This window comes from Erwinia sp. JH02 (assembly GCF_013074405.1).
Taxonomy (GTDB): domain Bacteria; phylum Pseudomonadota; class Gammaproteobacteria; order Enterobacterales; family Enterobacteriaceae; genus Erwinia; species Erwinia rhapontici.
This window is the reverse complement of the sequence record NZ_JABANZ010000001.1, coordinates 861,308-918,978: the sequence shown is the minus strand read 5'-3', so window position 1 is coordinate 918,978 and position 57,671 is coordinate 861,308. Positions and strand designations below refer to the sequence as shown.

General features: G+C 50.5%; 49 protein-coding genes and 1 pseudogene (2 of these 50 running past the window's edge). 23 read left to right on the top strand and 27 right to left on the bottom strand.

Going from position 1 to position 57,671, the window contains the following annotated elements; all coding sequences use genetic code 11:
• Positions 1–765 carry the 3' portion of a DMT family transporter gene (locus tag HHI26_RS04260; protein ID WP_171148666.1) on the top strand. 117 nt of this gene lie to the left of the window's left edge, so 765 of the gene's 882 nt are visible here — the last part of the coding sequence; its start codon lies beyond the left edge, outside the window; its stop codon occupies positions 763–765.
• Between the two features lie 46 nt (positions 766–811).
• On the opposite strand, the gene HHI26_RS04255 is transcribed toward HHI26_RS04260, so the two are convergent.
• Positions 812–1,513, bottom strand: coding sequence for a dTMP kinase (locus tag HHI26_RS04255; RefSeq protein WP_171148665.1), 702 nt, complete (start codon positions 1,511–1,513; stop codon positions 812–814).
• A gap of 183 nt (positions 1,514–1,696) precedes the next feature.
• Between HHI26_RS04255 and HHI26_RS04250 the strand changes: the two genes are divergently transcribed.
• From HHI26_RS04250 to lptG, 7 genes are all read left to right on the top strand, one after another.
• Positions 1,697–2,434, top strand: a complete 738-nt coding sequence (locus HHI26_RS04250; RefSeq protein WP_171148664.1) for a hypothetical protein — start codon at positions 1,697–1,699, stop codon at positions 2,432–2,434.
• Between the two features lie 32 nt (positions 2,435–2,466).
• Positions 2,467–3,204, top strand: a complete 738-nt coding sequence (locus tag HHI26_RS04245; protein WP_346775674.1) for a hypothetical protein — start codon at positions 2,467–2,469, stop codon at positions 3,202–3,204.
• Positions 3,205–3,251: 47 nt separating this feature from the next.
• The gene (locus HHI26_RS04240) at positions 3,252–4,589 is read left to right on the top strand and encodes a lipopolysaccharide biosynthesis protein (protein ID WP_171148663.1); all 1,338 of its coding nucleotides are present in this window, start codon (positions 3,252–3,254) and stop codon (positions 4,587–4,589) included.
• Complete coding sequence (locus tag HHI26_RS04235; RefSeq protein ID WP_171148662.1) at positions 4,586–5,422, top strand: hypothetical protein; 837 nt, start codon at positions 4,586–4,588, stop codon at positions 5,420–5,422. The genes HHI26_RS04240 and HHI26_RS04235 overlap by 4 nt, the downstream gene beginning before the upstream one ends.
• A 54-nt stretch (positions 5,423–5,476) precedes the next feature.
• Positions 5,477–6,061, top strand: coding sequence for a YtfJ family protein (locus HHI26_RS04230; RefSeq protein WP_167864570.1), 585 nt, complete (start codon positions 5,477–5,479; stop codon positions 6,059–6,061).
• Positions 6,062–6,129: 68 nt separating this feature from the next.
• On the top strand, positions 6,130–7,200 hold the full coding sequence (gene lptF, locus HHI26_RS04225; protein ID WP_171148661.1) for an LPS export ABC transporter permease LptF: 1,071 nt from the start codon (positions 6,130–6,132) through the stop codon (positions 7,198–7,200).
• Positions 7,197–8,276, top strand: coding sequence for an LPS export ABC transporter permease LptG (gene lptG, locus HHI26_RS04220; RefSeq protein ID WP_171148694.1), 1,080 nt, complete (start codon positions 7,197–7,199; stop codon positions 8,274–8,276). Before lptF ends, lptG begins: the two co-directional genes overlap by 4 nt.
• An 18-nt stretch (positions 8,277–8,294) precedes the next feature.
• On the opposite strand, the gene HHI26_RS04215 is transcribed toward lptG, so the two are convergent.
• Genes HHI26_RS04215 through HHI26_RS04200 form a run of 4 tightly spaced genes read right to left on the bottom strand, consistent with a single transcriptional unit; the run spans position 8,295 to position 12,409 of the window.
• Positions 8,295–9,467 carry an aminotransferase class I/II-fold pyridoxal phosphate-dependent enzyme gene (locus HHI26_RS04215; RefSeq protein WP_171148660.1) on the bottom strand — a complete coding sequence of 391 codons (1,173 nt, stop codon included), beginning with the start codon at positions 9,465–9,467 and terminating at the stop codon, positions 8,295–8,297.
• Positions 9,454–9,714: an acyl carrier protein gene (locus tag HHI26_RS04210; RefSeq protein ID WP_133843445.1), complete on the bottom strand. Its 261-nt coding sequence runs from the start codon at positions 9,712–9,714 to the stop codon at positions 9,454–9,456. Before HHI26_RS04210 ends, HHI26_RS04215 begins: the two co-directional genes overlap by 14 nt.
• Positions 9,715–9,743: 29 nt before the next feature.
• Positions 9,744–10,655 carry an NAD-dependent epimerase/dehydratase family protein gene (locus tag HHI26_RS04205; protein ID WP_133843447.1) on the bottom strand — a complete coding sequence of 304 codons (912 nt, stop codon included), beginning with the start codon at positions 10,653–10,655 and terminating at the stop codon, positions 9,744–9,746.
• A 5-nt stretch (positions 10,656–10,660) separates the two neighbouring features.
• Positions 10,661–12,409: a fatty acyl-AMP ligase gene (locus HHI26_RS04200; protein WP_171148659.1), complete on the bottom strand. Its 1,749-nt coding sequence runs from the start codon at positions 12,407–12,409 to the stop codon at positions 10,661–10,663.
• A gap of 456 nt (positions 12,410–12,865) precedes the next feature.
• Between HHI26_RS04200 and HHI26_RS04195 the strand changes: the two genes are divergently transcribed.
• The 4 genes from HHI26_RS04195 (at position 12,866) to HHI26_RS04180 (ending at position 17,308) form a co-directional block, all read left to right on the top strand.
• A complete protein-coding gene (locus HHI26_RS04195) occupies positions 12,866–13,999 on the top strand; it encodes an N-acetyltransferase (RefSeq protein WP_171148658.1) in 1,134 nt (377 codons plus the stop codon).
• Between the two features lie 132 nt (positions 14,000–14,131).
• Positions 14,132–15,505: an ATP-binding protein gene (locus tag HHI26_RS04190; RefSeq protein ID WP_171148657.1), complete on the top strand. Its 1,374-nt coding sequence runs from the start codon at positions 14,132–14,134 to the stop codon at positions 15,503–15,505.
• Positions 15,506–15,581: 76 nt separating this feature from the next.
• Positions 15,582–16,028: a DUF4157 domain-containing protein gene (locus HHI26_RS04185; protein ID WP_171148693.1), complete on the top strand. Its 447-nt coding sequence runs from the start codon at positions 15,582–15,584 to the stop codon at positions 16,026–16,028.
• Between the two features lie 239 nt (positions 16,029–16,267).
• Positions 16,268–17,308, top strand: coding sequence for a hypothetical protein (locus tag HHI26_RS04180; protein ID WP_171148656.1), 1,041 nt, complete (start codon positions 16,268–16,270; stop codon positions 17,306–17,308).
• 175 nt (positions 17,309–17,483) lie between these two features.
• On the opposite strand, the gene HHI26_RS04175 is transcribed toward HHI26_RS04180, so the two are convergent.
• The 15 genes from HHI26_RS04175 to HHI26_RS04105 form a co-directional block, all read right to left on the bottom strand.
• Entirely contained in the window at positions 17,484–20,102 is a 2,619-nt protein-coding gene (locus tag HHI26_RS04175; protein ID WP_171148655.1) for a hypothetical protein, read from the bottom strand.
• An 11-nt stretch (positions 20,103–20,113) separates the two neighbouring features.
• Positions 20,114–24,217: a contractile injection system tape measure protein gene (locus tag HHI26_RS04170; protein ID WP_171148654.1), complete on the bottom strand. Its 4,104-nt coding sequence runs from the start codon at positions 24,215–24,217 to the stop codon at positions 20,114–20,116.
• The gene (locus HHI26_RS04165; protein ID WP_171148653.1) at positions 24,214–26,592 is read right to left on the bottom strand and encodes a hypothetical protein; all 2,379 of its coding nucleotides are present in this window, start codon (positions 26,590–26,592) and stop codon (positions 24,214–24,216) included. Before HHI26_RS04165 ends, HHI26_RS04170 begins: the two co-directional genes overlap by 4 nt.
• 8 nt (positions 26,593–26,600) lie before the next feature.
• On the bottom strand, positions 26,601–27,431 hold the full coding sequence (locus tag HHI26_RS04160; RefSeq protein ID WP_171148652.1) for a hypothetical protein: 831 nt from the start codon (positions 27,429–27,431) through the stop codon (positions 26,601–26,603).
• Complete coding sequence (locus tag HHI26_RS04155; protein WP_171148651.1) at positions 27,424–31,395, bottom strand: hypothetical protein; 3,972 nt, start codon at positions 31,393–31,395, stop codon at positions 27,424–27,426. The genes HHI26_RS04160 and HHI26_RS04155 overlap by 8 nt, the downstream gene beginning before the upstream one ends.
• Complete coding sequence (locus HHI26_RS04150) at positions 31,395–31,844, bottom strand: GPW/gp25 family protein (protein WP_171148692.1); 450 nt, start codon at positions 31,842–31,844, stop codon at positions 31,395–31,397. Before HHI26_RS04150 ends, HHI26_RS04155 begins: the two co-directional genes overlap by 1 nt.
• A gap of 29 nt (positions 31,845–31,873) precedes the next feature.
• Positions 31,874–32,173 carry a PAAR domain-containing protein gene (locus HHI26_RS04145; protein WP_171148650.1) on the bottom strand — a complete coding sequence of 100 codons (300 nt, stop codon included), beginning with the start codon at positions 32,171–32,173 and terminating at the stop codon, positions 31,874–31,876.
• Between the two features lie 19 nt (positions 32,174–32,192).
• Positions 32,193–33,986, bottom strand: coding sequence for a type VI secretion system tip protein VgrG (gene vgrG / locus HHI26_RS04140; protein ID WP_171148649.1), 1,794 nt, complete (start codon positions 33,984–33,986; stop codon positions 32,193–32,195).
• Positions 33,987–34,000: 14 nt separating this feature from the next.
• Positions 34,001–34,654, bottom strand: a complete 654-nt coding sequence (locus tag HHI26_RS04135; RefSeq protein ID WP_171148648.1) for a peptidoglycan-binding protein — start codon at positions 34,652–34,654, stop codon at positions 34,001–34,003.
• A gap of 25 nt (positions 34,655–34,679) precedes the next feature.
• On the bottom strand, positions 34,680–34,850 hold the full coding sequence (locus HHI26_RS04130) for a hypothetical protein (RefSeq protein ID WP_171148647.1): 171 nt from the start codon (positions 34,848–34,850) through the stop codon (positions 34,680–34,682).
• A 2-nt stretch (positions 34,851–34,852) separates the two neighbouring features.
• Positions 34,853–35,329 carry a phage tail protein gene (locus HHI26_RS04125; RefSeq protein WP_171148646.1) on the bottom strand — a complete coding sequence of 159 codons (477 nt, stop codon included), beginning with the start codon at positions 35,327–35,329 and terminating at the stop codon, positions 34,853–34,855.
• Between the two features lie 49 nt (positions 35,330–35,378).
• The gene (locus HHI26_RS04120) at positions 35,379–35,849 is read right to left on the bottom strand and encodes a phage tail protein (protein ID WP_171148645.1); all 471 of its coding nucleotides are present in this window, start codon (positions 35,847–35,849) and stop codon (positions 35,379–35,381) included.
• Between the two features lie 76 nt (positions 35,850–35,925).
• On the bottom strand, positions 35,926–37,485 hold the full coding sequence (locus tag HHI26_RS04115; RefSeq protein ID WP_171148644.1) for a phage tail sheath C-terminal domain-containing protein: 1,560 nt from the start codon (positions 37,483–37,485) through the stop codon (positions 35,926–35,928).
• A 533-nt stretch (positions 37,486–38,018) separates the two neighbouring features.
• Complete coding sequence (locus tag HHI26_RS04110) at positions 38,019–38,801, bottom strand: hypothetical protein (protein WP_171148643.1); 783 nt, start codon at positions 38,799–38,801, stop codon at positions 38,019–38,021.
• Positions 38,802–39,386: a DUF4255 domain-containing protein gene (locus tag HHI26_RS04105; protein ID WP_171148642.1), complete on the bottom strand. Its 585-nt coding sequence runs from the start codon at positions 39,384–39,386 to the stop codon at positions 38,802–38,804.
• Between the two features lie 167 nt (positions 39,387–39,553).
• Between HHI26_RS04105 and HHI26_RS04100 the strand changes: the two are divergent.
• Together HHI26_RS04100 and HHI26_RS04095 are read left to right on the top strand one after the other, a co-directional pair.
• Positions 39,554–39,945 (top strand): annotated as a pseudogene (locus HHI26_RS04100) (transposase); the annotation flags it as partial.
• Positions 39,946–40,322: 377 nt separating this feature from the next.
• The gene (locus HHI26_RS04095) at positions 40,323–41,507 is read left to right on the top strand and encodes a hypothetical protein (RefSeq protein WP_171148641.1); all 1,185 of its coding nucleotides are present in this window, start codon (positions 40,323–40,325) and stop codon (positions 41,505–41,507) included.
• Between the two features lie 347 nt (positions 41,508–41,854).
• Here HHI26_RS04095 and ychF read toward each other — a convergent pair whose 3' ends face one another.
• Positions 41,855–42,946, bottom strand: a complete 1,092-nt coding sequence (gene ychF, locus HHI26_RS04090; RefSeq protein ID WP_171148640.1) for a redox-regulated ATPase YchF — start codon at positions 42,944–42,946, stop codon at positions 41,855–41,857.
• A gap of 351 nt (positions 42,947–43,297) precedes the next feature.
• Between ychF and HHI26_RS04085 the strand changes: the two genes are divergently transcribed.
• Both HHI26_RS04085 and HHI26_RS04080 read left to right on the top strand, forming a co-directional pair.
• Positions 43,298–44,779 carry a SulP family inorganic anion transporter gene (locus HHI26_RS04085; RefSeq protein ID WP_159337253.1) on the top strand — a complete coding sequence of 494 codons (1,482 nt, stop codon included), beginning with the start codon at positions 43,298–43,300 and terminating at the stop codon, positions 44,777–44,779.
• Positions 44,780–44,916: 137 nt separating this feature from the next.
• Entirely contained in the window at positions 44,917–45,597 is a 681-nt protein-coding gene (locus HHI26_RS04080; RefSeq protein ID WP_171148639.1) for an EAL domain-containing protein, read from the top strand.
• A 48-nt stretch (positions 45,598–45,645) separates the two neighbouring features.
• On the opposite strand, the gene pth is transcribed toward HHI26_RS04080, so the two are convergent.
• A complete protein-coding gene (pth, locus tag HHI26_RS04075) occupies positions 45,646–46,233 on the bottom strand; it encodes an aminoacyl-tRNA hydrolase (RefSeq protein WP_133845432.1) in 588 nt (195 codons plus the stop codon).
• Between the two features lie 274 nt (positions 46,234–46,507).
• Between pth and ychH the strand changes: the two genes are divergently transcribed.
• Positions 46,508–46,792: a stress-induced protein YchH gene (ychH, locus tag HHI26_RS04070; protein WP_159337251.1), complete on the top strand. Its 285-nt coding sequence runs from the start codon at positions 46,508–46,510 to the stop codon at positions 46,790–46,792.
• Between the two features lie 45 nt (positions 46,793–46,837).
• On the opposite strand, the gene HHI26_RS04065 is transcribed toward ychH, so the two are convergent.
• Together HHI26_RS04065 and HHI26_RS04060 are read right to left on the bottom strand one after the other, a co-directional pair.
• Positions 46,838–48,010, bottom strand: coding sequence for a GGDEF domain-containing protein (locus HHI26_RS04065; protein WP_171148638.1), 1,173 nt, complete (start codon positions 48,008–48,010; stop codon positions 46,838–46,840).
• Between the two features lie 100 nt (positions 48,011–48,110).
• On the bottom strand, positions 48,111–49,568 hold the full coding sequence (locus HHI26_RS04060) for an MFS transporter (protein WP_171148637.1): 1,458 nt from the start codon (positions 49,566–49,568) through the stop codon (positions 48,111–48,113).
• Between the two features lie 110 nt (positions 49,569–49,678).
• Between HHI26_RS04060 and HHI26_RS04055 the strand changes: the two genes are divergently transcribed.
• Complete coding sequence (locus tag HHI26_RS04055; RefSeq protein WP_133845483.1) at positions 49,679–50,569, top strand: LysR family transcriptional regulator; 891 nt, start codon at positions 49,679–49,681, stop codon at positions 50,567–50,569.
• 120 nt (positions 50,570–50,689) lie between these two features.
• On the opposite strand, the gene prs is transcribed toward HHI26_RS04055, so the two are convergent.
• The 3 genes from prs to lolB form a co-directional block, all read right to left on the bottom strand.
• Positions 50,690–51,637: a ribose-phosphate diphosphokinase gene (gene prs / locus HHI26_RS04050; RefSeq protein ID WP_085939527.1), complete on the bottom strand. Its 948-nt coding sequence runs from the start codon at positions 51,635–51,637 to the stop codon at positions 50,690–50,692.
• A gap of 263 nt (positions 51,638–51,900) precedes the next feature.
• Complete coding sequence (ispE, locus tag HHI26_RS04045) at positions 51,901–52,758, bottom strand: 4-(cytidine 5'-diphospho)-2-C-methyl-D-erythritol kinase (RefSeq protein WP_133845424.1); 858 nt, start codon at positions 52,756–52,758, stop codon at positions 51,901–51,903.
• Positions 52,755–53,381 (bottom strand): lipoprotein insertase outer membrane protein LolB, encoded by a 627-nt coding sequence (gene lolB / locus HHI26_RS04040; RefSeq protein WP_133845422.1) that lies wholly within the window; start codon positions 53,379–53,381, stop codon positions 52,755–52,757. The genes ispE and lolB overlap by 4 nt, the downstream gene beginning before the upstream one ends.
• Before the next feature lie 212 nt (positions 53,382–53,593).
• On the opposite strand from lolB, the gene hemA reads away from it, so the two are divergent.
• The 5 genes in view from hemA to sirB1 are tightly spaced (at most 39 nt apart) and all read left to right on the top strand, a layout consistent with a single transcriptional unit that may run on beyond the window.
• Positions 53,594–54,850, top strand: coding sequence for a glutamyl-tRNA reductase (gene hemA / locus HHI26_RS04035; protein WP_133845481.1), 1,257 nt, complete (start codon positions 53,594–53,596; stop codon positions 54,848–54,850).
• A gap of 39 nt (positions 54,851–54,889) precedes the next feature.
• Entirely contained in the window at positions 54,890–55,972 is a 1,083-nt protein-coding gene (prfA, locus tag HHI26_RS04030) for a peptide chain release factor 1 (RefSeq protein ID WP_171148636.1), read from the top strand.
• Positions 55,972–56,805 carry a peptide chain release factor N(5)-glutamine methyltransferase gene (prmC, locus tag HHI26_RS04025; RefSeq protein ID WP_171148635.1) on the top strand — a complete coding sequence of 278 codons (834 nt, stop codon included), beginning with the start codon at positions 55,972–55,974 and terminating at the stop codon, positions 56,803–56,805. Before prfA ends, prmC begins: the two co-directional genes overlap by 1 nt.
• 12 nt (positions 56,806–56,817) lie before the next feature.
• Positions 56,818–57,216, top strand: coding sequence for a SirB2 family protein (locus HHI26_RS04020; protein ID WP_133845416.1), 399 nt, complete (start codon positions 56,818–56,820; stop codon positions 57,214–57,216).
• Positions 57,213–57,671, top strand: partial view of an invasion regulator SirB1 gene (gene sirB1 / locus HHI26_RS04015; protein WP_133845414.1) — the 5' portion only. It continues 351 nt past the right edge of the window; the window shows 459 of its 810 coding nt (coding positions 1–459); it begins with the start codon at positions 57,213–57,215; its stop codon lies off the right edge, out of view. The genes HHI26_RS04020 and sirB1 overlap by 4 nt, the downstream gene beginning before the upstream one ends.

The following is a 57,671-nucleotide window of genomic DNA, read 5'->3' as shown; positions in this document are numbered from 1 at the left end:
TGCCTGCGTTTTTTGCTGGTCGCGCTTATTCTGGTGCCGTTTCATCCCATAACTGCTCGCCAGTTGCCGTGGCTGCTACTGCTGGCCTTTACCTTTGGGTTGGTGCACTTCGGCATGATGGTGCTCGGCATGCAGAGTGCGGATGCGGGCAGCACGGCAGTGCTGATCCAGATGGGAACGCCGATTGCTATGCTACTGGCGGCCGTGTGGCTGAAAGAGGCGCTGACGCTGAAAAAAGTGCTGGGTGTGCTTGCCGCGTTTATCGGTGTGATGGTTCTGGCGGGTAGTCCGTCGCTCGGCAACTGGCATGGCACACTGATGCTGCTGATCAGCGCCAGTGGCTGGGCGCTGAGTACTATTCTGATTAAGCGCGCCCCGGCGATCGCAGCGCTGGCAATGACTGGCTGGATTTCGCTGCTGGCCATACCGATGCTGGCGGCCGCGTCGTTCAGCATGGAGCAGCACCAACTGACCCTGCTGATGCAGGCGGGCTGGCGTGGCTGGTTAGGGGTGATTTACAGCGCACTCGGTTCATCGGTGCTGGCTTATTCGCTGTGGTACGGCTTGCTGAAACGTTATCCGGCTAACCTGATCCTGCCCTGGTCGCTGTTCAGCCCGGCGCTGGCGGTGATGATGGGGTCGCTGATACTCGGTGAACACCTGGATGAGGGCAAGCTGGCCGGTGCCGCGCTGATCGTCGGTGGGATTTTAATCGCGGTCACGCCGGGACGACGTGCGATAAGCGCGCTGAAACTGAATGGATGAACGTAGCAGACCAGGCCCGCTTTTCAGACATAAAAAAGACCTGTCGTTATTCACTTAGAGGATAGCCGTGCGCTTCCATAAAATCAGATACGGCTTTTTCGGCAACAATAAGGACCTCTTCCAGTGATTGGTTTGCATCAATATCAACAATGTGGGCACCTTCGAAGGTCAGCAAAGGGGTAATGGCAATCTTTTTTGCCAGTGATTCAGCAAGATGGTCCGGTTTGCGAGCACAGGCGACATCCAAATCAACATTCAGCTTTATCACTAAGTCTGGTTTCTGTGCCGTCATCCAGTAAAACGCTTTACGTTCGAGAGTCGCCAGCCAGGAAACAAAGCGACTGCCGGGCGCATTAACCGGGAATACCGGGCCATCATAAGTTCCGGGGATTTGTACCTGGGGAAAACGGTCGGTTAATACCATCATTCCACGGCGACGAGAAGCCAGCATATGCCGGAAACGCAACAAACGGCGCAGGACGAAACATATAATGACCAGGGACGGCAGCAAACCGGGAAGCGTTGTGGGGTTGACAGTATTATGGCGCTTAATCGACTTGCCCAGTGAATTCCCTAACAGAGGCAACTGGGTGAGGGCACGGCCTACGTTTCCGGATTGTTTCCCAAGATGAATGTGTATTGCCGGACCGTATTTTTTTACATAATGAATAAGATGTTTACAGACAGTCGACTTTCCTGAACCATCACTGCCAATAACCGCAATCAGTGGGGGTGATTTGATTTTCATTCGATGACTTTTCTCCTTTATTTCTTCGTGGAAAATACGCTTTTATTTCCAGTTCATCAAGGTTTCTTCATTTGAGAAAACACATGAATTCACAAATGATATTTCTTATGGCACGCAGAGCAAATATTTTCGCAGATGAGATGACTTAATATTAATGCAACATTTATTAATATTGGGCTATTTGTGCGAAAACAGACAAATCGTTTAACTTATTCTACGCCATTGCGAGTTATTGCTATTATTGGGTGCGATGGTTCAGGTAAATCAACGTTGGCATCTCGTCTGGTCGCTTATCTCTCCCTATCAGAACCGACAGAGTTACTTTATCTCGGGCAGTCATCGGGGCGTATCGGGGAATGGATCAGCGGCCTTCCTCTGATTGGCGCGCCTTTAAGTCGCTACTTACGGGCAAAGGCCATCCAGGTGCATCAGCGTTCTTCCGCGCCACCGGGCGCGTTCACTGCGCTGGTGATCTATCTGCTTTCCTGTTGGCGTGCGTATAAATTCAAGCGAATGCTGGCCAGAAGTGAGCAAGGACGCGTGCTGGTGACGGATCGCTATCCTCAGGCAGAAGTCGCAGGTTTTCGTTTTGATGGTCCTCAGTTGGCTAAAACTGCGGGGGGAAACTGGTGGGTAAACACACTCAGAAAACGTGAAAAAAAAATGTATCAATGGATGGCCTCCTATCCACCCATGTTGTTAATCAGACTGAATATTGATGCAGATACGGCGCACTTACGTAAGCCCGATCACACATTGCAAGCGCTGCGCGAAAAGATTGAGGTCATCCCTCATCTTAATTTTAATGGTGCGGCTATCTGTGATTTAAATGCCCGTCATCCGAAAGATGACGTGTTTAGAGCATCGTTACGTGTGATTAATGCTTATATTCCACTATCGCACGATCAGGCCTGTGATTGAGATTATCATTGATGATAAGGCGGGAAAATAAAGTGAATGAACATAATCCCTCCCGTTCGCGTGTTATTCCTGGTCTTATCGCCGTGGTGGGATGTGACGGAACGGGAAAGTCGACACTGACTCTCGATTTGGTAAAGATGTTGAATCAATACCGCGTGACGGAACGCCGTTATTTGGGGCTGGTATCCGGGGAAGATGGCGATAAAATTAAACGCGTGCCCTTTATTGGCATATGGCTTGAACGCTATCTGGCGACGCGCTCTTCAAAGAATCAAAACATGAGTACCCATTCCCCTGCTTTATGGGTTGCATTCATTATGTATTTATTCTCGTTACGTCGCAGGGCTAAATTGCGTCACGTGCTGCATCTGTCACAGCGCGGCGTATGGGTGATTAGCGACCGTTATCCGCAGGCCGAAATTTCAGGTTTTCACTATGATGGACCCGGCATTGGCGTGGATCGCGTGACTGGCTGGTTTTTGACGCATTTAGCAAAACGCGAAAAACGGTTGTATCAGCAAATGGCGTTATATCGTCCTGCGTTAGTTATCCGTCTCGGCATTGATATCGATACCGCTTTTTCGCGCAAGCCGGATCATGATTACGATGAGCTAAGGGATAAGATCGCCGTCATGGAAAGGATTCATTACAACGATGCGACCATCGTTGAGCTGGACGCAAGAGCACCCTATGGCGACGTTCTGGATAAGGCATTGAATGCCGTATTGTCTGTCGCTGAGATCTCTTCGGTTAGAAAACCGATGCTGTGAATGTCGCGTTTTCTCTGGTTGAAATGGAATTTGGCAGGTGTTAACCGATGAAGCATAGGTTCTCCGATGGTGTTTTTCGTACGATTATTCGTAACGCCGCGTATTTAGGTTCCAGTCAGGTTGTCAGTGCCTTACTGGGACTACTGGCACTGTCTTGCGCGGGAAAAGGCCTGTCACCAGAGATGTTTGGGGTGCTTGTTGTCATTGAATCCTATGCAAAAGCGATCAGCGATTTTGTAAAATTCCAGACGTGGCAATTGGTGGTGCAATATGGTACGCCGGCATTAGCCAGTAAGAACCTGGAAAAATTTCGTGATGTTATTTCCTTTTCTTTTGGATTAGATATCGCCAGCGGTGCCGTGGCCGTCATTGTGGGGATGTTACTGCTGCCATTACTTTCTCACTCATTGGGGCTTGATTCCGATAGTTTCTGGCTTGCCATGTTTTACTGCACGCTGATCCCCTCGCTGGTGGCAGCGACCCCGACGGGGATCTTGCGGGCCGTAAACCGTTTCGATCTGATCGCAATTCAGCAAGCCACACGGCCCTTTCTTCGTGCCGCGGGGAGTGTGATTTGTTACTTCGGTGATGTTGGTTTCGCGGGATTTATTATCACCTGGTATGCCTCCAATATGATCGGTGGTTCACTCTATTGGTGGTTTGCCTGGCGGGAGTTACGCCGCAGGGATATTCATCATGCATTACGACCAGGGCTATTTGGCACGGCACGTAAAATCAAAGGTGCATGGAATTTTGTGTGGATAACCAACATTGCTCACTCTGTTTGGGCTGCGCGGAATTCAGGTAGTGCGGTGTTAGTGGGGATTATGTTAGGACCTTCAGCGGCCGGGTTATTCAAGATTGCGATGACGTTTTTTGATGCTGCTGGATCGCCGGCTAAATTGCTGGAAAAAAGTTTTTATCCTGAAATTATGCGCCTGGACCCACGAACGAAAAGACCGTGGTTATTGGGCCTTAAGTCGGCTTGTTTAGCGGGGGGAGTTGGCATACTCGTTGCGCTGGTGGTGGTGGTTGTCGGTAAGCCGGTAATTTCTCTTTTTTTCGGACAAAGCTACCTGATGGCATATGACTTAATCCGGGTGATGCTCTGCGCGATTATCGTTTCTATGATAGGTTTTCCCCAGGAGTCATTGTTATTTATGGCGGGAAAACAACGCGCGTTTTTAGTGGCTCAAACGGTAGCATCCGCTGCGTATATCATTCTCTTAATCGTATTTTCTCATTTATTCGGCGTGTCGGGTGCCGCGTTTGCCTATCTGGGCGGACAATGTCTGGACGTTATGTTGTCATTTATCCCTGTTTTATATACCTGGCGGCACCGCCATGTATTGATTTTTAGGGAACCAAAGGAGAGTCATCAATGACGAATGGATACGTAGTGAAGACATTTTCACCTGAAACCCTACAGCTGCTCTTTTCTGCAATCAATGAAGATGATCTTGTGGATGAAAATGTCAGTCTTCCCCCGCGGATCGATGTGCAATGCACACAGGATAGCCTGCGTGAAAACTATGCTTTGTGCCTGCAGTATTGGGAAGAGGGAGTTGATCGTCATGAACTATTGCATTTAGTTCGTGAATTATTGAGGGGGGACACATTGTCTGATAGTGCCAGGATGCAGTTTAAATACATTCGATCCCGCTATAAACATTTACGCTTCGCGCAGAGACTCTATAGTAAAAAACATCTATCCAGACTCTGGTTCAGTAAGACAACGGTCCTGCTCGGGAAACTTCAGGATGCATTTCGTAACAGTAATATAAGAGCGGTAAAATTTCATGCCGGAATACTGTGTTTTTATCTGAGTAAACCGATCTGGAACTGGGTTTACTTTTCCCTGCGTGATATGCCATTAGATTCGGCCAGTCATTTTATTGCCTACCGGAAAAAACAGATAAGAAAACTACAGGTTTTAATCGCTAAAACCGCGCTGACAGGGCGAGAGTTTCACGCTGTGCGTAAAATTGTCAGCCAGCAGGTATCTTATTATGACACGTTAAGATCTATCGATCCGGGCAACCAGGATTTCCATCAGATCTCACGCTTCTTAGCCGCTATTAATGGGGTGATGGGCGATAAGCATGATGAAATGGTCGCTGATAATTTGTCAGGGAGAAGACGCTACGACGAACTCGCTCAGCTGGATATTCATCTGCGCCAGCGTCTGGAGCTACTGCTCACACGGTATCCATTATAAGAAGACAGTGCTCAGAGAGCGCTGAACAGGAACAGGCGCAAAAAAGGAAGCGCGATGAGATTATGCAGACTGATGTCTATGGCACTGCTGTTGTGGCCGTTGGCAGGATCGGCACATAACTTTATTATCGGTGAGCGGGTTGCTCCGATAGTTATCAGGGATCGGGGAGAGCTGTTATTGAATGACAATCGCTTACGTTATCAACCCTGGCGGAGTTCAGCGCTGGCAGGGAAAGTCCGTGTCGTTCAGTATATTGCCGGGCGTACTTCGGCGAAGAAGAAGAATTCATTGCTGATTAGTGCGATCAAGAATGCGAATTTCCCTGCCGATCGTTTTCAGCCGACAACCCTTGTTAACACCGACGACGAGATCCCGGGCACCCAATTTTTCGTGCGGAAAAAAATCGAGAAAAATAAAAAACGCTACCCCTGGGCGCAATTTATTATCGACAGCCACGGTATTGGCCGCAAATCCTGGCAACTTGAGGAAGAGAGTTCAACCATTTTAGTGCTGGATAACGCCGGACGTATTCAGTGGGCGAAAGAGGGGGCTTTGACGCCGGAGGAAGTCTGTCAGGTGCTCAAAAACGTGCTGAATCTGCTGGATGAGAAACCTCGTAACGCGGACTCACCAAAATAAAGTGTCTGTCCTGGTTAAGATTGCCCGTCAGGCTATCTGAGCCAGTGAATGTGGGATTTTCATCATCTATGGACGTGATCGAGCGTTATATTGTGACTCAGACCCAACGGTTAGTGCTGACCCTTGTCGGTTTTCTGATAGTTATCTTTGCCAGTTATTCAGCTCAGCGCTATCTGACCGAAGCCGCTAATGGCACATTATCGCTGGGGGTCGTGCTCGATATTGTCTTTTATAAAGTGCTTATTTCACTCGAAATGCTGATCCCGGTGGGGCTCTATGTTGCCGTTGGGGTCGCTCTGGGCCAACTCTACAATGACTCAGAGATCACCGCGATGCACGCTGCGGGGGCCAGCCCGATACGGATTTATAAAGCCGTGCTATGGCTTGCCATTCCTTTCGGAATAGGGGTCATGCTTCTCTCGTTGTACGCCAGACCCTGGGCTTACGGAGAGATTTATCAGTTAGAACAGCGCTCGCAGTCTGAAATGAACGTGAATCATCTGATAGCCAATAAATTTAATGTGAATGACGATGGGCGGATGGTGGTCGCTTCAACGGTTGACGCGGCGAACAACGTATTAACCGATGCGCTGATTTATACCTCATCCGATAACAAGAGCCATATATACCGGGCAAGGAAGGTCACAGTGCTGGGTACGCTGTCTTCATCGCCCTCTGTCCTGCTGCACACAGGAACGTCTTATGTGCTGGATCATCGGGGATGGGGGGACCAGGAAATGCGTTATCAGGATCAGCATCTGCACCTTAAAGCGATCCAGCCAACGACATTGATGAAGCGTAAGTCGGCATCAATCACGACATTATCGCGCTCGACCGCTCCGGCTGATATCGCCGAACGACAATGGCGAGAAAGCCGTGGGCTCAATACGATATTGATGACGTTATTGGCGATTTCGTTAAGCCGTATCAAGCCACGGCAGGGGCGTTTTACCACATTACTGCCCTTAACCCTCGTATTTACCCTTATTTTTTATGGCGGCAATCTGTGCCGCACACTGGTAGCCAATAGCGCCTTTCCTGTTATTCCGGGCGTCTGGTTTTTGTCCTTACTGATGCTGGCTGGCGTCGTAATGCTGATGGCGCGTGACTTTTCGTTATGGCAAAAATTTTTGCGATGACACTCTTCAGCCGTTATTTACTGCGTCATGTCTTCACCGGATTTGCGGCTGCAGCAGGATTGCTCATTCCGCTTTTTACTACATTTAACCTGATTAGTGAGCTGGATGATGTCACTCCGGGGGGATACCACTGGACTCAGGCCATTCTGGTGGTGTTGATGACTCTGCCCAGAAGCCTGATTGATATGGGGCCATTTATTGCGCTGCTCGGTGGGATCGTAGGATTAGGACTGCTTTCTAAAAACCTGGAGTTAACGGCGATGCGAACGGTGGGTTTTTCCATCTTTAACATCGCCATGGCAATGGTGTGTGCCGGATTGATTTTGACCCTGGCTCTCAGCACAGTTGATGAATGGGGGGCCTCGCCCTTACAGCAACGCGCAATTCAACTGAAAAGCAGCGCTATTTCCCTGGAGGCGAATAGCGATAATACCCAAAACAGACTGTGGGCCAGGCGCAATGATGAGTTTGCTACGGTAAAAAACCTGGATAAACATCATCAACCGCTGGGCGTTGAAATATTTTCCTACCAGAAAAATCTCTCGCTGCAATCCTACACTTATGCCGAACACGCCACCATTCTGGATAATGGAATATGGATTCTGCATGATGTTTATCAAAAGAAATGGCGGAACGGAAAAGAAGAGGTTAGCAGGCTGGATACGCTGCCCTGGGCCTCTCTTTTTTCTCATATCAGCCTGACTGAACTGACTATGCCCGCTAACAGCTTCTCCATCAGACAGCTCTGTCGTTATATTCGCTACCTGCAAGATACGCATCAGCCCAGTCAGGAATTTGCTATTGCCCTGTGGCAGAAACTGGGAAGGCCTATTTTAACGCTTGCCATGATATTACTGGCGATCCCCTTCACCTTTAGCCTCCCTCGCTCGCCAGGCTTGGGAAGCCGTTTAGCCACCGGTGTTATTGTGGGGCTACTGGCCTGGATCACCGATCAAATCATCATCAACTTAGGGATATTACTCTCACTGAATGCACCGCTAACGACAGTGGCACCGCCTGTATTACTGTTGATCCTCGCCCTGTTGCTGGTATATCGCTTTGATCAACGGCATTAGCCGCAGGGCAAGGGCGTACTAGCGCTTTAGATCGGCGAATGCCTGAATGATGGTATCGATTTGTGCTTTACTGTGGGCCGCGCTGACACTGCAGCGCAGTAGCGTTTGACCCGCAGGAGTGGCGGGGGGTAACACCAGGTTGACATAGACATGCTTTTCTATCAGATCGCGCCAGAAACGCAGACCTTCTTCTTTCGACTCCATCACCACCGGGACCACCGGGCTGATGTTGGGGCCAAGCGTGTAACCCCGTTTTTTCAGTCCCTGATAGAGCCGACGCGCATTATCCCAGAGTGTTTCACGCAGCTCCGGATGCTGTGAAATGGTCCTTAAAGAGGAGCGAACAGAGGCTATCGTGGAGGGCGAGGGGGAGGCGGTGAAGATGTAAGGGCGACTGCTGTAGCGCAGTGCCTCCATGGCCAGCGGACCGACGGCAAAGCCACCAACGGAAGCCAGACTTTTGCTGAATGTGCCGGTAATGATATCAACATCCTGCTCAACGCCGAGTGCTTCAGCCAGACCCCGGCCCGAGTGGCCCATCACGCCAAAGGAGTGCGCTTCATCGACGATCAGATACCCCCCAAGACGGCGTTTAACATCAGCAATGTCAACCAACGGAGCCACATCACCCAACATGCTGTAAATGCCTTCAACAATAATGATGGCTTCGCGCGCGCGCGCGCCAAGACGCAGCATGCGGCGTTCCAGATCCCGGGCATCATTGTGACGGAAGCGAATGATGTCCGCGCCTCCCAGGGTGCACGCATCATAGATGCTGGCGTGGCAGTCTGCATCCAGTAACACAACGGCATCGTGATCGGCAAGGGTGCTGATAACACCTAAATTAGCGGTATAACCAGTAGAGAAGACAATGGCCGTCGGCCGGTTAAAAAAAGTGGCCAAATCGTGTTCTAAAGCCAGATGCGTTCCGTAACTCCCATTCGCCATACGTGAGCCGGTGGTGCCTGTTCCCTGAGCGGCTAATGCTGCCTGACCGCTCGCGATCGCCTGAGGATTAAATGTCAGGCCCAGATAGTTATTGGTCCCCGCCAGAATAATCTTTTGATGGCCAATGCGTCCTTCCGTCGCTGAATAGATTTCATCAATACAGGTGCCGAAAGGACATAACCCGGATGCCTGGACGTGTTCCCGATAGTTTATATTGGGTGCAAATTTGTCATAAAGGCCCATACGTTTTCTCCAGGTGAGGAAGTAAAGCATCCCGCAGCTGTTCGGGTGTTCTGACATCCAGCAAAATATTTATCGGAATGGGAATATCAAATCTGTCTTCTAACATCATTAACAGATCCATGACCTTGATGGACTCCAGGCCCAGTTCATCAATGAGATTGCTGTCAGGATGTATCTCCACGTCACTGGCGACCATATTCTGCAAACATTGAATAATATAATTCATTACAGCATCATGATTTATCATAGAAATTTAAATTCCTTCTTATCTGATGATTAAAAGAGTCCTTCACGCAGGGCATGAATCAAACTTATCATCGGGCTCCAGTGAATATGTCGGGACAAACTGAGATGACTTGCAGACCAATCCGGATGGGTTAATTCATGAATTTTGCTGCGCGTCAGCATCGGTTCTTTTCCAGAAAGTCTGCTCGACACCTGGCTGATATCAGCCATAAGGTTGAGCACAGGGAAAGGAACTGTGATTAAGCGCACTCTTCCATTACGCACGTTCTCACCAATCTGTTGTAATCGCTGCCAGCTATAGGAATTACCATCACAGAGCTCATAGGGAAGAGTCGGCTGTGGTTCGGCGACTAGCCATTGCCCAACGGCCTCTGCTAAATCGCTGACGTGGATGAAAGACAGCCGGGCATCTGATGCTCCCATCCGGGGAAGCACGCCACGCAAAAGCCAGGTGAACAGCGGTTTGAGTTCTTTGTCGCCGGGGCCGTACACCGCCGTTGGGCGAAATATTCCGAGGGTCATATCCGCCGCGCGGGCAGTTAACTGCTGTTCTGCAACATATTTGGAATGGGCATACCATGACAAACCAGGGTGGCGGGCAGCCAGAGAAGACATAAATAAGAAACGCTTAATGTGGCCACTTTTTTTAGCCGCCTGTAGCAGTTGCAGACTGCCGGTGACATTACAGTGAGTAAAGATCGCTTCTTTGTGCCCACGAACCTGGCCCGCACAATGCACCACGCTCTCAGCACCGTAAACTAATTCAGAGAGCGCATCGGGGTTATCCAGATCGCCTGTTATCCACGTCAGATTGTTCACTGATGTTTTATCAGCTTTGCTGCGGGTGAGAGCCCGCACGGCATAACCCCGCGCCAGCAAATTCTCAGCAATATGCCTGCCGATAAAGCCTGTCATGCCGGTGAGGGCGATCGTGACGGGCATGGCGGTCAACCTGCCAGCTTTGCATGCGTGTTGATGGCTTCATTCCGCGCGTTAAGATAGCGTTTCTTCGCCTCCGCACGGGCCGGTTTACCTGAAGAGGTGCGCGGGAGACTATGCGGTGGCAGCAGTTCAATCCCGACAGTAACGCCAAATTCGCTGTGAATATGCGATGTTAACGTATGGATGATTTGCGCCCGACGCTCTTCGGAACTGACCCTGCACTGGATTTGCAAAATGATCCGGGCATTCTGATCGTGAGCGGTAACGAAGGCTATTGCATCACCGGAATGAATTTCTGGCTCCAGCTCGGCAATATATTCAATATCCTGAGGCCATATATTACGGCCCCGGATAATCATCAGGTCTTTCTTACGCCCGGTGACAAACAGGCAACCATTGAGCAAATAGCCTAAATCACCCGTATCCATCCATCCTTTAGACTGGATCTCCTGTTGCGATGTGGCATCCTGAAAGTAGCCGCTCATTAAACTGGGGCCTGAAATAAAAATATTTCCGACTTCACGCTCAGATAACGGAATGCCCGTGTCGCTACGAATCTCGATGCGGTGATGCGGCAGGGCTTTGCCACAATTAACAAAGGCCGAGGTTGATTGAGTGTGCGGGCCTGGTGGCACTGCTTTATTCTGATATTCAAGAATGCTACGGTCAACCTTGTCAATCAGCAGGCCTGAGTTCTCTTCCACGAAGCAGACCGCCAGTGTATTTTCCGCCAATCCATAACAAGGCATAAAAGCCTTGCTATTAAAATTAACTTGACTGAAGTGTTGAGCAAACAGAGTCAGTTGCTCAGCGGAAATAGGTTCAGCGCCGACACCCGCGATACGCCAACTGGCGAGGTCAATTCCAGCTAATTCTTTATCATTACATCGGCGTAAGCACAAGTCATAGCCGAAGGGGGGCGCGACAGAAATACTGCAACGATTTTTCGTGATTAATTTTAACCACTGCATCGGACGCATGGCGAAGTCCTGAGTGCGTAAATAATCGACGGATAGCTGGGTTGCTACTGGCGTCAACAGGAAGCCCACCAGCCCCATATCGTGATAAAACGGTAGCCAGGAAATACAACGGTCGCCCACCCGTGCGTTGATACCGTGACGGCTTATCACCTGCAGATTAGACATAGCCGCGCGGTGGGTAATCATCACACCACGTGGAAAGCGCGTACTGCCCGATGTGTACTGGAGATAGGCAATATCATTGGGTGATGGCAGGGGTAATTCGACCTCTTTCTCCGGCAACTCCTGAAAGTCAGTATTGCTAAGAATATGAATGGTCATCGCATCCGTGCAGGCCGGGCGAATCAGGGGCAACCACTCTTCATTACTGATAATAGCAACAGGCTGACAGTTGATTAATAGCGCGTGGAGTTTCGTAATATAAGAATGACGCTGACCCATTCCCATTGGGACCGCCAGCGGTACGGCAACCAGCCCTGCATACTGGCAGGCAAAGAAAGCCTCGACAAAGCCTACCTCCGTCTCAGCAATCAGTGCCACGCGGTCGCCCCGATTAAGATTGAGTGATAACAGGCGTCGCGCTCCTGCAATAGCACGCTGCTTTAGTGAACGATATTCCAGTACAGCTAAGAGCTGATTTCGTCGGTCGTAAAAATTCATTCCGGTATTTCCCTGGGCTGCGTAATTTAATGCTTCGACCAGACTGGGGAAATCAGCATGGCGCAGGGGAAGAGAATGGGTTGAACTGGTTTCAGACAGATATAATGGAGCCATAGATTAACAATCACCCTAAAAGAGTAGCCACGAAAAATATTGTTTTTTGTAAAAATCAATATATGTATTCATACGCTAGTGATTTTGAATTAAATTTTGTGTTGAATTGTAATTTCAGTATCTATTAGCATTGAAAGCCTCGATTTTGATTAAGATTTCGATTTTGTCATGTGGTTAGTGGCAGCTATTTTGATGGGCTCTCCATGGGAGGGGTAATGTTCTCATGTCATTGCTTAGCCGTTATTATGACGGCAAGCTTCGATGAAGTGTATGCTTTGTTTAATGTTGACGGTGGGAAGCGCATTAACAGGTAAAAATAGCAATATCTCTTCAAATGATAATTTTTTCATGCCTTAATTTATTTTAAATGTGGGAGTAAATAGCAGTGAAACGCAAGTTTAATGATTTTTTTTTCAGGTTACTATTGTTTCCTTTATAGTAAAGCTTAAGGGTTTTATGATTTGCATCGAAAAAGTGAAGAATAAGGATGAACGTAAGGTATTCATCACTTTCCCCTCGTTACTCTATCGTGATGATCCTCACTGGATAGCCCCCTTATATAGTGAACGCGCAGAGCATCTTTCTAAGAAAAACCCAGCAGCAGAACATATTGAATGGCAGGCATGGGTGGCTAAGAAAGAGGGCAGAGTGGTTGGGCGCATCACCGCACAGGTCGATACCTTACATCGCGAGCGTTATGGGGCTGACACCGGGCATTTTGGCATGATTGAGGCCATTGACGATCCCGAGGTGTTTAGCGCGCTGTTTAGCGCGGCAGAGAGCTGGCTGAAGTCGAAGGGCGCACGGAAAATCACCGGGCCTTTTGGACTGAATATCAATCAGGAGAGTGGGTTGCTTATCGAGGGTTTTGATACACCGCCTTCGACCATGATGCCGCACGGTAAGCCTTATTATGCGAAGGCGCTGGAGCAGCAGGGTTATGCCAAAGGCATAGACTTAACGGCCTGGTGGATGCGCCGTACCGATCTGCACTTTTCCCCGTCATTAACCCGCCTGATGGACCAGGTGCGCAAAAAGGTCACCATCCGCCGTCTCAACCGTAGTCAGTTTGGTGAAGAGATGCAGATCATGCGGCAGATCTTTAACTCCGGCTGGCAAAACAACTGGGGCTTTGTTCCTTTTACGCAGCATGAGTTTGCCGTGATGGGCGACCAGCTTAAGTTTTTGGTCCCTGACGACCTGATCTACATCGCTGAAATCGATGCCAGGCCCTGCGCATTTATTGTGGGCTTGCCCAATATTAATGAGGCCATCGCAGATTTAAACGGACGTTTATTGCCCTTTGGCTGGGCAAAACTGTTATGGCGCCTGAAAGTGAGCGGCGTTCGCACCGCGCGCGTGCCGTTGATGGGAGTGCGCCAGGAGTATCAGTTTAGCCGGACAGGACCGGTGATTGCGCTGCTGCTGATTGAGGCGTTACGCGATCCTTTTGCCAGGCGCAGGATCGAGGCATTAGAGATGTCGTGGATTCTGGAAACTAACCGCAGTATGTGTTCGATGCTGGAGCGGGTAGGTGCGGTGCCGTATAAGCGTTATCGGCTGTATGAGAAGGTGTTGAGTGACGTTTAGCGGCCGCTTCGCGCGACAGGTGCTGTTGAAAAAACGACCGGATTAAATGACGTGCGCTATAATAGGATCGTTGCATACGCTTCTGGCAAAAAGCAGTCTTAATCTTAACGCTTCTTTTTTCACGGATGTGCCATGACCCTACAAGCCGATGTCGAAAATCAACAACAAGCAAACAACGTCAACGTGCTCTACCGCGAGATGACGTGGCTGTCGCAGGTTATTAATCAGGTTATTTGCAGCTATCTCAAACAAGAAGGGCATGAACGCCACTGGTCAGATATTTCACCACCGGAACTGGCGAAAGGCACACCTTATGCCGATCTGATTATTGGCTGGCAATTATCTGTTTTTGAACGTCTGGCCCTGGTGCTTGCCATGGCACCCAGCGTTAAACCCAATACCCTCGATATTTTCTTTGGTCTTAACAGCCTTATCGATCGCCCTTTTACCGAATTTGGCGGCGTCAGTGACAAAGCCTTTAGCGGTTTCATTCCCACCGGGCAAACGCTCAACTTTCTTATCAGCGGCAATGACCCAGACTGGCGCGTTTATGCTCAGGCCCTCTTTTCAAACAAACATCGCCTGATGGCTGAGCAGGTCACCCAATTGCTGTCTGTTGATGAAGGTGTGCCCAAATGGGCCGGCATTTATCGATTAAATGAAGAGTGGCTGCACTATTTTACGACCGGTGAACGATTGCGCCCGGAGTTAAGCGCGAGCTTCCCGGCCCATTTACTGGAGTCTCCGCTGGAATGGGACGATCTGGTACTGGATAGCGACGTCATGGCGCAAATTGAAGAATTGCATGCCTGGCTCAAACATGGCCAGACGCTGATGCATGAATGGCAACTGGCAAAAAAGGTGAAGCCTGGATATCGCGCGGTGTTCTTTGGTCCCCCAGGTACCGGTAAAACGTTAACCGCCGCGCTGTTGGGCAAGGCCACCCAGCGGGATGTCTATCGTGTCGATTTATCCATGGTGGTATCAAAATACATAGGCGAAACCGAGAAAAACTTATCCCGCGTATTTGACGCTGCCAGCTACAAAGAGTGGATCCTGTTCTTTGACGAAGGGGACGCGCTGTTTGGTAAACGCTCGGAAGTCAGCTCATCCAATGACCGGCATGCCAACCAGCTAACCGGCTATTTACTGCAAAAAATAGAGGATTTTCCCGGTACGATCATTATAGCCACTAACCTGAAAACCAATATGGATGAAGCCTTTACCCGGCGTTTCCAGAGCATGGTTCAGTTTGCGATTCCCGGCCCGAAAGAGCGCTTACAGCTATGGCAAAACGCCTTTCATGGTGCGTGTGAACTCGCGGAGGATGTCAACTTACCTGCCATTGCCGACCGCTATGAAGTGGCTGGCGGGCAAATCATCAACGTGCTGCGCCAGTGCGCATTAACCGCCATTCAGCGGGGCGAACGGAGGGTTACTCAGGACGATATTGTTGCCAGCATTCGCCAGGAATTCAGGAAAGATAACAAAATATTCTTTGAGTGAATGCGGTGTCACACCGCTGGCGTGAGGCAGATTTTACTCTCTGATTTAGCCAAATTAAGAAAGAGGACGATTTGTGATGTTTTCAAAACAGACGGCACGACATCAATCAACCCGGCGGGCTGTTTCTCCGGCGGCAGTATCGCAGCGCAAAGCCAGCAATGCACCGGCCTCGCTGGAGGACAATCGCCATGAGATGGTGCAAAGACAGGCGAATAAAACCGGGCTGCCCGATAACCTGAAAAGCGGCATGGAAAATATTAGCGGCATGAGCCTGGATCATGTCCGGGTGCACTATAACTCGGCAAAACCGGCAACCGTTCAGGCGCATGCCTACGCCCAGGGCAGCGATATCCACCTTGCTTCTGGCCAGGAAAAACACCTGCCGCATGAACTGGGGCACGTGGTGCAGCAGGCGCAGGGACGGGTGGTTGCGACGACGTCAGTGGCGGGAATGGCGGTAAATGATTGTCCGGCGCTGGAGCATGAGGCTGATGTGCTGGGGGGGAGGGCATTGCGGGAGTGAAGAAAACGCGTTAGGAATCGTGGAAGGCTACTGTCTGTATTTTCTCATTGGATTGACGGTGTAAAGGACCGAAATTTACCTCAAATTTCTATAATTTAAGATGATAATCATTAGCGCTTTTTACTATGAAGAAAAATCACAGTGAAAGGTGAATACCATTAAATATATCTGCCACCTCCTGTTTTTTTAAAATAATCAAGTAAGGTTAAGGGTGGGGCGGGAAATCAAAGGGTTTATATATGAATGTGAAAACAAAAGAAAAAAAATACAGAAAAACCTTGTTGAATGCCGGGAGTCATTCCGCAGGGAAGAATAATACTACGCAATGTTTTAGTTTTGTTGATAACCGACCTGAGGCTAAGCAGTTTGTACATTTGCAGGAAAATTCAAACGAACCTGTTCAGTGTGTTTCGCTAAATGCAATAAAGAAGAATAAGGATAAGACCAATAAGGCGGATAAGGTTAAAGGCATGAAGTCTGCACGTATAAGTAAGAACGTATTGACCGTTAGACGGGTAGATGGTTTACCGACAGGAAGAGTGAGATATGGTGCTGGCCAACATGGCGCTAAAAGCCGTGAACAGAAACGACTGAAGGCGTTATATAAGAGAAGAGTATCTGGTGCAACGCATGAATCTGAACATACTATTGGATATGCAGTATTGGCCGGTGGGCATTTACCCAGAGGGGAATCTAAAGATGCACAGATATTAGAAAACATAGCTCCAGCTTACCAGGAAGTGAAGGTTTTACATCGTGATCATATAGGGACAGGCTCTAGCTCAAAACCTGATGAAACAAATATGAACGCCGGACAGTACCGAGAGATGCAACGTGGTTTACTGGCAGGTGATACTGACTATCATAAATCTCTGTCTAACAGACCTGACAATCCAATAGGGCAGTCACCGACTGAAAGAACAAATGCTGTTAGTAATGCCGTTCAGATAAATCAACTTGGTTATGGTCAGCAGTTACAAAATCGTGATTATTCCGGCATAGATAAAACTGAACTTGGGCAGGCTAATAATTCCTACCGAGAGATGGTAAATGGTATGAATAGTGTTACGTATGTTAAAGATGCAAATAATGCTGATTCAGTTTCCGTATTGGACCACTCTAAACTGGAGATGATCTTGGCTCGCTATGTCGCTGTAACGGGCAAGTGGCCCCAGCAGCAAGTTATTGAAATAAATAAGCTTATTGAAGATTCGGAGTCGACTGAGGTCTTAGATGTAAACAAGATTAATACAATTATTAAAACTCTTGGCTTTTACTGATCTTGAGGCGATTTAATGATGATCGGCTATTAATTAGAATAACCAGAATGAAGGCTGTAACTAAAATTGTTTAATTTCCTGTTTTTGATTTTTTCTTATTTGTACGTATGAAGACAGGTAGAAAAAGCCCTGGGGATAGCGTCTGTGCCAGCTATCCCCAGATGGCAATTCACACCTAAGGCTTATCCCCCTCCTTCCTCACCATCCGTACCGCAAACAATATCCAGCCAATCACGATCATAAAGATAATCAGAATTGGTCCCTGGTAATCCTGGAATGCCGGATCGGCGACAAACACCAGCATCAATCCACTAATCGATAGCGCCGTCAGCGCGACAAAGGGCAAGCCGCTCAGGTGTTTTCTCAGTGGGAACGACCAGATACAGACGATGAGGAACAGCAAAATAAAGACGAACGAGACAAATAAACCGGCTCTTATCTCCCAGCGATAAATACACACCCAGTTTAACAGGCTGGTGACGCTATTTAATACCTGATTGATCGGCTGCGGGTATTGCGTTGCTTCCGGGAAGAACGTTTGATCAATCAGCTTCTCATTGGCGTCACTTAATGGCAGCGGCCAGTAACCCGCGCCCAGGAAGGTCCAGCTGGAAAGATTAACCAGCTGAGTCAGGTCCACTGTTTGATCACGGTTATCCTCACTGATCAGCATTGGGACCAGCCGTTTATATACCTGCTGTACTTCTAACTGATTGGTCTGGCTGCTTAACCATTGCTGTAGCGCTTTTATTTGATCGAGCTCATCACTGGCTTTATCGCGCGTTGCCGGTGAGCCCGGTCGTACGATCAGCCGGTTGGTGTGTTGCGATAACGCATTGAAATTTGTGAAATTATAAAAATTTTCATTCCCTGTTACATCTTTATTCGCTACCACGTTTTTAACGGGGACAATAACGCTCAAATAATAGAGATCACCGTCGGTGAGAGGGCCATCTACGTCACGGGGACTGGGTTGGTGCTGATAGCTCTGACGTAGCGCAATTTTCAGTTTGTCGAGGAACGAGAAGAAGACCTGCTGGCTCTCCGGAGTGTCCAGGATGGAAAGGTCGATATCCAGCGTAATGCCATCCGCCATCGACGGCACGTCTTCGAGGCCAAAACTTATCCATGGCCTCACATGATTAATAACGTATTGATCCATGGGGGTGGTGACGGAGGCGACCAGCTGTTTAACCATATCGTCGGTAAACAGTGCGGTTAGCTGGTTGCGCGAAAGATCGCGTGGCGTGGTGACCACCAGGTCAAGTTTTGTCCTGTAGCGGTGGGTCGTCTGAATAAACTGGCTGAACGTTGGCCCGGCTAACCAGTTTTGCGGCAGCACTAACGTATTACCGTTCCCTTCGGGTTTCATCACCGCACCAATGTAGCCAATGCGATCCAGGCGACTAAAATCAATCGTTTGCCCTTTCTCAAGATGCTGCCAGTAGGGGTAAAAGCCGTAAAAGGTTCCCACATTAAAGATAGATTTGGCACTATCCTGACACCCGCAGTCCGGTGGTGCTGCCCAGTGTTGGGGGACGGCGTGGGCAGGGCTCAGGCCGCTTTTCCTGGCCAGCTCGAAAACACCCATGTTTTGCAGGCTGCTGGGCGGAATACCCGCCTCATTAACCGCCATTTGTAAAAAATAGAGGCTCGGGAAGACTTCATCCTGCAGCGGTGCCAGCGTTTTCAGCACCTCTTTGGACAGGGCGGTGATCTTCAATTCCTTGATGGTGTTGCTCAGGGCCTCTGGGCTCAGTTGCCACACGATCAGCGGTGCCGATGTTTGCGTATCGCTCTGTGTACTGGTTTCAATCATTTGCGTTGAGGTCGCCGGCGTCTCGCTGCTCTTATCAGCGCTATTTTGCGTCTCTGTCTCACTATTACTTCCTTCCGCATTGGCGGCTGGATTGGTGCTTGTACTTGTACTTGTACTTGTACTGTTGCTGGTACTGGTGGTCGCACTGGTACTGGGTTGCGAACTCTCTATCGTATAAGAGTCAATCAAGCTGTCGATATCAAGTGGTGGCGCAATGGGAATATTCAGTTCAGTAAATAACGCGCTGAGCTGATTATAAAGCTGACTGCGTTGATCGAACTGCTGCTTTTCTAATTTTGCAAAGGTGGCCAGTACGGTCTGACGCAGCGTCAGGCTGGCGAAGTCTTTTTCGGTCAGCTGGTAATAATAGGGGGCCGTATCGCTATCGGGTCGTTCCTGAGCAGGCGGTTCTGCGGGTTTGGCTGCACCAGAACGATTACCGGCGTTTGAGCTGTTGTGGTCGAGTTTTAATTCTATCTCAGCGGAGGTAAAACTCAGCAGTTCCGGGGGCGTTATCGCCGTGCGCCACGTCGGATAAAGCGCATTTCTCTCGGCAGCGCGGTTTAGCGCAATCATTAAAGACTCAATGAAAATCTGGTGCGGATCGTTAGAGGACTCCGGTACGGTGAAAGCAAATTCATCGCAGAAATAGTTAAGCCAGTAGCGCGTTGTGGGGCCGACGATGCCATCGTTCAACCGCTGGCCTCTTTTGTACTGGGCCTGGAAATCGCTGTTGCTCTGATACAACGCGGCAAGCTGCGTTTGTATCGCTCTCCCTAAATTGCGCTTATCACTCGCCGTTAGCTGTTTGCTGCAGGTTTTAAACGGCTGGACGCTATCGATCAGGCCGTTTTCCGCGGCGTAACCCAACGTGGGCAGAGCGCAAAGCAGGAAGAACCCGCAGGCAACACGCCTGGCGAACCGCAGTGCCCGCTTACGAATGAGTGATAACAGACTGAAACCAGGGTTTATCATTTTGTTCGTCCTTAGCGCCATGAAACAAAAAGGGGGATATCCATCCATGGGTATTTAATGGTCTGAAAACTCCACGGCAATTGGGCAAGTAGCATGTCAAAAGTGGCGGGGATGACATTCAACTGCCAATGATTAGGGGTGAAGGTGAGCATACCTTCACGTTGAATAAAGGTAGTTTGCAGCCCGCTGATGGAGGTTTTTCCTAAGACTTTCCAGTGGGCAATTATGGCCGTGAGCAAACCCTCTATCAGCGTTTCGGCCCCTTCCGGTAATGCAACCTGCTGGGGGATGGCCGTAGAGGGCGCAATCCCGCAGAGCACCTTGTTCAGTAGCAGCTGATATTCAGGCGCGCTGTTAGTGTGATTCGTCATCCATTGCAGGCAGAACAGCGCTTGCAGCTGTGCCTGGGGATCAACAAAATTGCGCCCATCGGTCAGCGCTAGCTTTTGAAATAACATGGAAATATAGGGTGCAGCGATCACTAATCCCGCATTGTAAACGGTGATCGGTTCCGCGCTGACTTCTGCGTTATCCTGCGGTTTTTCCCATGGGATCCCCGCGCTTTTCCTCTCATCTTTTTCTGTCATATCAATGGTCTCTATAAGCTGTTTAATGTCTTGTTGCTGATGATTCAGATGGGACACCCACGGTGCTTTTGCCGGCGGTTTTTGTTCCCCCAGGCTGGCGATGTGTATTAACGTTTTTCGCTGTGACGTAGAGGATATCAACGGCAGTAACCGCCCAATCAGCGCGGCAACCGATGTATCGTCAGATGCTTTGTCCTGATGGGTATGCGTTCGCCATAACGGAGTTAACCCGATGAGTACATCCTGCATGAACCGGTCGCCGGTCATGGCCATACCTTTGAGCCAATGCTGGCGATAAAGCGTTTGCCAAAACAGATATTCTCCCTGTTTTGGTGATTCAAAAAGTTGGCAGAACGCCTGGCGTAATGCCAGCAAGGCGAGGGCCGCGCTGGTGAGCGTTGGGAACAACATCGCCTGATGTGTTTCAGCCGATACCTCTTCAAGCCATCGCTGCATATGGCGTGGGTTTGCCAGGGTACGCTGCAACCATGGCAGTAATGAGTGCTGCGCTAAACCGGTCAACAGGCCCTGCGCCGGGGCGGGGGCTTTACCTTCAAACCACAGCTGCAATGCTTCACGTAGTGCATCTTCGGGCAGAAGGCTGTCTAACCAACGCCGGCGTTCCGCCGGGTGCTGATGAATGTCGTTACTGCTGAGCACTAACTGCTGCAACTGCTGGTAGTGCGTCCGGTCGGGTGATGCAGGGTGCCTGTATATCTGGCGCAGCAACTGTTGCAGCCATTGCTCTGGCGTGGCAGGGCATTGATGGCTGAGTAGCAGCGGGTAAAACCAGTGCCGGGATAATGTAAAATGATGGACGATCGCCAGCAGCAAAGGCAGCAACGCGATCATGCGCTCACTGAGTTGTGGCTGCATGATGTGTACCAGGCGCGTTAACTGCGGGGTGTCCCATGTCTGCAACTGCGTTGCAATCGCCGAAGCGTTGATCGCGGCATAGCGCTGTAAAAGCGCGTGCTGCTGCTGGCTTATTGCTAATACGTGGGTATCGGACAGTATCGCCGTGAGCAACTGAGGTGCCGTTGCCGGAGGTCGCTGGTGATGTTCAACCAGATCAATCAACTGCTGACGCCATAAAAAGCCGCTATCGCTCAGACTTAACCACTCGTAAATGAAGACTTCAACGCCAATCTGGTAGCGGGAAGAAAGCTGTTCGGTGATATTCAGCAAATATTGATATTGATTAAATTCACTTCCCCGGCGGCTGATCAGGTAGTGCAGCGTCAGTTCCCACAGGGCATTTCGGGTATTGCTGGTGTCGGGTGGATTTGACGCGTGACTGATGGCCCTGCCGATGGTATGGCTCTCGCGAATAACCGTACGTACGGTCTCTGCGGCATGTGAATTGACGATGGCCGTTAAGGTGAATAAGGCGGAATCATCGAAATGGGCTACCCAGCGCATTAATACGGCAAGTGAGCGCCCCAAACTGACAATGAGCAGCGGCAGCCGTTTTCCATGGTCGCGCTGCCAGTGATGAATCTGGTTGTTCCAGTGGATTTGACTGGCACTTTGCAGCGTAGTGATGATGTCTTCGATGTCGGCCAGCTGTGCCAGCGAGAGGCCACCGATCAACGAGGGTGAGAGTGACAACCGGAAAAACGCCGGTGAGGGTTCATCTCGTTGAGCGGATTTTTCCGGGAGGCTGGACGGAGCGAGTTCCTGTAGCAGGTGGCTTAACGTGACGCCAGAGAGGGAAAAATCACCGGCAGTGATAACGCGCTTTCTCAGTGCTTCCAACTGGTTGATATAAGAAATATTACGCCAGGATGCCATCCGTTGGATGAGAGATCGAAGATAGCTTTTGGGGTTAAACCCGCCGCCGCTTTCCACAATGAGAAAGGCAAAAGTGAACTGCCATAAACTCATCGCCGTCGTGCGATTGGTAGCCGTGGCGTTCTCGGGGGCAAACAGGCGATGTTGCACGATCAGGATGCGTATTAACGGCGTGGCAAGGGGTTCCAGCGCTTCGGCCAGTGCCAATAAGGTGCGATCAGAATAGGTTTCTGACCAGTGGCGGCGTACATACTCCAGTTGGCCACACCAGCGTAATAAGGCGGCAAAGGGTGACGAAAGAGGTGGCCAATAGCGCATGAGCTGATGTTCTTCGCCGGAACAGAGCGCTATAACCAGCTCGTTAATATGGCGTAAGGGGACTGCGCGGCTGGACAGATTCGCCTCATCAGGCTCTGCTCCGGCAGGCGTGGATACGGGCAGGCGCGTGTCAGCGACCTCCTGTTTATCCGCTGCGTTTAAAAAGGCCGGTGAAGCAATAACCGGCGCGAGGGTATGGAGTAAATGCAGTAACTGCTCCCGCAATGCGCTGTCGATGGTGGTGTTGTTCAGCGTTGCAATTAACGATGCCAGTAGCGTATCCGCCTTTTGGTTTTGCGAATTTGCCATCCGGACTATCAGGCCTGCCATGTAGCTTTGGCGGTTGAACGCACTGCCACGATCGTTGAGCAGGTACTGCAGCGTAAAAAGCCATAAATGCGGGTGGAGTTGCGCTGCGGGTAACAGTGCAACGGATTTCTCAGGGCTTGATGCCTGCGTGGCGTGAGCGTCGCGCGAGGATAAACCGGCGGGGCTTTTTACCTGCCACCAGTCTGGCACACGCAGAATAGCGCTCAAAAATGGGTATTCCTGCGGTGTTAATACGCTCAGCAGCAGCAGACGCTCCGCTTCCGTTAAATCATGCACCAGACACCCGGGGAGCTGGCTATCAGTGTGCCGCTCATAGAGGGCTTTAATCAGCTGCGGCGCAAACCGGTGGATCAGCCTTTCCCAATCGGGGCGGAGTGGAGCCAGGTTGTGTTGTGCGAGTAGCTGCGTGAAACGTGTGAACCACGCCAGTGCCAGTCGGTCAGTTAAATCACCCTGACGGCTTTCAGGATGCGCTAATAAAAGTGACATCATTTCCCATTGCTGCGCAGGCGCTAACGACGGAAACAACGCCGCAATGTGGCTGGCGGGAAATTGCTCAACGATCCGTCGTAATATTTGCTCAGGCCTGCTGGTGGTATTGAGCGCGTTAACCAGGCGGGCTGGATCCCCGGTCAGCATGTCAGATAAACCCAGTGATTCCAGCGGCTGTTCGCCGGGAACCGACCACGGGAGCGCGCCGGTGCTGAGAAACTGCCAGAGCACGTTCCAGCGCTGTTGCTGCTGGCTCAATACCTGCACGCGATGAGGCGCAGCGACAGGCGTGGCCTGATATGTCTGCATGGCGATGTGCAGCTGTGATCGCAGTGCTGCTTCCAGGCTGTGTTTGAGTTTTTCGGGTGCCTGCCGGTAAAACGTCTTAGCGTTTAGCTCACCAAGATCGAGGGTCAGCGTGTCGATCACCAGGATTTGCTGCTCAGGGCACACCTCGTCAAATACTGCCTCCATCACCGGGAGAAATTGCTGTACCACCCACTGTGCGGCACGTAACTCAAAAGTTTCTGCATCCGCAAATCCGGTGAAGTCGAATTCGAGGCTGGCGTGGTTTATTTTGTGGCGTTGACTCATAGGCTCAACGCCCCATCTGTTTCATTGCGTGAGCGCTGAATAAACAGGTGAAGCTGTTGAGCGCTGGCATCGCACGTTGGCTGATTTTCTTTGTGCTGAAGTGCGCTGGATTTTGCCTGACGCCAATGGCTATACAGCGTTTCGAATTGGCCAAAAGCGGAGAAATCAAGCCACAGGCATTGCGTTAACAGGTGCGCCGGGCTGTTATCAATGATTAATTGTTGCGCCTGTTCGCGGAACCTGAGGTTACTAAAGCGCGCGGTGTAGCCCGGCAAAACAAGCATGACCCGGTTGGCACGGTCGTTTAACGACGCGTTATCGTCCCCTGTACGCAGTAAAATCGGTTCAACGACATAAAGCCCTTCACTGTTTTGGTTAAGCCCAATCAACCAATGTTGCAGCTGGTGGCAAAGCGCGGTGAGTACCTGTTTATCGGGGTGGCGGGCAATATAAAACCACTGCGGGTTACCTTCGATCCCGGCGTTAAATAACAGCTGGTCATCGTCATGCTCAGCGCCTGGGAGCAGGCGGTATCTGCGGTTATCAATACCAAACCGCAACAGCACGTCAGGCAGCGTGCGCTCGTGGAACAGGGGAGTGGCTAACAGGCTGTGCTGAATAGCATCGTCATTCGGGGATTCTACCAGGCGATTAGCGGCTAAAGGCAGCAGGTTCGCCTGTGCTTCTGGGCTGAGTAAACGCAACACGTTTTTGCCAGCAACGCCTGAGAAGTAGAGTGCGTCTGGCACCAGGTCCAGTGAGTACCGGGCAATAGCCTGCGTATAACTCCCCTGGGACGACGCCAGTGGGAAGAGCCCCAGCAGTAACGAAAGACGCTGACGATATCCACCCTGATGTTCAGGCTGAAGCAAATTATCACCAAGGCCCCGTCCATTAGTCATCGTGACGATATTCAGAATAAAGGTTTGTTTATATTTCAGCAGCTGTTTTTCTAATTTTGGGGCGGTGAAATACGGATTGAACTGGCGATGTAACCACTCCGGGAAGCGTTCGCCATACAGGGCAAGTAAATAGGTAAAGATGCGATTTTTCCGCTCAGGATAATCATCAAGCTGGGCACGCAACTGGTCCAGGCGCGTGCCTGCATCCTGAGGGTAATGCTTGCCGATATTATAAAATTCATCATCTTGTAACCGATGCGCGTGGTAGGTGGCCTCGGGCGTTAATGACAGCGAAAACAGCGCATTCAACCCGGCAATGTCGTCACAAAAATTAGCCATTAGCTGGTCAAACAGCAGCAGGTAGCTGCGCAGCTGATGTCGTTGGGCCTGCTGTTGCGCATGGTAATGATTCGGCGTGCCTGGTGCTAAATGATAGTTTCTGGGGAACAGCGTTTGAATGGATTCATAACGGCTGAAATCATAATATCGGCCAGTGGGCAACGCGGGGGGCGTGGCCGTTTTGAGCTGTACAGAACGTTGCTGGTATTGGATCTGCTCTATTTTAATGGCGAGATCGGCATAGTCGATGGTAACCGGGTGCTGAAACTGGATGATCTCGATGCCTGAATGCGCTGAGGGTTCAGGCAGCATCAAATAAGAAAAAGGGGCGATATCATCAACGGGAGATGACTCACCGTGACTGCTGTTATCAGGGTAGTGGATAAACTGCAGCCGATCGATTTGTTGGATCCCGTCTTGAGCGAGCAGCGATTCTTTCATCAGCGTTGCGGGCGTGTTTTGCGTATTAGCTTGAAGCCAAAGGCCAATCCGGTGGTAGAGGGTGGCTGCAAGCCAGGTGACATCCGCAATATCGTCGCTGATGTGAATGACAGCCGCCAGCGTCAGAGGATGTTGTCCGGTTAATTCAATGGCGGATAAATCTTCTCCCACCGCCCGGACCTGATAAAACTCCTGGCGAATGCGATGAATAGCGGCATGTTGCTGTATATAAATCGAACGCTGGCCAGCCATTGAACGCTGCTGGCTTAACGCGTAAAAATGATTGAGCTGTGCATTGAGGGTGTAAATACCCAGCTGCGGGGCATCTTCACTCCAGCGTAACCACACTTTATCCAACTCAGGAAGCCGGGCTAATAACCATGTCTCATACTCTTCAGGCTGCTGCGGGTAGGCCGGGATGATGTCCTGGGCGAATGCTAATCCATGCGCCCGGTAATCAATGTTCCCTGAGGGTTCACTGAGATAGTCGGTTACTTCAAATTCACAGCGATAGATAAGGTCGGTCAAGGCGTAGCATACCTGCTCCAGGATAGTCATACCCGGATCGTGCGTATTGTAGTCAGTCCAGAGACGACCACTCAGCTGCTGGATGTACGTCAGGCCAAGCTGATAAAGGTGTTCAAAACTATTTGGATTATCATTATGGCGTTGTTTTGAAATAGCCTTAGACATTATGGAATTTATTCCCCTGTTGCCACGTGTTGGCATTGCTGCATAAAGGGGTCATTCCACAATTGCGTAATGTGGTACTGGATGGTCTGGCCTTCTCCAAAGGGCGTGTTGGTGCGAATTTGTAATGCGTAAGGGCGTACGGTGCCTTTGTGGTTGTGTTGTCGCCAGCGTAGCTGGATTTTGTCGGCCGAAGAGTGAAAAAATGCCTGAGTCATATGGATGGGGTTTTTATCTTCCCAGTGCCACCAACGCTTATTGGGCGCGCAGGTATTAATGGCGATGGCGTGCACCAGCGCATAGCGCCCGCTGTAGCGAATGCCGATCCCCGCGACCACTTCGAACATATGGCACCCTTCCAGGTCGGGGGTGATGTCGTGCCATTCGCCATCTGCGGGGATGGGCCTGTCAAGCAACACCGCGCCCATTCTTCCTTGTGACGCGATCGTGCCATTGACATCGAGGGTCTGCTGAGGCGTCGCGGTGTTGATCCCCACATGTCCTTTGGGCGTCATGGAGAGATTAATCGTTTTTATGGATCCGGCATCCTCCTGGCTCTCCTCTGTGATATCGGCAGTTGGGTTGGCGAAGAAGTGCAAATTAATGCTCTGCGGGGCAAATCCGACGTGCCAGCGCGGAGTGTCGGGGCTGTTTTGCTGGTAAAAACTCAGCAAATGTTCCTGATCTAATGCTCTTAGCTGAAGGCCCGTTTCCGGCGGCTTGATAAACCCTTCATCACTCTGATTGACGCATGAATCAATCAGGTCTGAAAAATGTTCGGCTGATGGCATGGTCCCATGACGAAAATAATTCTTAAGCGTGCTTCGGTTACGTTTAGCCATTATTTTTTGCGCCTTCAGGGTCAGACGATGTTGATGTGCTGACAATAAATTGTTCCCCGATAACCAGTTCGCCAATACCAACGGTAACGGGTTGATGGGTCAGGTTGTCGGGTGAAATTTGAATGTACTGATGTTCTTCAGGAATCAATAAATACCATGGGTAGGCAGCACGAATGGCTTGATGGGTTGCCGCACTGTCCTGGAGCGAGTATTCCGTATCTTCATCAATACTGATTTTCAGCGCGGAAAGTGCACTGACCTTTACGACGTTTTCTTGCCTGAGAATAAAGGCGCTGAGCTTCTCAAGTGATAAGCAGAATCCTAGCCCTGTATTCAGGGTATCCGGCTCCCAGGGGCATAATTGCGATTTGACTGCATATTCCAGTCGGCGTAATGCGGGGCCATGACTGATACCGTCTTTTAACGTGACTTTGCACCTGATCTGGATTTTTTCGTAGCCAGGATTACGGACTTCTATCTGTACTTGCGGGCGAGACACGGCCAGCAGGAAACGGCGAATAGTGAGCAGGTATGACGAATCTAACTGCTTTGGCGAACAGAGCGAGTGATCGCAATCGGTATTGACCGGGGTCACGATGACCAATACACAGCCGGGCTGCTGGACATGAGAATAATAGCTGCGGGTAGGGAAACAGTGTACGGAACCCACTTCCGGGAAGTGTTCCAGAATAAGATGCTCGTAATCCCACGGGGTTAAGGCTTTGCCTTTGTGACGCAGGCTTTCACTGACCCGCATCTGAAAGTGCCGATCGCTCTCCGTTTCGGGGATTTTTATTATCGCATTCAGTTGTGCGATAGCCGCCAGATTGGCTTTTCGTGGTGTGCTACGCCATGCAGAAAATGAGCGCGGGGTAATGCCATCGTCGGCAAGGGGCGCGCCTTTACCCGTGACTTCTACGACATGCGTGGCGACATGCAGACAGTCAGGATAATGGTCTATTCCCTTACTGGTACTCACGCGCAGCCAAAACAGGCCCGAAGGCATCACGGTGTGGTCCGTGTTGATTTCATCCGGCAGGTCTAAGGTGACAATACCGGTCGTGAGAAAGTTGAGGGTTGTGTCATGAATAATCTGGTGCGGGTTGAGTGCCTGCCATTCATTATCCACCAGGTAATACCAGCAATAAGCGGTAGACGGGTAGGGCATCAGCAGTCGGGAGTTACCGTCAAATACAAAGAAAATATTTAAATATCCCGATAGTTCCGTCGCAGTGATACCGATAAAGCAGTGGCTATCCTCTTGGTAATTTGGGAAGAATCGCGGTCTGTGGCGCTGGTGAGTTTGCTTTGGCGGATAAATGATGTTTTCGCCAAAAGGGTGCAAGTGAACGATTTCACTCTGGTTATGACGGTCGGTACTTAATAAATCGATGGTTGATTCCGCTGAATAGTCGATGGCAATACGGGTAACTAACGGCGTATAGGGCTGATCAGGCAAGGTTCTTTTATGCTTTTTGGCCACGTTATACGTCAGGGTATCGCTCAGTAAAGGGGCATAATCTTTGTGACCAAATGCCGGTTCCGGGCCTGTGAGCATCAGCTTAAACAGCCCGTTTCGTAAGCCAGACTGGTTGCTATGGGGCACCCTGGGCCAGGGCTGCGTCACTGGCGTGTAGCCGTTTTTCATATTGGGAAAATGAAGGTGTCTGTTATGGTGAAGCGCACCACTGGCTGGCGTAAATAACGGTATATCAGCGGGGCCGAACTCAACCCACTGCCCATTATTGAGCACTTCTGCGTGAATTCTAAAACTGGTATTGGTGTATCGGTAAGGATAGTGAGCATAGTGCTGCCTGAAGCCATCTGAACCTCGCGGCAGGTTCCCCCAGTCAAGGTGCAATGACAATTGGTTAAGGGATTTGCGGGCAATCTCTTCGTTAGCTATCACCATATAAGCATCAAGATAAGGCTGAGAGCCAAATATGAAGAAGGGCTGTGAGGAGTCTACTTGCCCCTCGGGGTTAAATAATTGCATTTGAGTTACGCCGCTCACCTGCGACGACATCGCCAGCTTTGATAATTCAAAATCGCGGAAAATCGCATACGGGAAGCAGTTACTTTGCCGCTTCAGCGTGATCCTTAGCGATGCACTGTGCGGGAGATGCGCATGGCGAGGGATGATGGGCGCAAAGCCGGTATCCACATGACATTTTACCTTGAATCCTATTTGGCACTCATGGGCGGCGCAGGGATAAAGTTCCACGTTATCAAGCTCCTCCCAACCATTTTCAGTGGAGGCTTCAATATGGAAAACGCCCTGGAACAGTTGATAAAAAGCCGCCGTAGCGGAGTGGCTGAGCAGCTCTTTGATTGTGGTGTAAGCCGTTGCCTCTTGCGCAATCATCGGTGTTAAACGGGCAAGGACTGCCGCAATATCTGATTCGGTTAACCATGGCGCTGTGTAAAGGCAGCGTCGGCTGACGATCTGACCGATGACACGAAACAGAAGGTCTGTTTTAGAGAGTCCATAGGGCATCCCTTCATCCGGGGTAGAGCCGATAAACTGCAGTATTTGCAGATAAAATAATTTATAGGCTGCCCAAACACGCAGTGATGGTTTGAGACGTCGAAACTGGCCGAGTTGCTCCGGCGTGATCGGTTCTACCAGCTTGCTGGTGGTCATCCGGGCGGGCCAGTCCTCCAGCAGATGGGCATGTGTGGTGAGTAATTGCGTAAATATTCGTGTTAACGATGCGCTGGTTTTATCATCATCCTCCACTGCCAGTAATTCCTGAGCCACGATGCTCGAACGCACCTCTTTGAGATGAACCACGATTTCGATGCTGCGGTTGCCCTGCTGCATCGAAAATAGGGGATCCGTGATAATCAGCCCCATCGGCTGCGTGTTGTCTTCGGTTTTATACTTGTTGTTAAAAATAGTAAATTGCTGCTCTTTCGGGAAATCATCCCCAGCTGCGCTGGTCGATATCATCCGGCGCTGTCCGCTGACACCGCAGACCAAGCCCGTTTCCTTTTCAGGCGAAACGAGCGGGTCGCGCTGTAGCGTGAGGTTGAGGATGTGAGAAACCTCGGCATCCGTGACTTCAATCGGGTAAAGGCTACGATAAACGATCGGGTTAAAGTCAGGGTCATCGCCAGGGCTGAACCCGGCATCTCGCTCAAATTGAAGGGTATTATGGGTTCGATTGTTTAATGAGAGCTTCAGGTATACCGAATTCTCTGGTGTGGCTTTCTTACCTTGTTGCAAAACCTGCTGGTAATAAAATTGCAGATGTTTTTCCGTGAATTGATTAAGGCTTTGCTGGGCCCGTTCAAACAATTTCAGAAAGGCAAAATAGAGCGCCTGCTGCGGATTATTTTCCTGATGTACTAACGCGGCCTGCAGTACCTGCTGGCTTTGCTGTTTTATCTGTTCAATGACATAAACGATTTTCGCAAAGCAGTGGCGCGTTTGTTCACTAAAGCTACTGTGCTGTAATACCGGCGATGCGGTATCCAGCGTGTGTTGATCAAGATTCCATAACGGATCAAGCGACTGTACGCTATGAAGGAATTGCTCGGGTAAGCGGGTTATCACCAGGCTTAGCGGCAACGAGAGGTGATACTGATATTCATGCAGCAGGTAGTATTTAAACTGGTAAGCGCTTTCCGGGGTGCCTGGAAGGTGTTGATACCACTCCTGCAACCGTTTTAGCAGGATAAGTAAAAAGTCGACGGTCACATTTTCACCCTGTTCCTGGGCTTGCTTAAATTGTGCCTGAATATGTTTGGTATCACAGGTGGCAATCGTGGCACACACCACGACTTCACTTTTTTGAAATAAACTTCCCCAGTGACCGTCAGCCTGATCCTGCAGGTTTCTGAAAGGTAACTGTTGGGCAAATTGTTGTGCCCAGACCACCAACTGCTCGAAGCTCAGCTCGTGTGGGTGAACGATGGATGAATTTATCGCCTCATCCTGCCGCTGTTGCCGTGAGGTCATTATGTGATATCCCACTCGTCAGGTAACGGGAGGAGTTTCTGTGATATCAAGGTGCCTTCGTTTAAATAGAAGGGATAAACCATATTACTACGGGTATTAGTGGTGATAACGCTGTAGTCAATTTGAATAATCAATTTTCCCGAGAGGGGATCGGGTAAAAAATAAATATCCTCGACATTGATGCGCGATTCGAAAAATAAAATGGCATGGCGAATTTCAGAAGTGAGCTGAGTTAATACCGTCTGCGTGAGTTCTTCAAAGACAAACTGATTAATCCGGCAGCCGAAATCAGGCGTCATCAGGCGCTCCCCAGGGGTCGTGGAGAGGAGAATGGTTAAGCTCTGTTCAATATCCTGAATATCAGAGCTCATGACGACCTGATGATTGGGTCCGGTAAAGCTGGGTGGAAATGCCCAGCCTGTCCCTAAAAATGCGTTGTCGTTTGTCATAAATGTCACGCTATTCCTGTTGCCGGTGATTAACCGCCAATGATGACCGTGGGGCACCCTAGCGCGATCGTGCCTCCGTGGTTTGTGGTGTCACCCATTCTTGCCGCAGGTTTGCCGCCAATCAGCACGGTGGCCGAACCTTTAATAATGGTTGATGGCGGCCCAACGCAGGTGCAGCTATCCCCCATGACTGCGGCGGGTAACGATCCAATTAAGACCGTTGGTACACCCGGTCCTATGATGGGCCCGCCAACATGAGGAATTGGAGGGAGCGCCGGGGTTGCCATCGGACACATTTGTAAGTCCGTAATTCTTGCTGCAAAGGACATAGGTCAACTCCGCAAATCGTTAATTAATTTTGACGAGGGCACCTTTGATCGTCGTCATTCCTGAACAGGAAAGTTCAGCAGTTGCATTTCCTTTCAGCGTTAATCCGGTATTAGCTTGGGCTGAAATATTTAGAGCGGAAATTTTAGCGTCGCCAGTGGCCTTAACGGTTGTATCACCCGTAGAGTTGATATTTATCGTTCCTTTCGCTGAGAGAGTGATGTCTTTATTACTGCTTATCGCAATGCCGTTTTCACCCATATTTATCGTATTGCTGTTTTGGTCGGTCAGGGTGATGGATTTTCCTTTGTCGCTAATCTCAATGGAATTTCCGTTGGGTGTTTTTAACGTCATGATGCTATTTTCATCGTCAAAGATGATTTTCATCTTACTTTTGGTGACGATGGTTTTGATATGGTTATCTGACGTAATCTCTTCAGGCATTTTATTTTTACTGCTATACAGTGAACCAAGAATAATGGGATTGCTGGGATCCTGATTTATACAGCCCACAATCACCTCATCACCGACTTCAGGAATGAAAAAATTCCCGAAACCTGATGATGCATAAAAAGTGGCTAATCGCGCCCAGATTAAATTAGATTCACTGTTCAGCGTCGGGAGTTTTATCTGGATGCGATAATTTGAATCCGGATCGCCATCTAATTTGACCACGACGCCGATTTGCAGTCCATCGACAGGCGGTAAGTACCCTGAAGCCGGTGGCGCACCAATATCACGATGATCCGCCGACCACATCGGCGACATCCCCAGTTCGGCCGTGGTAATCCACTGGCCTTTCTCAATACTGTGATGAATGCCGCCCACATAATGTGAACCGTTATAGCGCTCACCAACGCCAACAAGCTCCAGTAAGCTGTTAATGGTGGCGCTGGCGTTTCCCTGAAAAGTGACGCTGCCCCGAACTTTACTTAGCATGGCTTTAACCTGCTGACCATTAGCCCAGCGGGTCAGAGAATCCGTGCTGATAGTGGAGGCGGTTTGCAGCTGGTAATCACTAATGCCAAATACCTTGGCTAAATCTGCGCTGGTGAAATTGCCTTGCCCTGAGATGGACTGAGCTGAACCGGAGCCTGTCAGCATGTTTTGCGTAGTCGAATCCCAGGCGGTAGCGGTGACCGAACTGAGCTGGTTTCGCGCATCCACTTTTGCCGAGAACGACATTAAATCCGTTCCATAGGTTACAACGAGGGCCGCCGCGCCGCTGATTGCCGGTTTATCAACGGTGACCTTATTGGACTGGTTGGTGATCACAAAACCATTTGCTTCAGCGCGTGCGAGGATAAAATCCCAGTCAGTGCTGTTGAACTGGACAAGTTCAGGGTAGGGGTCGGCAATGCTGCCGACGGAGCCGGAGACATTGGGGTATTTTGCGATCAGACTGCTCATGATTTTACTGTCAGATTGAGCGAGGAAACATTGGCTGTGCTTAGCGATAGTCATCGCAATGGCCTGATCTTTACATACAATATTGAGGAATGAGCTGTTATTCGCCGTGATTTCTATGCCATGACTGATAATAATGCCGTCGAAAATAGTCGTTTCATCACTTGCATAGCCAGCAGAAATAGAAATGACTGATCCTGGTTTAAACGTATCGGCATCGCTAACATCAAAACGTTGGGAGGGCATATCACCATCGCTAATGGTGATCTCTGCTGTCGCAATATGATTGATGTGGTAATGAACATGGATGGCGATAACGCCAATGGAACTGTCAATCGCTTTGCCACCAATTTTAATGGTGTAGGAGATTACGCCAGTGCTGTCATTGCTTAATGGTGATGTGGCCATAATTAACCCGATGTCTACGTTAAAGGGGGGAAGTAAATTTTTGTTCCGGGTTTTATCTGTCTTGCACTGATTAAATTATTTGCACGGGCAACCTCAACATAATAACTGCTGTCGTTATAGAGTTTATGACATAGCATCGGGAGGGTGTCTCCCGCTTTAAATTCAATGATGTGGGTTAAGTCAGGAGAGGACTGCTTTTTTAACGCACTTTTTTCTTGCTGAGTTAAGTACTTTGCAAAACTAAGCGATACCGTCGCACGCAATGGATTGCCAGAGGAATCAAAGAGAGAGTAATTGATGCTGATAGAGGTTAAGCGACCCCGGAAGCTTACCGATGAACCCCATGATATCACTACCGGGTAGGGTTCATGCTGCTCACCATTGTAGGCGTAGGTCACTTTTTTAAGCGTGGCAAGCTGCTTCTGCACGGTGTTTGTGCTTGTGTTGCCCGTTACTCCGGTTCCATCGAGCAGAAGTTCGAAGTCCAGCTTTTCGGTCTCATAGCCTTTAAACGTTGTAGTAGGCGAGATATCACCCTGCTGCTGCGGACCTCTATTGGTGTAGGTAATACCAAAATTATGCTTAATGCTGTTAGGATTTAACGTTGCCGAAAAAGTTTGTGCGACATTACCCTTAGACGTCACTGACTTTATTGTGATTTTTTCCATGCCGCACTCCCTTTATTGAAATCACTTATCTTTCTCTTGTGGTATCAGGCGACGTCATAAAGTGATAGGGCAGCTTTTTTTCCGGCAGGTCTTCTTCAGCATCATAGTTTGACCGCTCAGAGTCGAAAGACGCTTTTTTAGTATCGTCATTGATTGTTTTTGATTTAATCACAAGTTGCTTTATTTCTACTGGCACGGTTATAAGTTCCTTTTTAAATGATTAAAACAAATTTCTATTTCTTCAATGGCTATGTCATTTTGAGTCGAGTTAAAAGGAGCCATCTTCAGTTTTACCGGATAGGCATTGGAGGCAGTCCAGCTCCTGCAGGTCGTTCCTTTCTCATTTAACAGATTAATCGACACGCTTTTAGTGAGAATTGGCTTTGATAGTTCATCATTCAAAATGCCAAGACACCAGGCAAGCAACTTAGATTTTTTGTCCGTCACCGCTCTTTTTAGCGTTAAATTGCTACTTTTTATAGTTTTGGGCAGATGGTAAACCAGGTTATTCCCTCCCTCGCGATACTCTTCAGTTTCTATCTGGAACTCCAGTCCTGAGACTTCCTGAAAGGCTGTGTCATCCGCACAGCCACTGATAGAAACGCTGAAGTAGAAAGCGGGAAGGGGCCAGTCGCCATCGCCCTGAACTGCACCCGTACCTTTTTGGGGTTCCATGATGATATTTTCTATATCCCGGAAATAAGGTGTTGCTCAATGAACGAAATCAGACGGAGATTTCTAAACCTTCATGGGCAAGTTCAATGGTTTCAACCGCCACTTCATTACTGTCCGACTTTAAATCGGTGCCGGTAACTTTGGTGGGCCAGGCATTTTTTAGCTTCCAGCTCATTACGGGTGCTCCGCTTTCATCTAACAGGTTTATGGTGACGGCGGTGCGGGCGATGGTGTTCATCTTGATCTTCGAATACCATGTGTAGAACTTATTATCACTTTTAAAAATACCCTTCTTAAGAGTGACGTTACCGGTTTTTATCAGTCCGGGCATTTTTGTGGTCGAAAAGACAGGACTATTACCCGCGCGATATTCGATGGGTTGTGATTCTAAATCAAGTCCAGAGACTTCTTGAAATGCTGAAACCATTCCGGCACCTGCACCGCCATCCCATTTCACTTCGAAATGAAATTTCGGCATCGGCCATACGGTTTCGGATTGAGCTGTGCCATCATCTGCCATGGGAATCTCCTGAAGCTATCCACGTTATACTCGACGATACTGAATGCTATCCACACAGTAATGCAGCGGTCAGAATCTATGATTCCTGCATCTTTTGCTGGAAGGTGATTTCGATAAACTCAGCTGGCCGAACCATAGCGACCAACACGGTAATACGCAGAATTCCTTCCAGAATATCATTACCGGTCATCGTTTTACCCAGACCAACGCTGACATTGTAAGCTTCGATCGGCGTGGAACCTGCTAATCCGCCTCGTTTCCAGATACCGTAGAGGAAGTTACCCAGCATGCTTTCCATAGAAACCCAGGTGTTGGCGACATTCGGCTCAAAGACATAGGCTTTGGACGCCAGCTTAATTGACTCCTGTAGCATAATCATCGTGCGTCTGACGTTGATATATCGCCAGTCTAAGCTATTACCATCAAGCGTTCTGGCCCCCCAGACTAATGTGCCTTCACCGATAAATGGCCGGATAGCGTTGATCGATTTACCCTGGGTTGTGACGTTTAAATCTTCCTGTTCATCATCGCTGATATTAACGGTGGGAGAGATCACCGCATTGACGCTGACGTTAGCAGGGGCTTTCCATACGCCGCGCGAGTTGTCGACCATGGTATAAATACCGGCCATCGCCGCAGAGGGTGGCAAGATATTTTGCTGTAATTTGATGTCCGCCATAATGGTTTGGTATAGCGAACTCATATTCGAAAGGATTTTATGCAGCAGCACTGCATCAGGCCGTGCTATCTCGCTGCTTAATTTAGCAATTTCATCAAGCATGGCCTGTTTGCGCGTTGCTCTCAGCTTGTTGCCGCCCGTACTGAGTTCTTCTTCCGAGAGGCCCTCTAAGTCACTGAATACCGCTGCGACTTCGCCATTCAGCAGTTCTGCCAGCTTATCGACATTGCTGATGTTGAGGAAACTGACGTCGCTGTCCTGCACGATTGAGGTGTTCAGCCACGGGTAATAGGCGGAAGAGTAATCGAGATAATTAGTACCCAGTTTAGAACGGAAGTTTTCAATACAGTCACCATCAGGATGCTGACGGTCTTTGTAGCCGTTCCAGATATCTAAGATAGCAATACGGTTTTTCATCTTGCCGCCGCAATGGCCCAGCATGGCCTGTTCGACGTTAATACAGTCGTCTTCTGCCAGTTGTATTGCTTCAGGGATGAGCAGCATGGTGGGTTCAGCTTCTTTAATTAGCGGCGTAATCCCCCCCTTTAATGCCCCGGCATCGATATCGTCGGCATAATTCCCTACAGAAACGATATAACAAGGGCCGCCACCATTTTGAAAGAAAAATAGCATGCTGTAGTAAAGATGATGGCGGGTGTTTGATTGCGTTATCTGGTAGGTTTTCCCTGACTGCTTGAATGCTTCTCGGGTATTAGCATCGGGAGTTTTGCTGACTTCGGATATTTCAAATAAGTGCTGAGGTTCCCCGCCAAAATACTGACGATATTCCGACATGGACGTAATACGCCATCCCTGGTTGCTTAGGGATTTGCCGCCATTGTCCGCTTTCTCGGTATATCCAATAAACGCGGGAACCGCAGTGGCAACTTCAACAACAGAGTTCGGGAATGCATTCTGCTCAACAATATATACGCCAGGTGTTTTCATTACGCCCATAGTTTGGACCTTCATGTAATTGAATTGCAACCATGCCAACTGTTAACACACAGGAATGAACGTTGTTAAGAAAGGCATTCAATAAGAACTATCTGATTAAATATATTGATGTATCTGGTATAGCGTTTTCTGTGTTTTCTGTCAACTGTTGATGTTGATGTTAAGAAACCCTAACCACGTTTTTTCATTTTTACCCATGCAGGCATTGCGCAGTACGGGACCTGTTCTGACGTGAGTGTTGGATGGGTTTGTTGTTAATTAATTGAAATTAATGAAAAAAATAAGATTGCGGCGGCGAGGGATTTTATCATGTACTAACTACGGCTAGCGAAAGTGACGCAATCAAACAGGCTGTACCGCGCTTATCCTGATACCGATAACCCGGTATCACTGAGTTTTTTCTGGCCTGGTATTCCTAAGTCACTTAAGCATCAGCCTGCATTACTAAGAAGGTGATTACATTTTTTTAACACTGCAGGTGCATAGCACTTCATGATTCTCCCCCATTGATACGTATCCCGGCTCAGCCGTTGTCAGTTAACATAGATATGAGCGATAGCGTTTTTTAACCCTTCGGCGATAAATGTTGAAATATTATCTGGCGTAGGCAGGGGAAGGGATTTAATAATAATACTCTTATCATCCGACAGTGAAAAATATTCCGTGTAAATTTTTCTTAAGGGTATTTGATTGTTGGATAGAAAAACCCTTGCCGTTTTATTGGCGATCTGTTCCTGCTCCTGCTCGGTGAATAAGGGGGATATATTCAGATTTTTTTTGCTACTTAACGAAAATAGATAATATTTCCAATAGACAGGGATGGTGTTGAACCGAACGGTGATGGACTTTTTCTCTAAGGTAAAGTGTCGCTTTGGAAGCGTGATGATGAGTATGCTGATGAAGTTTCTGTTATAGAGAGCAATATCATCCAAGGTGTTAGTAGTATTTAACTGATTTTTATCACTCCAATGTTCTGCGCTGATATCCAGCGCAGCGCTATCTGTAAATTCTGCATTGATCGTTGCAATATCGAACATGTTGGGCATTTGCGTGATGCTTCTGATAACGGGGTCGGTGCTTAACAGGTAGAATCTTACGGTAAATGTATCCGTCAACTCAGCCAGGTCGTTAAACCGTTCGGTATCGGCAATCAGTTGTGTAAACCCCCGCGCAGGTTTCAGCAGAATGTCGTATTGCCTGAGTAACAAAGCAGTTTCCCGGTCGGGTATCAGATCAAAGGGGGCGGATCCCTCACTACTGGCATTGTAATATTCATGCATAATACTAATGGCTAAGATGGATTGATAGTCTGCCATTTAGCTCCCTCTTTTTGCCAGAGTGGTATCTGATAAATGGATATTACCCACCTGAGACAGAATAGACTCACTATCCGGTATCAGTGCTCTCACTCTGTAAATACAGGACGGCAGGTAGTGTGAGCCGAATACTCCCCACATGTGGTTTAATTGCTCACCCGGTATGGATTCCAGTTCCATATTAATTTGTTCAATTTTTTCAGGCAGATCGGGGGCGTTCTGACGGTTGAAGCTGTTATGACGGTTAAAGAAAGCCAGAAAATGAGAAAGCACTTTCAATCCGTCAGCGTAGTGGTTTGAATTAAAATTAGCCGCAACGGTTACTGTCATGGTGATAAAAAGCGGCTGCAATGACATCGCTTTTCTATTACTTGTGTGGTTGAACTCTTGTCGGTAACTTTTTGAAAATGTATCTTTTTCAATGTTACTAATAAAAATCAGAACCTTATTTTGTATTTTTGACGACTTTGAGCCATCGAGGTCTGCTGGCGGAGATACCATCACCAGGTCCTCGGCTAAATCAAACACGTTTTTAACGGAGTGGTTCATTCTGTCTTTTAAGTAATCCAGGCATAGATCCAGCATGAGATGTTCCCGATCAAGAAAAGAAAATGACGATCCGAACTGAGATTTCATAGCTATAGCGCATTTGCTGAGGATTTTACAACCTTAAACGGGCTTTGTTGAATAAATCGAACTTTTGCTGAATTGAAGGATCAGAGCACGCATCATCCTGCAACACGGGTCGTCCCATGGAAAATCAGAAGTTCAGAATCACCAACTGGAACGCCTACAACAAAGCGCTCGTCAACCGTGGCTCCATCACTTTCTGGCTGGATGAGGAAGCCTTCAGGCCTGGTATGAATCAGCAACGCTCAACTCGCGAGGACGACCTCAGCGCTATGCGGACCTTGCCATCACCACTGTCCTGGTGGTTAAACGTGTATTTCGGCTGACCCTGCGGGCAGCACAGGGTTTTATTGATTCCATCTTTGCTCTGATGGGGGTCTCACTGCGCTGCCCGGATTACACAAGTGTCAGCAAGTGGGTAAAGTCGGTTAATGTCAGTTTTAAAACACCCACCCGGCCTGAGATCGCGCATCTGGTGATTGATTCCACAGGACTGAAGGTCTTCGGCGAAGGCGCAGGTTACTGACCTGAGGAGTATGCAGACCGCAATCGTGCAGTGGCGAATCAACGACTGAGTGGGAGTAATATCTGATTTATTCAACAAAGCCCCTTAAACGATGATCTGTGGATTCGTTACAGGGGTTGACCAGTAGTGGTAACGCACTATGATTTGTTTGTGATGTACGAAAGAAAGGCCAATCAAACCGGACTCCTTGATAACCTGAAAAGTGGCATGGAAAACATCAGTGGAATGAGTCTGGGCCATGTCAGGAGGTATGCAGGTGTTAAATAGCCAAATTTCAGTAAGGTCGATCTGCAATGACCAGGTTGTTATAGGTAATTAAGAAGGCCTATTGCATCGAACAAAACCAATTTAAAAAGGTTTGAAATATGCATGAAAAAGTAGAAAGAACAGAAAATAAGAAAAATGGAACCGTTTCCAATTCAATTTCTAATAAAAAAGCTGATGTAAAACAAGCTTTTGGATTTTTTGATAATCGACCGGATACTCTTACATCAATTACCATCAATAAAAAAAATAGTGAAAAGCAGTCAGATATTATTCAGCGCCAAATAGTATCCGTCAAGATAGGTGATGAGTCGAAATGGTTTGATGATGAAAGCTTCAAACCGAAGTTTTTTGCTACGAGTGAGGAAGCTGAGAATGACAGGTTTTTAAGATATATGGAACGCCGACCTGAAGCTAATCCGGGGGAAGTTCCGATTTTTGATATAAACAGTGAGCGTCAGAAATTAACATTAAATAAAGCAATGAAATATACTTTAGGTGCAGAGGCGCCTGAATCCTTATCGAAACACAGATTTGAAAGTGCGAAGGGGCAACAGGATAAATTTCAAATTTTAGATCCAACATTACTTTCAGTTGCACTATATGGACAAACAGAGGATGAGAAAATTAATTTTTTGCTTCTGGCCTCAGAGAATGACTTAATAACTGATCGTATTAAGATGGCTTCAAATATTAAAGAAGCAGAGACTATTTTTGCCGAATTAACTCCTACGGACAGAAGAAAAGCAATTGAAGAAGCTTTGACTATGCGTGCTCTTTCTCAGAGAAATCCCTACATAACAAATGTCAGAAGACCACCAAGTGATATATCTGGAAAATACGATTATTTAATAGACCTGCCAGAGTTTTCAGGGGTGCCTGTTGATCCTAAAACGGTTGTTCCTTATATTGCGAAGCACTGGAGTAGCGGAAGTCAATCAAAGGCGCAGCGCAAACAGGCCGAGCATGACAAAAAAAGAAAGGTTGATCCTGATTTACCCATAAAAGTTGCAACTGAAATTGCATTATCCAGAAATGCTAACCCATTAGTAAATTATGCAAGGTGGATAGTTAGTAATGGAAATGCTCAATTACATGAATTAGGCGAAGTTCATGAAAGTGGAGAATATAGATTTAAGGGTATTATAATTACTAACGTTGCTTATATAAATGAGTTGGAGCAGTTAGACTTAAAAAAATACAAGGAAGATCCCAGAGTGTTGGATTATTTTAATTTGCGCGAGGATGATTTGGAAAGGATTATTGAAGTATCTCCCGATATTTAAAATTATCCCCTTGTAAATATAATTCCATAACAAAGCACTAAAAAATGCAGTGGCATAGTAAATTTTTCCACCTGGCTGAAGGTGATAAAATTACCTCAGTACACATATTTGATGTTTTCGTCAGGTCGCGTCAGCATTCACCATATTTGCTATATGCAATAGTGAACTTGATATTAGCCTCGACTGACGTCAAAACAGCATAATAGCTTGCCATTTTGTTGTGCATTCAATGCCTGTTTGTTCACATGAGGCATTATAAAAACAAAAATCCACGCAACACGTGGATTTTATCGATTTTCGCGATTCTTATAAGATTCAATGAAACCTCATAAGACAACAGCGTTTATTTACACGTTAAACAGGAAGTTCATCACATCGCCATCTTTCACGATGTAGTCTTTCCCTTCTGAACGCATTTTACCGGCTTCTTTCGCGCCTTGTTCACCCTTATAGGTGATGAAGTCATCAAAGGCGATGGTCTGAGCACGGATAAAGCCTTTCTCGAAGTCGGTGTGGATTTTACCGGCAGCCTGCGGAGCCGTTGCGCCCACCGGGATAGTCCATGCACGCACTTCTTTCACGCCAGCGGTGAAGTAAGTTTGCAGGTTCAGCAGGGCGTAACCAGCGCGGATCACGCGGTTCAGGCCTGGCTCTTCAATGCCCAACTCGGCCATAAACTCTTCGCGGTCGCCATCTTCCAGCTCAGCAATATCAGACTCTACGGCAGCACACACCGGTACCACAACAGAACCTTCTTTCTCTGCAATTGCACGCACGATGTCGAGGTACGGGTTATTTTCAAAACCGTCTTCGTTGACGTTAGCAATGTACATGGTGGGCTTCAGGGTCAGGAAGCTCAGGTAGCGAATGGCGGCTTTATCATCTTCGTTCAGATCCAGCGCGCGCAGCATACCGGCTTTTTCCAGATGCGGCAGGCACTTCTCCAGCGCAATTTGTTCAGCTTTCGCGTCTTTATCGCCACCTTTGGCTTTCTTCTGCACGCGCTGCAACGCACGCTCACAGGTGTCCAGGTCGGACAGCGCCAGCTCGGTGTTAATGGTGTCGATGTCGTCAGCTGGATCAACTTTATTATTCACGTGGATAATATTGTCGTTCTCGAAGCAGCGCACCACGTGGCCGATGGCTTCGGTTTCACGGATGTTGGTCAGGAACTGGTTACCCAGGCCTTCACCCTTGGACGCGCCTTTTACCAGACCGGCGATATCAACGAATTCCATCGTGGTTGGCAGGATGCGCTGTGGCTTAACGATCTCAGCCAGCTGGTCCAGACGTGAATCAGGCATCGGCACGACGCCGGTATTTGGCTCAATGGTACAGAACGGGAAGTTCGCAGCTTCGATGCCCGCTTTGGTTAACGCATTGAACAGCGTGGATTTCCCGACGTTAGGCAGGCCCACAATACCGCATTTGAATCCCATGTTGAATCACCTTAATAGCTTGATAATCAACGCACTTTTACGTGCCCTGATAGTGTCACAGACGGTTGTCTTAAAAGTTTCCGCGCATTATACACGTAATTACCGCCCGGAGGCGGGTGATTTCTCAGGCACGGGTGAAGTTATCTCTTGAGATCGAACTCACATTTTTTCATACTGACGTGTCTTTACAGAAACCGGAGAACCACGCAGATGCATCGCTTCCTGCTTACGCCACCTTAAGAGCCCCCCGCCAGCGCAATGCCTGTTGCCGCCACTCGTCACTCTGACGAGCCAGCTGTGCCCGAACGCCGGGGCGCAGAAAAACGATCACATTAAAATAATGGAAAGACCATGTTTAACCTGAGCAATTTCAGGGCGAGTGACGTCAAAAATGACGTACTGGCCGGTGCTGTGGTGTCTGTCGCGCTGATCCCCGAAGCGACCGCATTTTCTCTGCTGGCGGGCCTGTCACCGACCATCGGCTTACATACCGCTTTTATTCTCGGGCTGGTGACGGCCTTTTTCGGAGGTAAACCGGGGATGATCTCGGGTGCAGCCGGGTCGATTATTGTGGTGCTGATCAGCCTGATTACTCAGCACGGCTACGAATATGTTCTGCTGGCGACCATTCTCGCCGGGCTGATTCAGCTGTCGATTGGCGTCTTGCGGCTGGGCAAGTTTATCCGTCTGGTGCCACAACCGGCGATCTACGGCTTTGTGAACGGGCTGGCGATTGTCATCATGCTGGCGCAGTTCCCGATGATCAAAGGGCAGGGGCCGGTGATGTATGCGCTGGTGGCGCTGGCAATGCTGATCGTCTGGTGGTTCCCAAAACTGACAAAAGCGATCCCCGGCTCGCTGGCCGCCTTAATTGCCATCAGTGCACTGGCAATTGGTCTGGGGCTGGACACCAAACGCGTGGGCGATCTGGCGGATATTTCCGGCACGCTACCCTCGTTCCATCTGCCCACCGCGCCTCTGAGCTGGGAAACCCTGAAAATCGTGCTGCCTTACGCCGTGGTGATTGCGCTGGTCGGGCTGATTGAGTCGTTGTTAACGCTGGCCGTGCTGGATGAAATGGGCAGTAAGAAGGGCGCGGGAAATCAGGAATGCGTAGCCCAGGGTATTGGTAACACGATCTGCGGCTTCTTTGGCAGCTTTGCCGGGTGTGCGATGATCGGCCAGTCGATTATCAACTTTACCTCAGGTGGGCGCGGGCGCATTTCGAATCTGGTCGGGGCGGTGCTGCTGATCCTGTTTGTCGTGAGTCTGTCACAATATATTGCCTTACTGCCGGTTGCAGCGCTGGCCGGGATCATGTTTGTCGTCTGCATCAACACCTTTGAGTGGAGCTCGCTGCGTCGTCTGAAGCGGATGCCGAAAGCGGATGCGGTGATCATGGTGGCGGTGACGCTGGTGACCATTTTTACCGATCTGGCGATGGCGGTGATTTGCGGGGTGATTATCTCGGCGCTGGTTTTCGCCTGGCAGCACGCACGCATCAGTATTCTGGCGCAGTCTGAGGAAGAAGGGCAGAAAACCTATCAACTGGAAGGGCCACTGTTCTTTGGCTCAACGGCCAGTTTCCAGGAGCTCTTTCACCCGGAGCAGGACCCGGATCATGTGGTGATTGATTTTGCTCGCACCCGGGTCATGGATTCCAGCGGCGTGGAGGCGATCGATAAATTAACGGCACGCTATCTGGAAGCGGGGAAAAGCCTTCGTTTGCGTCATCTTAGTGAGGATTGTATCAGTTTACTGCAACAGGCTGGGCCGTTTTGCAGCCATGAACTTGATGATCCCGATTATAAAGTTGCTAGCAATGATGTCTGAACCATAAAGCTGGCGCTGGTCCTGCCGATAACCTAAAAATCGTCGTTCTGCGACGGCGAATACAGAATTTACTTCTATAGTTTATCTGTGCGGCGATTGTATTCACTGGCAGGATGCCCGTTAACTGGCCCGACGGCATGAAAAACGATTTTTTTTGTACTCCTGTTCATACGCTTACCGGTGAGTTGATCGCTATCGATCTGAGCTACCGGCCGCAGCCCCAGGCCGTCACTGGCCTGTCAGGGGCTGTTCTTACGTCTCTGTCGCCACAGGAGCGGTTGTTAAATCAGTTGCTGATCGTTGAAGAGTATGCGGACTATTTTCGTCAGCACGGCTTGCTGTGTAGTGTCGCCATTGATTTTCAACTGGCGCGTGCCGTCACCGAGTCATCGTTTATTCAGCAAATCCTCAGCCAGCTGCCTTTTGTGCGGCTGAAACTGTCGGAAGATTTTCCCAATCTGCATGATGGCATGAATAATCCGCTGTTGCGGACCTTGATTGAGCAACTGAATATTATCTGGCTTGATGACCTGGGCGCAGGCGATGCCAATCTCAACGCACTGCAGTCGAACATGTTTGAAGCGGTGAAACTTGATCGGCAGTTTTATCTCGAAAACGTCGATAAACCGTTTTTTACCGTACTGATTAACCATATTCGTCAGTACACCAATCGGGTGATTGTTGAAGGCGTGGCCGGAGATGGGCAACTGGAGACATTGCGTAACAGCAAAATCTGGGGCGTGCAGAGTTATTTCAGCCCGGCACTGACACTGGAAAATCTGGATCACAGTGACGGTCAGCGCTGTGAAAATTTGTAGCCCCGCTGTGGCAGACACCCCAGCGATGGCTCAATCAATAGCAACGGGTCAGACGGCTTTGTAGCTGTGCAAACGGTTCATGGCCTTCAGTTTGTCTTCTTTTAACCATACCTCAGTACAACGCGCGGCTTCATCGATAGCGTTATCAATCAGGGTCTGTTCCGCTGCCTGAGGTTTGCCCAAGACAAATCCTACCACTTTGTTACGGTCGCCCGGATGACCAATGCCAATGCGCAGACGATGGAAGTCCAGGTTGTTACCCAGTTTGCTAATAATATCTTTCAAACCGTTATGCCCTCCGTGCCCCCCTCCCTGTTTAAACTTCGCCACGCCAGGAAGCAGGTCGAGCTCGTCATGCGCCACCAGAATTTCTTCAGGGGCAATGCGATAAAAAGTGGCCATAGCCGCTACGGCTTTCCCACTGAGGTTCATAAACGTGGTGGGGACCAGCAACCGCACATCTTCGCCACCAATATTGAGGCGCGCGGTATACCCGTAAAATTTGCTCTCTTCTTTTAACGACTGATTATGGCGTTCAGCCAGCAAGTCAACATACCAGGCACCGGCATTGTGGCGTGTGGCGGCGTATTCAGCGCCGGGGTTGGCAAGGCCAACAATCAGTTTGATGCTGCTCACGAGTAGATTTTCCTGAAACGTGCGGGGTGAAAAACGGCTAGTTTACTGAAGCGGTTGCGATAACTCAAAGATCTGCGCGCATTGTGATGAAAATCACAATGGTTGAGCAGGGTGATAATACGTTTTCTATATAAAAACAGTCTGTTAGTCGTAAAGTTTTGTCAAAATATAAGCGATAAATGTGATCGCAGACTCATCAGAGCAGTTAAAGATTGCCTAGACTGATCGCATCTGGCAACGGAGTTTGCCTTTTTACACTGACTGGAGGTGCGCAATGAAACGTAAACATACACATGTACTGGGTAACACCCTGATGGTGCTGGGCCTGGTGGTGATGATTGGCGGGGTAGGTTACTCAGTGGTGAATCAAATACCGCAGTTCCACTTACCGCAGTTTATGGTGCATGGTGCACTCGGCAGTATCTTTATCGGTGCGTTGCTGTGGCTGGCGGGGGCAAGGATCAGCGGGCGTGAAAAAATTGCCGATCGCTATTACTGGGTGCGTCACTGTGGTGAAAAACGCTGCCGTCATGGTTCCAGCCAGCAGCACAATCGGTAACGCTGAATCGGGAACACACCCGGTCTGACCGGTGTGTTTCCGGATTTAACTGGCTAAAACACCCCTGACATCCTCATGATTTGCGGCCCCATAGGTTTTAACCTGATTTCTGCCTGCGGCCTTCGCCTGATATAACGCATCATCCGCCGCGGCCATTAAACTGTCGATAGCATCACGGTCTGGCTGGCAGCTTGCCACGCCAATGCTCACGCTATAACTCACGTTCTCGGGGCAAGATCCCTCTACCACTTTGCGGATACGTTCGGCAACCTGCACGCATTCCCCTTCTGCGCACATCACGACGGCGGCAAACTCTTCACCGCCCAGACGCGCAAAATAGCTGTCAGCGGGTAACTGGTGCGTCACCTGTTGGCAAAAATCGGTCAGCACCCGGTCACCCTGCGAATGACCATAGCGATCGTTAATCGATTTAAAGTGGTCGAGGTCAAACAGCATCACCGATAAGGGCTGCTGGCTGCAACTCCAGCTGGCGGTCAGTTGAGCCGTTTTTTCAAACAGTGCGCGGCGATTCCAGACTCCGGTTAACGGGTCGAGCAGTGACGCCTGGCGGTAGATAATCTGCGTACGTTCATTCACCATCGCCATCATGGTAAAGCTCAGGCCAATGACCACCAGGATCGACTCCAGAATGACATACACCGAGAAGGTTGAGCCACCGATGGCACCATGTACCGGGTTAGGGATCCCGCCATCCAGTAATGCCCGCAGGATATTAAAGCCAAGGTGGATACCCAGCAGCAGCTGGGCGGGCCACCAGGTTACCGGAAGCAGGGTGCGTGAACGATGCAGTTCATACAACATCGCCGAGGTATAAATAATGCACAGCAGGCTGCTGGCCAGGATCCGCATGGGTAGCGAGGTGTAGAAAGAGGGGAACAGGCAGAGTACCGCCCATGCCACCATCCCGGGCAGCCACAGCCAGCCGCTCCGCGCCCCGCGCAGCGCACGGAATGCATTCAGTTGCAGGCCGTACGCGCACAGGACAAGCAGGTTGCCCACCACTATCGGCAGAAACATAAAGCCTGAGCTACGCAGGCTGCTGAGGCCGACAGCGACAATGCTCAACAACAAAGAGAGACAGTTAAACCCCAGTACTCTGCTGTACTGCGCTCCGCGCCACGCGAACACCATGATAATGCTGAGAAAAGCCAGCACATAGAGTTCACAGACAAACAGCGTATAAACATCGAGTACCATTTTAGGATTATTCCTGGATAAGCTATTAGAGCAAAATATCACTAATGAATACTTACCAACAGGGGGGCTGAACCGTTACAGTCAAAAAATGAATGTGAATTCAGGAAAGTGACCCACGCGCAGGTACCAGACAGCGCCAGATGGCAACGGCACAAAGCAATGTCACGACCATCAGGACCAGCAGTAACTGGTGAAAAGCGGTCTCTGCCAGCGGCAGAAGATCCGGGCTGCTGACATGATAGCTGGCCAACTGACGCGCTTCTTCGATCGATTTACCCTGCTGTGACAGTTGGCTAACCAGCAACTGGCTGAACAACGTACTGACGCTTGCCAGTGCGACCCCTTCGCCTGCTACGCGCACGGTACTAAAGATACCGGTTGCCATCCCGGCGCGCTGCGGTGGCACCACGCTAACCGATAAATTATCCATCAACCCCCAGGGCAGACCGCTGCCGCTGCCGATCATCACCATCGCCAGCAGGGTCAGCGCCAGTGAGCTGTGCGGCGTGACCAGGCTGAGCAGGCCAATACCCGCGGCGGCAAGCACTAAGCCCGCACAGCTCACGCTGCCAGGGTGAAAGCGGCGCGTCAGCGCAACGGCAAGAGAGGGTACCACCAGCATCGGCAGCGAGATTGCCAGCATCAGCAGGCCGGTGGTCAGGGCGTCATAGCCGTAGAAGCCCATAAAGCGCAGTGGCAGCAGCACCAGAAGCACCACAAAGCAGTAGCAGGTGGCGACGGGCAGCAGCTGTACGCCGATAAACCGGCCGTAGCGGAACAGGCTGAGGTCAAGCATCGGGTGTGCGCTGCGGCGTTCTATCCAGACAAACAGCAGCGCCACGAGCAGCGAAGCCAGCAGCAATCCTGTTGCCAGCGGACCCGCACCGCTGTCAGCCACCTGTAACATTCCCCAGGTAAACAGAGTGAGCGTGGTGCTGAAGCTGATAATCCCCGACCAGTCCAGCGCACTGGCGTCCGGGTTGCGTGATTCTGGCAGGGTACGCATACCGATAACGAGCGCCAGCACGCCAAAAAGCGCGCAGCAAAGAAAGACGCTGTGCCAGCCGGCGATGGACATCAGCATACCGGCAATCACCGGGCCAGCCGCCAGACCTACGCCAAAGCTGGTGCCCAGCAGACTGAATGCCCGCGCGCGTTCGGCCCCGTCAAAGGCATTCGCCAGCGCGGCACCGCCGCCAGCCAGCGCCGCCGCTGCCGCTGCGCCCTGTAGAGCACGTACCACGTCCAGCCAGACGATGGAGGGCACCCAGCCGGTCAGCAACGACAGCATAGTAAAAACGCTGACGCCGCTGATAAACAGGCGTTTACGGCCATAACGGTCGGCCAGTGCACCTGCCGCCATCAGCAGACTGCCAAAGCTGAGCAGGAACGCGTTGGTGATCCAGCTCAGTGCCAGCGCTGATCCGCCTGTTTGCAGGGCAATGGCCGGGGTGGCGATCACCCCGGCAGAAAAACTCAGGGGCAACATCAGTGCAGCGCTGCACACCGCCAGAATGCTCCAGCGGCTGCTTTGTGCCGTCAGTGTCAGGGAACTCATGGGTAACTCTCCGCTTTCTTCCAGTGAAGAAGCAGGATAAATTGGCGTTACCGGGTGATAAACAGGCCGAATGGCCGCAGATAAAGGACATAAAGTCGCGAATGAGCAGCGTGGAAAGTTTGAGTGGGCTCAATGCATTTGTGAAAGCCGCCCAGCTTGGCAGCTTTGTCGCGGCCGCAGAGCGGCTGAGCGTCTCGGCATCGGCCATCGGGAAAAGCGTTGCGCGGCTGGAGGCCAGCCTCGGGGTGAGTCTGTTTAATCGCAGCACACGAAGCCTGAGCCTGACAGAAGAAGGCCTGCTGTTTTTTGAACGCAGCCAGCGCATTGTGATGGAGCTGGAAGAGGCGGAGCAGGAGCTGTCAAGGCTGATGGCGGCCCCGCGCGGGCGGCTGCGTCTGAGTTTTCCCGCGATTGGTTATCGTTTGCTCCTGCCGCTGTTGCCGGGTTTCACCGCACGTTATCCGGAAATTGAGCTGGATCTCGACTTTAACGATCGGCTGGTGGATGTTATCGGGGAAGGGTATGACGCGGTTCTGCGCAGTGGCGAGTTTGCCGATTCACGGCTGAAGGCGCGACGGCTGGGCGGTTTTCGCTTTCGTCTGGTGGGCGCAACAGACTATTTCGCACGATACGGCGTGCCGCAGGGGCCGGAAGACCTGGCGCAACATGCCTGCCTGCTGTATCGCTTTTCCGGCAACAGTCAGCTTCAGCCCTGGCAGTTTGACGGTGCTGACGATCGCACACTCTCGCTGGCCGGGCCGCTGGTGTTTAATAATCTTGAGGCGCAGATCTCGGCCGCGCGCCGGGGGCTGGGGCTGATCTACGTACCGGATTTTGCAGTGACGGAATACCTGGAGAGCGGGGAGCTGCAAAGCGTGCTGGATGAACACATCAGCGCAGGAGGGCAGTTTTCGCTGCTCTGGCCGGGGAACCGGCATCTGCTGCCTAAATTGCGGGTACTGATTGACTATCTGGCAGAGCATATTGCATTGAGCAAATAAAAAAGGGACAGGCGTTAACCTGTCCCTCTTATGCAGCATGGCCTGACGGGGCCGACCGAAACAAAAGGTCAGCCCCTACACCTGTTAACTGTAGGGGCTGCCCGCCAGGTCACGCCACGATCAATGCTCAAACATCGCAGAAATAGACTCTTCGTTGCTGATGCGACGGATCGCTTCAGCCAGCATGCCTGACAGCGTCAGGGTACGCACGTTTGGCAGGGCTTTGATCTCTTCTGGCAGCGGAATGGTATCGCACACTACGACTTCATCAATCACCGAGTTACGCAGGTTTTCGACCGCGTTACCGGAGAAGATAGGGTGAGTCGCATAGGCGAATACGCGTTTAGCGCCACGTTCTTTCAGCGCTTCAGCGGCTTTACACAGCGTGCCACCGGTATCGATCATATCGTCAACCAGCACACAGTCACGGCCAGCAACATCACCGATGATGTGCATCACCTGAGAGACGTTGGCGCGTGGACGGCGTTTGTCGATGATGGCCATATCGGTATCGTTCAGCAGTTTAGCAATAGCACGTGCACGAACCACACCACCGATGTCCGGAGAAACCACAATCGGGTTCACCAGGCCAATCTGCAGCATATCTTCGAGCAGGATCGGGCTACCAAATACGTTATCAACCGGGACGTCAAAGAAACCCTGAATCTGTTCAGCATGCAGATCCACAGTCAAAACGCGGTCAACACCAACGCTGGAGAGAAAATCGGCAACCACTTTGGCAGTAATAGGGACACGGGCGGAGCGCACGCGGCGGTCCTGACGTGCATAACCAAAGTAAGGAATAACCGCAGTAATACGACCCGCGGAAGCACGACGCAGGGCATCTACCATCACAACCAGTTCCATCAGGTTGTCATTGGTGGGGGCACAGGTGGACTGGATGATGAAAATATCACCACCGCGTACATTTTCGTTAATTTGTACGCTCACTTCACCATCACTGAAACGACCGACGGCGGCGTCGCCCAGGCTGGTGTAAAGGCGGTTGGCAATACGTTGTGCTAGTTCCGGGGTGGCGTTACCAGCAAAAAGCTTCATATCAGGCACGAGAAGAACCTCAGGCTTTGCGTCCAGAGAATGAAATACCATAAATCGCACTGGGCGGTATACGACTTATGCTTTCATACGGGTGTCTTAACCCTGTGTTCTTGACGCCGTAGCGGCGTTGGCTGCATGTATTCATCCCGGTGACTTACTCAAGTAAGCTCCCGGGGACTCATCCACTTGCCGCCTTGCCACAGCGCCAATAGCTTGGGTTATATCAGAGCAGTGGTGCAGCGTCTGGAACAGGTGACACTGTCACATCAACTCTATTGCTCTGAAAGGGTGCGGTGCAGTGGCGAAACGTTAACGCCTCGCGCAACAAACCCCTGCAACCCTTTCGGAGCCAGCTCAAGCACCTGTCTTGCGGCGTACTCGGTGTCAAATTCTGCAAACACACAAGCACCCGTTCCAGTCAGGCGCGACGGCGCGTATTCTAGCAGCCAGGAAACGAGCTGTTCAACCTCGCGAAAACGATTTCTTACTGCTGCCTCACAATCATTGCGGAATTCGGCTGCTAATAAGGCGCTGATTTCCCTTTTTGGCGTGTTTCTGGTCAATTCAGGATCGTTAAATACCACGGGTGTCGCAACGCTGACACCAGGATGCATCACCAGATACCATTTTTCTGGTGGCGAAACCGGTGTCAGTTGTTCACCCACCCCCTCAGCGAAGGCAGAAAATCCGCGCACAAAGACAGGCACGTCGGCACCGAGTTGCAGGCCAAGCTCGGCCAGTTGTTCAAAACTGAAGCCGGTTTGCCATAAATGATTGAGTGCCACCAGTACGGTGGCGGCGTTGGAGGAGCCTCCGCCCAGTCCACCGCCCATGGGTAACCGCTTCTCTACCGCCAGGGTCGCCCCTGCGCTGGCGGGCAGCACGCCCTGATCGAGCGCCCGTTCGCGCAGCAGTTGCGCGGCACGGACGATCAGGTTCTGTTCATCAGGCACGCCATCGACGGGTGTCAGCAGACGCAATTCACCCTGACTGTTGGTTTCAATCTTCAGCGTGTCACCATAATCCAGAAACTGAAACAGCGTCTGGAGGTCATGGTAGCCGTCAGCGCGGCGGCCGGTGATGTAGAGAAACAGATTCAGTTTTGCCGGGGCAGGCCATGTTGTGATCATTTTACAGTCCAGCTATCCATTTTCAGCTTAATACGCTGGTCGCCTTCACGCAGTTCGAGGTTCGACGGTAGCGGTGGATTCTGTTTACTGTCGTAGCCCTGATAGGTCACTTTCCACTGTTTACCGTCCTGGCTGTAGTTCACTTCACGCAGACGATACTGGTCATCCAGGGTGAAATCGGTGGCATCACCCGGCAAGCCAAGGATCCACTGGCGCAGGTTATCCAGAGGAATACTCATGCCCGTGAGCTGAGAAATCATTTTAGCCGCATCGTTGCTGACATAGCGCTTGCCTTTATTGTCAACGATCTGTGCAACTTGTCCTTGCTGGTCAAGCTGCAGCTCTGTGCTGCCCAGGGGATTGGTCAACAGCAGGCGATAGCGATCCGCTGCTGTCTGTTGCCAGTTGTAGCGGGCATAGACTTTTTGCCGATCGGAAAGGTAGGCAAAGGCGCCACGCGTCTGGTACTGAGTGATTTTTTCCACCGCCTGCTGATGGTCACGCCATTGCGGGGACGTCGGGCTTTGGCCCGGAGTTTGCGCTGGTTCGTTAAGAACACACCCGGTTAGCAGCAGGGCGGCAAGGGGAAGAAGCCGCAGCAGGCGGCGATTCGACGATAACATGTTCAGGTCAGCTCCTAAGACTCAGTTCGCAATCAACCGCCCACGCTAACCAGCTAAAACGGCGGCGTCAATGCTCAAATTGTCTCATTTGACCCGCAAGAGGTATATCTTGTTACAGGGATAGGCGAAGCATGGCTTTTATTGATCTCGCTCATCTTGTAGAATGCGCCACACAAAACCCTGACAACTGTGGGATTAACCCAACCTGCACCATGACGTTACTGGCTCTCGGCATCAATCACAAAACGGCACCTGTGTCTCTGCGCGAACGCGTGACGTTCTCGCCGGATCAGCTGGAACAGGCGCTCACTAGCCTGTTGGCGCAGCCGCTGGTTCAGGGCGGCGTTGTGCTGTCTACTTGTAACCGTACCGAGTTGTATCTGAGCGTCGAACAGCAGGAAAACCTGCAGGAACAGCTGGTGACCTGGCTCTGTGATTACCACAAGCTCAGCGTCGATGAAGTGCGTAAAAGCCTCTACTGGCATCATGATAACGATGCCGTCAGCCACCTGATGCGCGTCGCCAGCGGGCTGGATTCCCTGGTGCTGGGCGAACCTCAAATTCTTGGTCAGGTCAAAAAGGCGTTTGCTGATTCCCAGCGCGGCCACTCGCTTTCCAGCGAACTGGAGCGTATGTTCCAGAAATCGTTCTCCGTGGCCAAACGCGTGCGTACCGAAACCGAAATCGGTGCCAGTGCCGTCTCCGTGGCATTTGCTGCCTGCACGCTGGCACGCCAGATCTTCGAGTCCCTCTCCACGGTTAACGTGCTGCTGGTGGGCGCGGGTGAAACCATTGAACTGGCTGCCCGCCATCTGCATCAGCATAAGGTGAAGAAGTTGATGATCGCCAACCGTACCCGCGAACGTGCACAAGCGCTGGCGGATGAGGTCGGGGCTGAAGTCATCAGCCTGCCGGAAATCGATTCCCGTCTGGCGGAAGCCGACATCATTATCAGTTCTACAGCCAGCCCGCTGCCGATTATCGGTAAGGGGATGGTGGAGCGTGCGCTTAAACAGCGCCGTAATCAGCCTATGCTGCTGGTGGATATTGCCGTACCGCGTGACGTGGAGCCGGAAGTGGGTAAATTGCCCAATGCCTATCTCTATAGCGTTGATGACCTGCAGGCGATTATTGAAAGCAATATGGCCCAGCGCCAGGCGGCGGCCGTGCAGGCTGAAACTATCGTGGTGCAGGAAAGCAGCGAGTTTATGTCCTGGCTACGGGCCCAGAGCGCCGTTGAGACTATCCGCGATTACCGCTCACAGGCGGAACAGGTGCGTGCTGAACTGGAAGCGCGTGCCATAGCGGCCCTGCAACAGGGAGGCAACGCTGAAGAGGTGTTGCGCGACCTGGCCCATAAGCTGACCAACCGTTTGATCCACGCTCCTACCAAATCTCTTCAGCAGGCCGCACGCGACGGCGATGGCGAACGCCTGCAAATTTTACGCGACAGCCTCGGGCTGGATTAGCGTTTCAAGCCTCTTTTCTTACAAGGTAAAAGACTACGAATGAAGCCTTCTATTGTTGCTAAACTGGAAGCCTTGCAGGAGCGCCACGAAGAAGTGGAGGCGATGCTGGGCGATGCCGGAGTGATTGCCGATCAGGAACGTTTTCGTGCACTCTCCCGCGAATATGCCCAGCTTACCGACGTCAGCCAGTGTTTCCGTCAGTGGCAGCAGACCCAGGAAGATATCGAAACCGCTGAAATGATGCTCAGTGACCTGGAAATGCGTGAGATGGCTCAGGAAGAGCTGAAAGAAGCCCGTGCCGCCAGTGACGTGCTGGAGCAACAGTTACAGGTGTTGCTGTTGCCGAAAGATCCGGATGACGAACGTAACTGCTATCTGGAAGTGCGTGCCGGAACCGGTGGTGATGAAGCCGCTATTTTCGCCGGCGATCTGTTCCGTATGTACAGCCGTTATGCGGAGTCAAAACGCTGGAAAGTGGAAGTGATGAGCGCTAACGAAGGCGAACATGGCGGTTATAAAGAGATCATCGCCAAAGTGATCGGCGAAGGTGCCTATGGCCGTCTGAAGTTCGAATCTGGCGGGCACCGCGTGCAACGTGTGCCTGAGACGGAGTCACAGGGGCGCATCCACACCTCAGCCTGTACGGTTGCGGTGATGCCCGAACTGCCGGAAGCCGAACTGCCGGATATCAATCCGTCTGATTTAAAAATCGATACGTTCCGCTCCTCCGGGGCTGGTGGTCAGCACGTTAACACCACCGATTCCGCTATCCGTATTACCCACTTGCCCACCGGTATCGTGGTCGAGTGCCAGGACGAACGTTCACAGCATAAAAACAAAGCAAAAGCGTTGGGCGTGCTGGGTTCGCGTATCCGTGCTGCCGAAATGGCACGTCGTCAACAGGAAGAGTCCTCCACCCGCCGTAACTTGCTTGGCACTGGCGACCGCTCTGACCGTAACCGTACCTATAACTTCCCGCAGGGCCGCATTACTGACCACCGTATCAACCTGACCATTTACCGTCTGGATGACGCAATGGAAGGGAAGCTGGATGCGCTGATTGAACCTGTGGTTCAGGAGTACCAGGCGGATCAGCTGGCCGCACTCGCCGGGCAGGATTAATGCAGATCCGTGTCTGGCTGCGTAACGCGGTCGCTCAGTTGCCGGACAGTGACAGCCCGAAACGCGATGCTGAAATTCTGCTGGGGAAAGTGCTCGGTAAATCCCGCGCCTGGCTGATCGCCTTCGACGATGCCACGCTGGATGACTCGCAGCTTGCGCAGCTGGATGCGCTGCTGGTACGCCGTGCCGCTGGGGAGCCAGTGGCATACCTGACAGGGGAACGTGAGTTCTGGTCTCTGTCGCTGACGGTATCGCCCGACACGTTGATCCCCCGCCCGGATAGCGAGGTGCTGGTAGAGCAGGCGCTCGCGCGTCTGCCTGCTGAGCCTTGCAAGGTGTTGGATCTCGGCACCGGCACCGGGGCGATTGCCCTGGCGCTGGCCAGCGAACGCCCCCATTGCCAGGTCACAGGCGTGGATCGTATTGCTGCCGCAGTGGCACTGGCACAGCACAATGCCAGCAAGCTGGCGCTGGCTAATACCGGTTTTTTGCAAAGCCACTGGTTCTCCGCCCTCGAAGGACAACAGTTTGCGCTGATTGTCAGTAATCCCCCCTACATTGATGCCGATGACCACCATCTTTCACAGGGCGACGTGCGTTTTGAACCCGCCAGTGCGCTGGTGGCAGGCGATCATGGCCTGGCCGATATCCGAATCATTGCCGCAGAAGCAGGGCGCTATTTACAGGATAATGGCTGGTTATTACTGGAACACGGCTGGCAGCAGGGCGAAGACGTCAGGAAAATTTTGCGCGAAAACAGCTTCCACGCAGTGGAAACCTGTCAGGATTATGGCGGCAATGACCGCGTAACCGTCGGGCAAAGACAAGGATAATAAGGAATTTATATGGCTGCCTGGTACTTCCCGCTAAAACATTTTCATCTGTTAACCGTGGCGATCACTGCACTGATGTTTGTGCTGCGCTTCTACTGGTACCAGACCCATTCTTCGATGCTGCAACGCCGCTGGGTGCGCATCGTACCTCATCTGAATGACACGCTCTTATTACTGTCGGGTGGGTTACTGGTCGCCATAACGCATTTTTACCCGTTCAGCCCACAAGGTGTCTGGCTGACTGAGAAGCTTTTTGGCGTTATTATCTATATCGCGCTGGGTTTTATTGCCCTCGGACGCCGTCCGCGCGCACAAAAAATACGCTGGATAGCGTTTATTGTGGCGTTAATCGCCCTTGTGGTCATCGTGAAACTTGCCACAACTAAAATGCCACTGCTGGGGTTTGTATGACGTCTATCGCTGATTTTGATTTTACCGCCGGAACGCTGAGTGACGCGGTGATTACTGCATCGCTCGCGGTCCGTCGCGACTTTCCGGCTGATGATGTCAGAGCGCGCTTAGCGGCGCTGGTTGCCGAAGCACGAGCTGAAATTCCGTCAGAACTTGCCGCGGATTTACAGGTTGAGCAATTGATCGCCCTGTTCTGGGGCCGCTGGGGTTTTGGCGGCGCGAGCGGGGTTTATCGGTTGTCTGATACGCTGTGGCTGGACAATGTATTGCGAACCCGTCAGGGCACCGCTGTGTCGCTGGGCGTCATTTTTTTGCACATTGCGGATCAGCTCGACCTGCCGATGATGCCCGTGATTTTTCCGACACAGCTGATTCTGCGAGCCGACTGGATCGATGAAGATATGTGGCTCATCAACCCCTTTGATGGTGAAACGCTGGATGAACACCAGCTGGAA

Excerpts from the sequence above, each read along its gene's own strand:
- HHI26_RS04145 (WP_171148650.1), bottom strand. The coding sequence starts at position 32,173 with ATGTCCTTTGCAGCAAGAATTACGGACTTACAAATGTGTCCGATGGCA.
- HHI26_RS04255 (WP_171148665.1), bottom strand. The coding sequence starts at position 1,513 with ATGAAAATCAAATCACCCCCACTGATTGCGGTTATTGGCAGTGATGGT.
- HHI26_RS04165 (WP_171148653.1), bottom strand. The coding sequence starts at position 26,592 with ATGTCTAAGGCTATTTCAAAACAACGCCATAATGATAATCCAAATAGT.
- ispE (WP_133845424.1), bottom strand. The coding sequence starts at position 52,758 with ATGATCACAACATGGCCTGCCCCGGCAAAACTGAATCTGTTTCTCTAC.
- HHI26_RS04020 (WP_133845416.1), top strand. The coding sequence starts at position 56,818 with ATGGCTGCCTGGTACTTCCCGCTAAAACATTTTCATCTGTTAACCGTG.
- HHI26_RS04110 (WP_171148643.1), bottom strand. The coding sequence starts at position 38,801 with ATGGCAGACTATCAATCCATCTTAGCCATTAGTATTATGCATGAATAT.
- HHI26_RS04080 (WP_171148639.1), top strand. The coding sequence starts at position 44,917 with ATGAAAAACGATTTTTTTTGTACTCCTGTTCATACGCTTACCGGTGAG.
- HHI26_RS04240 (WP_171148663.1), top strand. The coding sequence starts at position 3,252 with ATGAAGCATAGGTTCTCCGATGGTGTTTTTCGTACGATTATTCGTAAC.
- lolB (WP_133845422.1), bottom strand. The coding sequence starts at position 53,381 with ATGTTATCGTCGAATCGCCGCCTGCTGCGGCTTCTTCCCCTTGCCGCC.
- prfA (WP_171148636.1), top strand. The coding sequence starts at position 54,890 with ATGAAGCCTTCTATTGTTGCTAAACTGGAAGCCTTGCAGGAGCGCCAC.
- HHI26_RS04200 (WP_171148659.1), bottom strand. The coding sequence starts at position 12,409 with ATGGCTCCATTATATCTGTCTGAAACCAGTTCAACCCATTCTCTTCCC.
- HHI26_RS04115 (WP_171148644.1), bottom strand. The coding sequence starts at position 37,485 with ATGGGCGTAATGAAAACACCTGGCGTATATATTGTTGAGCAGAATGCA.
- HHI26_RS04235 (WP_171148662.1), top strand. The coding sequence starts at position 4,586 with ATGACGAATGGATACGTAGTGAAGACATTTTCACCTGAAACCCTACAG.
- HHI26_RS04125 (WP_171148646.1), bottom strand. The coding sequence starts at position 35,329 with ATGGAACCCCAAAAAGGTACGGGTGCAGTTCAGGGCGATGGCGACTGG.
- HHI26_RS04060 (WP_171148637.1), bottom strand. The coding sequence starts at position 49,568 with ATGAGTTCCCTGACACTGACGGCACAAAGCAGCCGCTGGAGCATTCTG.
- ychH (WP_159337251.1), top strand. The coding sequence starts at position 46,508 with ATGAAACGTAAACATACACATGTACTGGGTAACACCCTGATGGTGCTG.
- vgrG (WP_171148649.1), bottom strand. The coding sequence starts at position 33,986 with ATGGCCACATCACCATTAAGCAATGACAGCACTGGCGTAATCTCCTAC.
- HHI26_RS04210 (WP_133843445.1), bottom strand. The coding sequence starts at position 9,714 with ATGATAAATCATGATGCTGTAATGAATTATATTATTCAATGTTTGCAG.
- HHI26_RS04175 (WP_171148655.1), bottom strand. The coding sequence starts at position 20,102 with ATGATAAACCCTGGTTTCAGTCTGTTATCACTCATTCGTAAGCGGGCA.
- HHI26_RS04215 (WP_171148660.1), bottom strand. The coding sequence starts at position 9,467 with ATGGGCCTTTATGACAAATTTGCACCCAATATAAACTATCGGGAACAC.
- hemA (WP_133845481.1), top strand. The coding sequence starts at position 53,594 with ATGACGTTACTGGCTCTCGGCATCAATCACAAAACGGCACCTGTGTCT.
- HHI26_RS04160 (WP_171148652.1), bottom strand. The coding sequence starts at position 27,431 with ATGGCTAAACGTAACCGAAGCACGCTTAAGAATTATTTTCGTCATGGG.
- HHI26_RS04155 (WP_171148651.1), bottom strand. The coding sequence starts at position 31,395 with ATGACCTCACGGCAACAGCGGCAGGATGAGGCGATAAATTCATCCATC.
- HHI26_RS04170 (WP_171148654.1), bottom strand. The coding sequence starts at position 24,217 with ATGAGTCAACGCCACAAAATAAACCACGCCAGCCTCGAATTCGACTTC.
- prmC (WP_171148635.1), top strand. The coding sequence starts at position 55,972 with ATGCAGATCCGTGTCTGGCTGCGTAACGCGGTCGCTCAGTTGCCGGAC.
- HHI26_RS04185 (WP_171148693.1), top strand. The coding sequence starts at position 15,582 with ATGTTTTCAAAACAGACGGCACGACATCAATCAACCCGGCGGGCTGTT.
- HHI26_RS04180 (WP_171148656.1), top strand. The coding sequence starts at position 16,268 with ATGAATGTGAAAACAAAAGAAAAAAAATACAGAAAAACCTTGTTGAAT.
- HHI26_RS04205 (WP_133843447.1), bottom strand. The coding sequence starts at position 10,655 with ATGCCCGTCACGATCGCCCTCACCGGCATGACAGGCTTTATCGGCAGG.
- HHI26_RS04095 (WP_171148641.1), top strand. The coding sequence starts at position 40,323 with ATGCATGAAAAAGTAGAAAGAACAGAAAATAAGAAAAATGGAACCGTT.
- HHI26_RS04150 (WP_171148692.1), bottom strand. The coding sequence starts at position 31,844 with ATGACAAACGACAACGCATTTTTAGGGACAGGCTGGGCATTTCCACCC.
- HHI26_RS04105 (WP_171148642.1), bottom strand. The coding sequence starts at position 39,386 with ATGCTGGATCTATGCCTGGATTACTTAAAAGACAGAATGAACCACTCC.
- HHI26_RS04085 (WP_159337253.1), top strand. The coding sequence starts at position 43,298 with ATGTTTAACCTGAGCAATTTCAGGGCGAGTGACGTCAAAAATGACGTA.
- lptG (WP_171148694.1), top strand. The coding sequence starts at position 7,197 with ATGACACTCTTCAGCCGTTATTTACTGCGTCATGTCTTCACCGGATTT.
- HHI26_RS04190 (WP_171148657.1), top strand. The coding sequence starts at position 14,132 with ATGACCCTACAAGCCGATGTCGAAAATCAACAACAAGCAAACAACGTC.
- HHI26_RS04230 (WP_167864570.1), top strand. The coding sequence starts at position 5,477 with ATGAGATTATGCAGACTGATGTCTATGGCACTGCTGTTGTGGCCGTTG.
- HHI26_RS04195 (WP_171148658.1), top strand. The coding sequence starts at position 12,866 with ATGATTTGCATCGAAAAAGTGAAGAATAAGGATGAACGTAAGGTATTC.
- HHI26_RS04065 (WP_171148638.1), bottom strand. The coding sequence starts at position 48,010 with ATGGTACTCGATGTTTATACGCTGTTTGTCTGTGAACTCTATGTGCTG.
- lptF (WP_171148661.1), top strand. The coding sequence starts at position 6,130 with ATGGACGTGATCGAGCGTTATATTGTGACTCAGACCCAACGGTTAGTG.
- HHI26_RS04120 (WP_171148645.1), bottom strand. The coding sequence starts at position 35,849 with ATGGCAGATGATGGCACAGCTCAATCCGAAACCGTATGGCCGATGCCG.
- ychF (WP_171148640.1), bottom strand. The coding sequence starts at position 42,946 with ATGGGATTCAAATGCGGTATTGTGGGCCTGCCTAACGTCGGGAAATCC.
- HHI26_RS04135 (WP_171148648.1), bottom strand. The coding sequence starts at position 34,654 with ATGGAAAAAATCACAATAAAGTCAGTGACGTCTAAGGGTAATGTCGCA.